At 63.9% G+C, this 57,671-nt stretch carries 34 protein-coding genes and 1 pseudogene (1 of these 35 cut by a window edge); 13 read left to right on the forward strand and 22 right to left on the reverse strand.

Annotation, left to right across the window (positions count from 1 at the left end; all coding sequences use genetic code 11):
* Together E8E68_RS16835 and E8E68_RS16840 are read right to left on the reverse strand one after the other, a co-directional pair.
* A partial coding sequence (locus E8E68_RS16835; RefSeq protein WP_280343349.1) for a non-ribosomal peptide synthetase occupies positions 1–11,153 on the reverse strand: 11,153 nt, incomplete at its 3' end.
* Positions 11,154–11,427: 274 nt separating this feature from the next.
* A complete protein-coding gene (locus tag E8E68_RS16840; protein WP_280343003.1) occupies positions 11,428–17,766 on the reverse strand; it encodes a non-ribosomal peptide synthetase in 6,339 nt (2,112 codons plus the stop codon).
* A gap of 405 nt (positions 17,767–18,171) precedes the next feature.
* On the opposite strand from E8E68_RS16840, the gene E8E68_RS16845 reads away from it, so the two are divergent.
* The 4 genes from E8E68_RS16845 to E8E68_RS16860 all read left to right on the forward strand — a co-directional run bounded on the left by E8E68_RS16845 (position 18,172) and on the right by E8E68_RS16860 (position 23,658).
* Positions 18,172–18,954: a helix-turn-helix transcriptional regulator gene (locus E8E68_RS16845; RefSeq protein ID WP_266029648.1), complete on the forward strand. Its 783-nt coding sequence runs from the start codon at positions 18,172–18,174 to the stop codon at positions 18,952–18,954.
* 15 nt (positions 18,955–18,969) lie between these two features.
* Positions 18,970–20,424, forward strand: a complete 1,455-nt coding sequence (locus E8E68_RS16850; RefSeq protein WP_266029647.1) for an efflux transporter outer membrane subunit — start codon at positions 18,970–18,972, stop codon at positions 20,422–20,424.
* Positions 20,425–20,468: 44 nt separating this feature from the next.
* Entirely contained in the window at positions 20,469–21,359 is an 891-nt protein-coding gene (locus tag E8E68_RS16855) for a universal stress protein (protein ID WP_266029646.1), read from the forward strand.
* Positions 21,360–21,531: 172 nt separating this feature from the next.
* Entirely contained in the window at positions 21,532–23,658 is a 2,127-nt protein-coding gene (locus tag E8E68_RS16860; RefSeq protein ID WP_280343011.1) for a TonB-dependent siderophore receptor, read from the forward strand.
* Between the two features lie 31 nt (positions 23,659–23,689).
* Here E8E68_RS16860 and E8E68_RS16865 read toward each other — a convergent pair whose 3' ends face one another.
* The 3 genes from E8E68_RS16865 to E8E68_RS16875 form a co-directional block, all read right to left on the reverse strand.
* Entirely contained in the window at positions 23,690–24,211 is a 522-nt protein-coding gene (locus E8E68_RS16865) for an acyloxyacyl hydrolase (RefSeq protein WP_110745274.1), read from the reverse strand.
* 254 nt (positions 24,212–24,465) lie between these two features.
* Positions 24,466–24,909 carry a carboxypeptidase regulatory-like domain-containing protein gene (locus tag E8E68_RS16870; RefSeq protein ID WP_266029642.1) on the reverse strand — a complete coding sequence of 148 codons (444 nt, stop codon included), beginning with the start codon at positions 24,907–24,909 and terminating at the stop codon, positions 24,466–24,468.
* A gap of 125 nt (positions 24,910–25,034) precedes the next feature.
* The gene (locus E8E68_RS16875; RefSeq protein WP_110745276.1) at positions 25,035–25,901 is read right to left on the reverse strand and encodes a LysR family transcriptional regulator; all 867 of its coding nucleotides are present in this window, start codon (positions 25,899–25,901) and stop codon (positions 25,035–25,037) included.
* Between the two features lie 107 nt (positions 25,902–26,008).
* On the opposite strand from E8E68_RS16875, the gene E8E68_RS16880 reads away from it, so the two are divergent.
* Positions 26,009–27,394, forward strand: a complete 1,386-nt coding sequence (locus tag E8E68_RS16880; protein ID WP_266029640.1) for an aldehyde dehydrogenase family protein — start codon at positions 26,009–26,011, stop codon at positions 27,392–27,394.
* Positions 27,395–27,430: 36 nt separating this feature from the next.
* Here E8E68_RS16880 and E8E68_RS16885 read toward each other — a convergent pair whose 3' ends face one another.
* Complete coding sequence (locus E8E68_RS16885; RefSeq protein ID WP_280343015.1) at positions 27,431–29,341, reverse strand: AAA family ATPase; 1,911 nt, start codon at positions 29,339–29,341, stop codon at positions 27,431–27,433.
* Between the two features lie 106 nt (positions 29,342–29,447).
* Positions 29,448–30,347, reverse strand: a complete 900-nt coding sequence (locus E8E68_RS16890) for a helix-turn-helix domain-containing protein (RefSeq protein WP_266029637.1) — start codon at positions 30,345–30,347, stop codon at positions 29,448–29,450.
* A 152-nt stretch (positions 30,348–30,499) separates the two neighbouring features.
* On the opposite strand from E8E68_RS16890, the gene E8E68_RS16895 reads away from it, so the two are divergent.
* The 3 genes from E8E68_RS16895 to E8E68_RS16905 all read left to right on the forward strand — a co-directional run bounded on the left by E8E68_RS16895 (position 30,500) and on the right by E8E68_RS16905 (position 34,336).
* Positions 30,500–31,858, forward strand: a complete 1,359-nt coding sequence (locus tag E8E68_RS16895) for a glutamine synthetase family protein (RefSeq protein ID WP_266029636.1) — start codon at positions 30,500–30,502, stop codon at positions 31,856–31,858.
* A gap of 80 nt (positions 31,859–31,938) precedes the next feature.
* A complete protein-coding gene (locus E8E68_RS16900) occupies positions 31,939–33,027 on the forward strand; it encodes a polyamine ABC transporter substrate-binding protein (protein WP_280343019.1) in 1,089 nt (362 codons plus the stop codon).
* A gap of 13 nt (positions 33,028–33,040) precedes the next feature.
* Positions 33,041–34,336 carry an FAD-binding oxidoreductase gene (locus E8E68_RS16905; protein WP_266029635.1) on the forward strand — a complete coding sequence of 432 codons (1,296 nt, stop codon included), beginning with the start codon at positions 33,041–33,043 and terminating at the stop codon, positions 34,334–34,336.
* 160 nt (positions 34,337–34,496) lie between these two features.
* Here the strand turns inward: E8E68_RS16905 and E8E68_RS16910 are convergent.
* Positions 34,497–34,571: pseudogene (locus E8E68_RS16910) on the reverse strand (transcriptional regulator); the annotation flags it as partial.
* A gap of 126 nt (positions 34,572–34,697) precedes the next feature.
* Between E8E68_RS16910 and E8E68_RS16915 the strand changes: the two are divergent.
* Entirely contained in the window at positions 34,698–35,375 is a 678-nt protein-coding gene (locus E8E68_RS16915) for a DUF3313 domain-containing protein (RefSeq protein ID WP_280343022.1), read from the forward strand.
* An 87-nt stretch (positions 35,376–35,462) separates the two neighbouring features.
* Here the strand turns inward: E8E68_RS16915 and E8E68_RS16920 are convergent, their stop codons facing one another.
* Positions 35,463–36,839 carry an L-serine ammonia-lyase gene (locus tag E8E68_RS16920; protein ID WP_266029634.1) on the reverse strand — a complete coding sequence of 459 codons (1,377 nt, stop codon included), beginning with the start codon at positions 36,837–36,839 and terminating at the stop codon, positions 35,463–35,465.
* A 146-nt stretch (positions 36,840–36,985) separates the two neighbouring features.
* Here E8E68_RS16920 and E8E68_RS16925 point away from each other — a divergent pair, with 146 nt between their 5' ends.
* On the forward strand, positions 36,986–37,963 hold the full coding sequence (locus tag E8E68_RS16925; protein ID WP_266029633.1) for a LysR substrate-binding domain-containing protein: 978 nt from the start codon (positions 36,986–36,988) through the stop codon (positions 37,961–37,963).
* Here the strand turns inward: E8E68_RS16925 and E8E68_RS16930 are convergent.
* The 11 genes from E8E68_RS16930 to E8E68_RS16980 all read right to left on the reverse strand — a co-directional run bounded on the left by E8E68_RS16930 (position 37,957) and on the right by E8E68_RS16980 (position 50,026).
* Positions 37,957–39,378: an undecaprenyl-phosphate glucose phosphotransferase gene (locus tag E8E68_RS16930; RefSeq protein ID WP_266029632.1), complete on the reverse strand. Its 1,422-nt coding sequence runs from the start codon at positions 39,376–39,378 to the stop codon at positions 37,957–37,959. The genes E8E68_RS16925 and E8E68_RS16930 overlap by 7 nt on opposite strands.
* 176 nt (positions 39,379–39,554) lie before the next feature.
* Positions 39,555–40,313: a WecB/TagA/CpsF family glycosyltransferase gene (locus tag E8E68_RS16935; RefSeq protein WP_266029631.1), complete on the reverse strand. Its 759-nt coding sequence runs from the start codon at positions 40,311–40,313 to the stop codon at positions 39,555–39,557.
* Positions 40,313–41,500, reverse strand: a complete 1,188-nt coding sequence (locus E8E68_RS16940; protein ID WP_266029630.1) for a glycosyltransferase family 2 protein — start codon at positions 41,498–41,500, stop codon at positions 40,313–40,315. The genes E8E68_RS16935 and E8E68_RS16940 overlap by 1 nt, the downstream gene beginning before the upstream one ends.
* Complete coding sequence (locus tag E8E68_RS16945) at positions 41,497–42,699, reverse strand: glycosyltransferase family 4 protein (RefSeq protein ID WP_266029629.1); 1,203 nt, start codon at positions 42,697–42,699, stop codon at positions 41,497–41,499. Before E8E68_RS16945 ends, E8E68_RS16940 begins: the two co-directional genes overlap by 4 nt.
* Before the next feature lie 49 nt (positions 42,700–42,748).
* Positions 42,749–43,753 (reverse strand): VirK/YbjX family protein, encoded by a 1,005-nt coding sequence (locus tag E8E68_RS16950; protein ID WP_266029628.1) that lies wholly within the window; start codon positions 43,751–43,753, stop codon positions 42,749–42,751.
* A 9-nt stretch (positions 43,754–43,762) separates the two neighbouring features.
* Positions 43,763–44,740 (reverse strand): glycosyltransferase, encoded by a 978-nt coding sequence (locus tag E8E68_RS16955; RefSeq protein ID WP_266029627.1) that lies wholly within the window; start codon positions 44,738–44,740, stop codon positions 43,763–43,765.
* A gap of 5 nt (positions 44,741–44,745) precedes the next feature.
* Positions 44,746–45,270: a serine acetyltransferase gene (locus tag E8E68_RS16960; RefSeq protein WP_110745292.1), complete on the reverse strand. Its 525-nt coding sequence runs from the start codon at positions 45,268–45,270 to the stop codon at positions 44,746–44,748.
* Between the two features lie 8 nt (positions 45,271–45,278).
* Positions 45,279–46,232, reverse strand: a complete 954-nt coding sequence (locus E8E68_RS16965) for a glycosyltransferase family 2 protein (RefSeq protein ID WP_266029625.1) — start codon at positions 46,230–46,232, stop codon at positions 45,279–45,281.
* Positions 46,225–46,842: an acyltransferase gene (locus tag E8E68_RS16970; RefSeq protein ID WP_266029623.1), complete on the reverse strand. Its 618-nt coding sequence runs from the start codon at positions 46,840–46,842 to the stop codon at positions 46,225–46,227. The genes E8E68_RS16965 and E8E68_RS16970 overlap by 8 nt, the downstream gene beginning before the upstream one ends.
* 105 nt (positions 46,843–46,947) lie before the next feature.
* Positions 46,948–48,414 (reverse strand): GMC family oxidoreductase, encoded by a 1,467-nt coding sequence (locus E8E68_RS16975; RefSeq protein ID WP_266029621.1) that lies wholly within the window; start codon positions 48,412–48,414, stop codon positions 46,948–46,950.
* A 235-nt stretch (positions 48,415–48,649) separates the two neighbouring features.
* On the reverse strand, positions 48,650–50,026 hold the full coding sequence (locus E8E68_RS16980; protein ID WP_266029619.1) for an oligosaccharide flippase family protein: 1,377 nt from the start codon (positions 50,024–50,026) through the stop codon (positions 48,650–48,652).
* 94 nt (positions 50,027–50,120) lie between these two features.
* Between E8E68_RS16980 and E8E68_RS16985 the strand changes: the two genes are divergently transcribed.
* The 3 genes from E8E68_RS16985 to galE all read left to right on the forward strand — a co-directional run bounded on the left by E8E68_RS16985 (position 50,121) and on the right by galE (position 55,282).
* On the forward strand, positions 50,121–51,647 hold the full coding sequence (locus E8E68_RS16985; RefSeq protein ID WP_280343033.1) for an O-antigen ligase family protein: 1,527 nt from the start codon (positions 50,121–50,123) through the stop codon (positions 51,645–51,647).
* Between the two features lie 5 nt (positions 51,648–51,652).
* Positions 51,653–54,253 (forward strand): cellulase family glycosylhydrolase, encoded by a 2,601-nt coding sequence (locus tag E8E68_RS16990; protein ID WP_280343036.1) that lies wholly within the window; start codon positions 51,653–51,655, stop codon positions 54,251–54,253.
* 63 nt (positions 54,254–54,316) lie between these two features.
* Positions 54,317–55,282, forward strand: coding sequence for a UDP-glucose 4-epimerase GalE (gene galE / locus E8E68_RS16995; protein ID WP_280343037.1), 966 nt, complete (start codon positions 54,317–54,319; stop codon positions 55,280–55,282).
* A gap of 60 nt (positions 55,283–55,342) precedes the next feature.
* On the opposite strand, the gene E8E68_RS17000 is transcribed toward galE, so the two are convergent.
* Both E8E68_RS17000 and E8E68_RS17005 read right to left on the reverse strand, forming a co-directional pair.
* The gene (locus E8E68_RS17000; RefSeq protein ID WP_110745300.1) at positions 55,343–56,149 is read right to left on the reverse strand and encodes a CpsD/CapB family tyrosine-protein kinase; all 807 of its coding nucleotides are present in this window, start codon (positions 56,147–56,149) and stop codon (positions 55,343–55,345) included.
* 11 nt (positions 56,150–56,160) lie between these two features.
* Positions 56,161–57,671: the 3' portion of a Wzz/FepE/Etk N-terminal domain-containing protein gene (locus E8E68_RS17005; RefSeq protein ID WP_266029614.1), read on the reverse strand. Its footprint extends 52 nt past the window's final position; 1,511 of the gene's 1,563 nt are visible here — the last part of the coding sequence; the start codon falls outside the window, past its right edge; the stop codon is at positions 56,161–56,163.

The following is a 57,671-nucleotide window of genomic DNA, read 5'->3' on the forward strand; positions in this document are numbered from 1 at the left end:
CGCGCAACCTGCGCCTCGATCATGCCGTGCAAGGTTTGTTCAAGGTCGTAGTCAACGGCCGTGGCGTTGAAGTCAACCAGCACCCGCTGGCGTTCCTCAGCCGGCAACACCGGCAAGCGCTGCACTGGCAGGTCCGGTTCGTGCTCCAGTGCCTCGACCATGGCTTGCAGCAACTGCGCCATCTGCCCGCAGATGCGCGCTGCGCCAATCTCGGCCGGGGTCATGGCAACCAGGCGGAAGCCGTCCCCCAAGTCATCCACGTTCAGGCTCAACGGGTAGTTGGTGCGCTCCTGCCCTTCCAGCACTTCGATGCCTTCCCAGCCCCGACGCTGCGTGGCATCGGGCTCGGCGCCGTGGCGGTAGTTGAGCATGGCGCTGAACAGCGGCAACGGTGCAGCAACGCCACTGCAACGCTGGGCCAAGGCCAGCGAGGCATGTTCGTGGACCAGCAGTGCGCTCAGGCGCTGGTGCACGTCCCGGGCCGCGCTGCGCAGGCCACAGTTGGCGAGGTCAACGCGCAGCGGCAAGGTGTTGATGAACATACCCAATGCCCGCTCCGCACCCTCACCGCCCTGGAGGCGGCCGAGCAGCACGGTGCCGAACACCACCCGCTCCTGGCCGCTGGCAGCCGCCAGCAAACGCGCCCAGGCCAAGTGGAACAGGCTGGCGACGCTGATGCCCAGCTGCCTGGCCTGCTGCCGCAGGCGCGTGGCAAGTTCGCCCGAGAGCGGCCGCTTGGCCTCTTGCAGGTCGCGGCCGTCGCCTTGTACGTCACCCAGGCCGAACGGCAGGGTGGGTGCGTCGATATCCGCCAGTTGCGCGCGGAAAAACGCCTCGTGATCGGCCTGGCTGATGCCCAGCCGGGCCTGGGCCACGTAGTTGCGGTATGGCACCGGCTTATGGATGGGTGCCGGGCCGCCTTGCAGATAGGCGCTCAGCTCCTCGCCGACCACTTCCAGGGCGGTGTGATCGAGAACGATGTGGTGGAACTGCAGGGTAGCTTCGATCGGGCCGTCCGCGTCCGTGTACAGCAGGCGGATCAGTGGGGCCTGGGTCAGATCGAGACCTGCGTCGGACTCCGCGCGAGCACGGGGCGCTTGCACAACCGGTGCGACTGCGCGCAGGACCACCTGCACAGGTTGCGGCAGGCCTTCCCAGAGCACGGCAGTGCGCAGCACATCGTGGCGGGCGATGACGTGGTCCAGCGCGTCAGCAAACGCTTGCAGGCGCTCACGGCTGGCGAAACGTAGCCTGGAGTACAGCACGTAAGGGTCATGCTCGGCGCTCAGGTGGTGATAGAGGATGCCCTCCTGTAGCGGCGCCAGTGGATAAATGTCTTGTACGTTGGTAACACCGCCCGGTATCTGGGCGACGATGCGCTCAATGGCAGGCTGGTCGAGCTCGATCAGGCTGAGCAACTGCGGGGTAATTTGCGTGCAGCCTGGCGGGATTCGGTTTTCGGGTACATCTACCTGCTGGTCGGCGCCCAGGGTGGCGGCAAGCGCAGCAATGGTCGGCTGGCCGAACAGCGTGCGCACATCGGCCTGCAGGCCTTCAAGGCGCAAACGTGCGGTCAGGCTCACGGCCAGCAATGAATGGCCGCCCAGTTCGAAAAAGTTGTCGTGCCGGCCGACCTGTCCGATACCCAGCAATTCGCTCCACAGCCGGGCCAGCAAGGTTTCGGTCGGGCCTGACGGCGCCGCGTAGGGCCGCCCGTGCAGGGCCGCATCCGGTGCTGGCAGCGCCTTGCGGTCGAGCTTGCCATTCGGCGTAAGAGGCAATTGCTCGAGGTGGATGTACAGGGCCGGCACCATGTAGTCGGGCAGGTGTGCCTGCAATGCCTGGCGCAGGTCGTCTGCGGGCTGCGCAGTGCCGGTGTAGTAGGCCACCAGCCGGGCGTCCTCGACCGCTAGCACAACTGCCTGGCGGACACCCGCTACCCGGCTTAGGCAGGCTTCGATTTCGCCCGGCTCGATACGCAAGCCACGCAGCTTGATCTGCTGGTCGATACGGCCAAGGAACATCAGGTCGCCGTCCTGGGTCAGCCGCACCAGGTCGCCGCTGCGGTACAGCCGTTCGCCCGCGACAAAGGGGCTGGCAATGAAGCGCTCGGCCTGCAGCTCGGGCAGGCCCAGGTAACCACGCGTCACCCCCGCGCCGCCGATGTGCAGTTGCCCGGCGACACCCCACGGCACAAGCTGGTCATAGGCATCCAGCACATAAAGCCGGGTATTGTCGATTGCCTGGCCGATCGGCAACGGACCTTGGGCCAAGGCGGCGCCGGGCTCCAGTGTCCACACGCTGCAATCGACCGTGGCCTCGGTAGGGCCGTAGACGTTGTGCAGGCGCACCTGCGGCAACTGTTGGCGCACCTGGGCCGCCAACGCTGCGCTCAGCTCGCCGCCGCCGCACACGATGTCGGTCAGCGACGTGCAGTGGCTGCTCTGGGGCTGTTCGATGAATTGCTGGAGCAACGCCGGCACGAACTGCACCACGCCTACCTGCTGCGCCTGGATCAACTGTGCCAGGTAGGCAGGGTCGTGCTGGCCGTTCGGCCGCGCCAGTACCAGGCGCAACCCGCTGCACAGCGGCCAGAACAGCTCCCAGACCGAGGCGTCGAAACTGATCGGCGTCTTGTGCAGCACGCCGCCCGCGGCCGCTGCCGGGCACAGCCGGCGGCTCCACTGCACCAGATTGACCACGTTGCGGTGCTCGACCATCACCCCCTTGGGCAGGCCGGTGGAACCGGAGGTGTAGATCACATAGGCCAGGTGGCGCGGCGTCAGCCCGGCCACGACCGGGTTGCTGGCTGGCTGCCGCTGCCAGCACGGCTGGTCCAGGTCGATCCGCGGCAGCGCTGCGACAGCTGCCACATCACGGGTGGCCGCCTGGACCAGCACTGCCCGCGGGGCACTGTCGGCCAGCATATGGCGCACGCGTTCGGCGGGATAGCCCGGGTCCACCGGCACATAGGCAGCCCCCGCCTTGAGGGTCGCCAGCAGGCCGACCACCAGGCTCAAACCGCGCTCGACACAGATCGCCACACGATCGTCGGGTTTGACGCCCATGCCGATCAAGTGGTGCGCCAGGCGGTTGGCCTGGTCGTTCAGCTGGCGATAGCTCAACTGGCCGTCTTCGGCCACCAGGGCAATGCTGTCTGGCGAGCGCCGTACCTGCGCCTCGAACAGGCTGTGCAACGGCTGTTCCACATATGGCTGCGGCGGATGCCCGGCCAGCAACGCTAGACGCTCGTCGTCTGCAAGCAACGAAAGCTGCTGCACAGGCAGCTGTGGTTGCTGCTCGAGTGCGTCCAGCAGGCCTACAAGCACCTGCTGCAGCTGGCCGCACACGCGCTCGGCGCCCACTTGCGGGGTAACCTGGGCGCTGATGCGCAGGCCGTCGCCCAGGTCATCGACGTTGACGCTGACGGGGTAATTGCCATGCCCGCGTGCGGGCAGCACCTGGATGCCTGCCAGGGCTTGATCGCGCGCCTGCTGCTCGCTGGCGGTGCCGCCGTGGCGGTAGTTGAGCATGGCGCTGAACAGCGGCGCTGGTGCCGCCACCCCACTGCAACGCTGGGCCAGGGCCAGCGAAGCGTGTTCATGCACCAGCAGCGCAGCCAGGCGCTGATGGGCCTGGGTGACCCCTTCGAGCACGCTCACCCCGTGCAGGTCTAGGCGCAATGGCAAGGTATTGATGAACATGCCCAGGCCACGTTCGGCGCCGGCCCCGCCTTGCAGCCGGCCAAGCAGTACCGTGCCGAAGACTACGCTGGATTTACCGCTGGTGGCGGCTACCAGCCGGGCCCATGCCAGGTGCAGCAGGCTGGCGGCACTCACACCCAGTTGCCGGGCCTGGCTGCGCAGGCGCTGGTACTGGGTAGCGGGCAACGTCATGCTGGCCAGCTCAAAGTGCTGGGCCTGGCCCTGCAGGTCGGTCAGGCCGTAGGGCAAGGTCGCTTCGTCGATATCGGCAAGTTGGGCGCGGAAGAAGGCTTCGTGTTCTGCTTCGCTGATGCCCAGGCGGGCCTGGGCCACGTAGTTGCGGTATGGCACAGGCGCCCGGGCAGGCTGCAGGCCGTGCAGGTGGTCGCGGATTTCGGCCAGCACCACTTTCATTGCGGTGTGGTCCAGGACGATGTGGTGGAATTGTAGCGTGGCTTCGACAGGGCCGGCGGATTCGCTACAGCACAGGCGGATCAGGGGCGGTCGGCTGAGGTCGAGCGTGGTGCCGGGTTCTTCACGGCACAAGGTTGCCCCTGCAGCAGGCAGTGCCAGGCTCGCATTGCGCAGTACCACCTGGACGGGCTGCGCCAAGCCCTCCCAGAGCACGGCCGTGCGCAGTACATCGTGGCGTTCGATGACGTTGTCCAAGGCAGCTGCGAAGGCCTGCAGGCGTGCCTGGCTGTCAAAAACGATGGGCCATTGCAGCAGATAGGGATCTTCACCAGCGGCACTCAGGTGGTGGTACAAAATACCTTCCTGCAGAGGTGCCAGCGGGTAGATGTCCTGCACATTGGCAGCGCCACCCGGTACCGCTGCGACGATGCGCTCGATAGCGGCCTGGTCGAGCACCAACAATGGCAGCATGTCGGCGGTGATCTGCGTGCACCCGGTTGGAATGCGGTTTTCAGGCACGAGCACTTGCCGGCCTTGGCCCATCGCAGCCGCCAGGGACGCTACCGTAGGCTGGCCGAACAGCACCCGCACGTCGGTAGGCAGGCCCTGCTGACGCAGGCGCTCGATCAGGCTGACCGCCAGCAGCGAGTGGCCGCCCAGCGCGAAGAAGTTATCGTGGCGCCCTACCCGCTCCACACCCAGCACGTCGGCCCATGTCAGGGCCATCGCGGCTTCGGTTTCACCCTGGGGTGCCTCATAGCCCTGCCCGACAAGGTCGGCCGAGGCCGGTTCGGGTAGCGCGCGGCGGTCCAGCTTGCCATGGCTGGTCAGCGGCAGTTCTTCCAGGCAGATGAAGGCTTGCGGCACCATATGCGCCGGCAGGCTGGCCTGCAGCGCCTGGCGCAGGCCCTCGGTCGCGACCGGTGCGGTTGCGGTGAACCAGGCCAGCAGGCGGTCGTCGCGCACCAGTACCACAGCGTCGCGGATGCCCGGCTGGGCAGCCACGGCGGCCTCGATCTCACCCAACTCCACGCGCGCGCCGCGGATCTTCACCTGGTCGTCGTTGCGGCCAAGGTAGTCCAGGGTGCCGTCAGCGTTCCAGCGCACCAGGTCGCCGCTGCGGTACATGCGTGCGCCCGGCAGGCGGCTGAACGGGTCGGCAAGGAACCGCTGCTCGGTCAGTTCGGGGCGGTTGAAGTAGCCGCGCGCCACTTGGGCGCCGCCGATGTACAGCTCGCCAGTGACACCTGCCGGCACCGGCTGGAGCCGCTGGTCCAGTACGTAGGCACGGGTGTTGGCGATGGGTTTGCCAATGTGCAGTGCACCGCCCGGCAGCAATACGCCAGAGGTGGCGACGACGGTGGTTTCGGTCGGGCCGTAGTTGTTGACCAGGGCGAACCCGGGGTCGCGGTCGAATTGGCGCAGCCGGTCGCCTCCCACCAGCAAGGTGCGCAAGGTCGGGTGCTGCTGGGCACGGTGCAATGCCTGCTCGGCAACCGGCGTAGGCAGGAAACTGACTGTCAATGGCTGCGCCAGCCACCAGTCCAGCAGCTCTTCGACGTGTTCATTGCCGATGTGTGCGGGCGGCAGGTGCACGGTGGCACCGGCACACAAGGCCGGCCACACCTCCCAGGCCATGGCGTCGAAACCGAAGCCGGCCACGCTCGACGTGCGTGCACCGGCTTCCAGGGCAAAAGCCTGGCAATGCCAGTGCACCAGGTTGGCCAGCATATGGTGCTCGACCATGACGCCTTTGGGCTGACCCGTGGAGCCGGAGGTGTACACCAGGTAAGCCAGTTGGTGGGCATCCAGGCCGGGTACCTGTGGGTTCTCGGCCTGGCTGTGGAATGCCTCTGGCTGATCGAGGTCCAGCCGGGGGATTTCGCCTGGCAGGCCGATGATGTGCGCATCGGCCAGCACCAGTTTCGGCGCACTGTCGCTCAGCAGGTAGGCAATGCGATCGGCCGGATACGCCGGGTCGACCGGTACATACGCCGCACCTGTCTTGAGCACTGCAAGCAGGCCGATGATGCGTTCGGCGTGGCGGCCCGTGCACAGGGCAACCCGGTCACCACACTGCACACCATCGGCGATCAGCCGGTGTGCCAGCTGGTTGGCGCGTCGGTTCAGCTCGCCGTAGCTGAGCGCCCGGTCGCCCTGGGTCACGGCAGTGGCATCGGGCGTACTGGCGGCGCGGGCTTCGATCAGGGCATGTACGGTGTGCCCTTGCGGGTAAGCCTGCGCGGTTGCATTGAAGCGGCCAACCAGCTGTTGAAGGGCCTCATCACCAAGAACCGGCAGGCTGGCGAGGGAGGTAGCCTGGCCTTGTTCCAACGCCTGGACCAACTGCGCCACGGCGTTGGCCATCCACATGGCCACCCGCGCCGCGCCGATCGCCGGCAGGGCCAGCACGCTGAAGGTGAAATCGCGGCCCAGGTCGTTGACGCTGAGGGTCAACGGGTAGTTGCTGCGCTCTTCGCCTCCGAGCAGGCGTACCCCCGCCCAGATACCCTCGCCTTCTCGCGGCGCATCGTCGGCGCTGTGGCGATAGTTCAGCAAGGCGCTGAACAGCGGTACCGAGGCCGGAACGCTGCTGCAGCGCTGGGCTAGCGCCAGCGGCGCATGTTCATGGGCCAGCAGCGCCGACAGGCTGCGGTGGGTCGCGCGCACGGCAGCCTGTACCTGCACAGTCGTGTCCACCCGCAGCGGCAGGGTGTTGATGAACATGCCCAAGGCCCGATCAGCGCCCTCGCCGCCTTGCAGACGGCCCATCAGCACGGTGCCGAACACTACGTCATCGCGGCTGGCCAGCACGCCAAGCACACGGGCCCAGGCCAGGTGCATCAGGCTGGCGGCACTGACGCCCAGTTGCCGGGCCTGGTTGCGCAGGCGCAATGCCAGGGCCGGGTCCAGCGCCTGGCTTGCGCTTTCGATATCTCGACCCTCGCCTTGCACATCGGCGTGGCCCAGCGGCAAGGTTGGTTCCGCCACCTCAGCGAGCATTTCGCGGAAGAACGCTTCATGCCCGCCCTGGTCGCTCAGGCAGGCCTGCGCCACGTAATTGCGATACGGCACCGCAGGCGGCAGGGTGTGCCCCTCACCGAACAACAGCGCACGCATTTCCCGGGCGACCACGTCCATGGCGGTGTGGTCGAGGGTCAGATGATGGAACAGCAGAACCGCTACCACCTGGTGGTTGGCGGGGTCCATGCTGTAGTAAAGCCGCGTCAGCGGCGCCTGACCAAGGTCCATGCGGTGATGACGGGCGTCATAACGGGCGTGCAACTGCTCGATGCGGGCGACACCGGGTTGTTCGGGCAGGTCAGTGACTTCGGTGACGCTCAGGTGCGCCTTGCGCCACACCACTTGCACCGGCTGCGGCAGGCCTTCCCAGTGCACAGCGATACGCAGGATGTCGTGGCGATCGATCACCTGTTGCAAGGCGCCCGCCCAGGCCAGCAGCCGTTCGACGCTGTCGAACGCCAGCCGGGTCTGCAGCAGGTAGGGGTCGCCCTGCCCGGCGCTCAGGTGGTGGTAGAGCACCCCCTGTTGCAGCGGTGCCAATGGGTAGATTTCCTGCACGTTGGCCGCACCACCGGGTACGCTGGCGACCACCCGGTCGATCACGGCCTGATCCAGCCGGATCAGGCTGAGCATGTCCGGGGTGATATGCGCAGCATCGGCGGGTACCCGGTTGACCGGCACTTCGACCGCCTGCCTAGCCCCCACTGCGGCGGCCAGCGCTGCCAGGGTCGGCTGGCCGAACAGTACCCGCACGTCGATGACCAGATCGGCCTTGCGCAGGCGCTCGACCAGGGTCACGGCCAGCAGCGAATGGCCGCCCAGTTCAAAGAAATTGTCGTGTCGCCCTACCCGGTCTACCCCGAGCACGTCGGCCCATACCTGCGCCATGGCTGTCTCGGTTGCACCCTGCGGCGCCTCGTACTGCTGGCCAAACAGCGCGCCCGCCGCTGGCTCAGGGAGTGCGTTACGGTCCAGTTTACCGTGGCCGGTCAGCGGCAGCTTGTCCAGGCGGGTGAACGCCAGCGGCAGCAGGTGCGCCGGCAAGCTCCGCTGCAGGGTTGCGCGCAGGGTGAGCGGGTCGACCGGCGCAGTTTCGGTGTACCAGGCCAGCAGGCGTTCGCCGCGCACCAGCACCACCGCATCGGCAATTTCCGGTTGCGCAGTCATTGCCGCTTCGATCTCGCCAAGCTCCACCCGTACACCGCGGATCTTCACCTGGTCGTCGTTGCGGCCGACGTACTCGAGGGTACCCTCCGCGTTCCAGCGCACCAGGTCACCGCTGCGGTACATGCGGGCGTTGGCCTGGGTGCTGAACGGGTCGGGCAGGAAGCGTTGTTCGGTCAGTTCCGGCCGATTGAAGTAGCCGCGTGCTACCTGCGCCCCGCCGATATACAGCTCGCCGGTAACGCCAACGGGGACGGGCTGCAGCCCTTCGTCCAGCACGTAGGCCCGGGTATTGGCAACCGGCTGGCCGATATGCAGGCTACCGCCGGGGGTGATCTGCCCTGAGGTTGCCACCACCGTGGTTTCGGTCGGGCCATAGTTGTTGACCAGGGCAAAGCCCGGATCACGGTCGAACTGGCGCAGGCGGTCGCCACCGACCAGCAAGGTGCGCAGGGTCGGGTGCTGGTGGTCGCGGCGCAGCGCCTGCTCGGCGACCGGGGTAGGCAGGAAGCTCACCGTCAGGGGTTGCTGCAGCCACCAGTCGAGCAACTCTTCGACATGTTCATTGCCGATAGGCTGGGGTGGCAGGTGCAGCGTGGCGCCAGCGCACAGGGCTGGCCACACTTCCCAGGCCATGGCGTCGAAGCCAAAACCGGCGACGCTGGAGGCATGTGTGGCGGCCCCCACGGCAAAGGCCTGGCAGTGCCAATGCACCAGGTTGGCCAAGGCGTGATGTTCGATCATCACGCCCTTGGGCTGGCCGGTGGACCCGGAGGTGTAAACCAGGTAGGCCAGTTGCTGCGCATCCAGGCCAGGTATCAGCGGGTTGCTGTCGTCATCGGCAAAGGCCTCAGCCTGGTCCAGGTCCAGCCGCAGGCGTTCGTCCGGCAAGCCGTCGATGGACGTTTCCGCCAATACCAGCGCGGGGGCGCTGTCGCTCAGCAGGTAGGCGATGCGTTCCGCCGGGTAGCCCGGGTCAACCGGCACGTAGGCAGCGCCGGCCTTGAGCACGCCCAGCAAGCCGACCACCCGGCTGGCGTTGCGCGGCAGGCACAGGGCGACCCGGTCACCCGGCTGAACGCCGCGCGCGATCAACTGGTGAGCCAGCCGGTTGGCCTGGCGATTCAGCGCTGCGTAGCTCAGCGCCTGGCCGTCCTGCGTCACCGCCAGTGCTTCGGGTGCCCGGGCCACCTGGGCTTCGACCAGCGCATGCACGGTCTGGCCTTGCGGGTACTGCCGGCTGCTGTCGTTGAACCGCTGCAGCACCTGCTCGCGCTCTGCCGGCGGCAGTACCGCCAGGGCCTGCAACGGTGTGCCGGGTGCCTGCTCAAGGGCGTCGACCAGGCTGGCCAGCACGTGCTCGAACTGGTTGCACAGGCGTACTGCATTCCATTCGGGCAGGCACTGCACGGTCAGGCGCAGGTCTTCTCCCAGGTCATCGACACTGACGGTCAGTGGGTAATCGGTACGCTCCTCGGCGCCGACGATATCGATGCCGGGGGCCACGGGGATGACTTCGGCGGCATCCCCGGCGTCACTGTGGCGGTAGTTGAGCATGCTGTTGAACAGCGGCGCCGGGGCTGCCACGCCACTGCACCGCTGGGCCAGGGCCAGCGATGCCTGCTCGTGGCCGAGCAAGGCACTGAGCCGGCGATGTGTGGTCAGCAGCCCGTCGTGCACACTGTACTGGCCCAGGTCGATGCGCAGCGGCAGGGTGTTGATGAACATGCCCAGCGCCTGCTCGCCACCATCACCGGTGGTCATGCGCCCCAGCAGCACGCTACCGAACACGACCGCCTGGCGCGCCGAAAGCTGGCCGATCAGCCGGGCGAACCCGAGGTGCAGCACGCTGGCAGGGCTGACCCCGAGTAGCCGGGCCTGCTTGCGCAGGCGCTGGCTGAGCGCGGGTTCAAGGGTCAGACGCGCCTGCTGCAGCGGTATGTCGGGTATATCCTGCAAGCCGAAGGCAAGCGTGGGCTCATCGATATCAGCCAGCATCTCGCTGAAAAAGGCCTGGTGTGCCTGTTCGTCGAGGGCCTGGCGGGCGGCCGCGAGCACATTGCGAAACGGCATGGGGGCCGCCAGCTGTGCCGCTGTGCCAGCCAGGTGCGCCTGGATTTCACGGCGGACGATATCCAGCGCAGTGTGGTCCATGATCACGTGATGGAACATCAGCAGGGCTACCCACTCGTCGCCCTCCCCTTGGGCATGCATCAACTGCATCAGCGGCGCCTGGCGCAGGTCGAGGCGGTAGTGGCGCGGATCGTAACGCCGGCACAGGCCAGCCAGTGCGCTGCGCCCGTTCAGCGGCACGGCCTCGCGCAGCAGTGCCGCTTCGCGCCAAACCACTTGTACGGGGGCATCCAGGCACTCCCAGTGCAAGGCGGTGCGCAGAATGTCGTGACGCTGAATGACCCATTGCAGCGCCTGGGCGAAGGCTTCCAGGTGGGCCTTGCTGGCAAAGTGCAGTTGCACCTGCGACAGGTACGGGTCGCCGTTGCTGGCGGACAGGTGGTGGTAGAGCATGCCCTGCTGCAACGGGGCCAGCGGGTAGATGTCCTGCACGTTGGCCGCGCCACCTGGCACGCTCTCGACGATACGATCAATGGCCTGTTGATCCAGTGTTACCAGGGGCAGCATGTCGGGTGTGATGCGAAATGCCGGGCTGAGCCAGTCGTCATCCTGTTCGGCGAGCATTTCCAGCAAAGCCGGCTTGTGCCGCGACAGTGCCTCCCACAAATGGTCGTCCAGGGTCTCGTCGTCACCCAGGACGATCAGGTCCTGGTCTTCACGCTGGAGTCGGATCGCACGGGTGGAAAGAGCAGCCATCAGTTCGCTGAAGTGCATCGGTAAGCATCCTGCTTTGCCTGAAAATGGGGATGGTGAACACGCTAATGGATCGTGACCGGGCGGTCTGACATGGGAAGCGGGGACAGGGGTGGAATTGGAAGGTAGGTCGTAAGGGTTTGGGGTGGGGCGAATACCGATGCGACCGCTGAAAGCGGCCGCACGCGAATGCCGCAGAACTGGCCCGCCCGGACCGGGTCGGGCGCGTGTTTCACTCGCGAACAGTGCGGGCGATGCGGGATGCCTGCACCGCCACGCACTCAAGCCAAACCCTTCAGATCCGCCGGCGCTTGCCCAAACTGGGAATCGTCGTTTGCGGTACCACCACTTCGACCCGCTCAAGGCGGGTGCTGGCCGCCAGCCCCGCGAGCGTCGGCTGGCTGAACAGCGTCCGGGCATCCACATGCAGGCCGGCCTGACGCATGCGCGCTACCAGGCTGACAGCGAGCAGCGAATGCCCCCCCAGTTCGAAGAAGTTGTCGTCGCGGCCAACCTGCTCGATCTTCAGCACTTCGGTCCAGATCCCGGCCAGGGCTGTTTCCAGCTCACCCTGTGGTGCCTGGTACTCACGGCTGATTACGGCCTCGGCACCGGGTGCCGGCAACGCCTTGCGGTCGACCTTGCCGTTCGGGCTCAAGGGCAGTTCGACCAGGCGCACGAACGCCTGCGGCACCATGTACTCGGGCATACGTGCCAGCAGGTGGCTGCGTAGTGCCTCCAGTGCCGGCGCCTGCCGGCCATCGTTGCAGGTGAAATAGGCCACCAGGCGCTCTTCGCGCATCAGCACCACCACCTGCCCGACCGCAGGGTGCGTGGTTAGCGCGGCCTCGATTTCGCCCAGTTCGACCCGCAAGCCGCGCAACTTGACCTGGAAATCGTTGCGGCCAATGAAGTCCAGTTCACCGTCGGCGCGGTAACGTACCAAGTCGCCGGTACGGTACAAGCGGTCGCCCTCGACAAACGGGCTGGGGATAAAGCGCTCGGCCTCCAGCTGCGGCAAACCCAGGTAGCCTCGCGCCACGCCGACGCCGCCAATGTGCAGCTGCCCCACAGCCCCCAGGGGCACCGGCCGGTCATGGGCATCGAGCACATACAAACGCGTGTTGGCGATCGGCCGGCCAATCGGCGGGGCCTGCGTGGGCAGCGGTGCGTGTGGCGGCAAGGTCCAGGCGGTGCTGTCCACCGTGGCCTCGGTGGGGCCGTAGACATTGTGCAGGCGCACGTTGGGCAAGCACTGTCGCACCCGTTGCACCAGCGCCAGGGTCAGCTCGCCACCGCCACAGAAGATGTCGGTCAAGCTGGTGCACCGTTCGGCATCTGGCTGTTCGAGAAACTGATGCAGCAACGCCGGCACGAACTTGACGATACTCACCTGCTGCGCCTGAATCAGCTGTACCAGATAGGCCGGGTCGCGGTGCCCATCCGGCCGCGCCAGTACCAGGCGCACACCGGCCGTCAAGGGCCAGAACAACTCCCACACCGAACCGTCGAAGGTAAACGGTGCCCGCTGCAGCAAGGCATCGCCCGGGCGTGGCGGGCAGACCTGCGAGCCCCAGTGCATCAGGTTGCACAACCCGCGGTGCTCGATCATCACCCCCTTCGGCGTACCGGTGGAGCCGGAGGTGTACATCACATAGGCCAACTGCCGTGGCCCCAAACCCGGCACTTGCGGGTCGCTAGCCGGGCCGGCCTGCCAGTCGCTGTGGTCAAGGTCGAGCAACGGGCAATGACCGGCAGCAAACAGGCCTTGCGTAGCACCGTGCACCAGCACCATGAGCGGTGCGCAATCCTGCAGCACGTAACGCAGCCGCTCCTGCGGGTAGCCGGGGTCCAGCGGCACGTAGGCGCCGCCGGCCTTGAGCACGCCAAGCAACGCGATCATCAGCGAGACACCGCGCTCGATACACACCGCCACCTTGGTGTCTGGGCCTATGCCATGAGCGATCAGGCGGTGAGCCAGGCGATTGGCCTGGGCGTTCAGGGTCGCGTAATCGAGGCTGACCCCATCTGCCTGCAGCGCGATGGCCTGCGGCGAGCGGCGTACCTGCGCCTCGAACAACCCGGGCAGGGTCTGCCCGAGCGGGCTGCTCAGGTCTGCGCTGGCATTGAGGCCTAGCAACAAATGGCGCAACTCGCCCTCGGGCAGGGTGCAGAGTGTGTGCAACCCTGCATCGCTGTGGCTGGCCAGCGCTTCGCCCAGCTGCTGCAAGGCGTTCGACAGATGGTCCAGTACCCGTTGCGCACCGATTGCACGCGGTGCGCGCACAGCCAGTTGCACCGCAGTTGCCTGCTCGTCCACGGTCAGTACCAGGCCGTGGCTCTGAACCTCGCTGGCCTCGGCCAGCGTCACGCCGGGCAACACCTGACCGAACGGCACGGCCCCCTGGCGATAGTTGATCAGGCTGTCGAACAACGCCGTCCCGGCCGGCAGACCACTGCAACGCTGGGCGAGAATCAGCGGCGCATCCTCATGCCCGAGCAAGGCCGCCAGGCCGGCATGGGTTTCGCTCAGGGCCTGGCGTGGCGTGCGTTGCGCCAGCGTGATCCGCAGCGGCAAGCTGTTGATGAACATGCCCATGGCACGATCGGCCCCAAGGCCGGCCAGGCTACGCCCCAGCAACACGGTACCGAGGACCACCTCGTCGCGCCCGCCCAAGGTGGCCAGCACCTGCGCCCAGGCCAGGTGCAGCAAGCTGGCCAGGCTAGCCCCATGGTGCCGTGCCTGCTGGCGCAACCAGGTGACCCGTTCGGGGTCCAGGCCCAGCTCACGGCTCTCCAGGTCGATGTCGTCGAACGTAGCGCCACCACCCAGGCCGGGGATGGCTGCCTGAGGCTCGATGCCGGCCAGCTGCGCACAGAAAAACACCTCGTGCCCGGCCTGACGTTCGGCACTGGCGCTGGCCGCCACGTAGTCGCGATAAGCGACCGGCCTGGGCAAGTGTTCGCCGCGCCCGGTCATGAAGGCGTCCAGCTCGCCCAAGAGCACTTGCAGGGAAACCGCGTCGTTTACCAGATGATGGAACCGCAGCAGTCCCAGCCAGCACCCGGGCCGGGTGTCTTCGGTACACACCAGCGCCATCAGCGGTGCCCGACGCAGGTCCAATGGCCTTTGCTGCGGGTCAACATGGCTGCGCAGTTGCTCGGCCGGGCCAGGCCAGTGCTCGACCGGCAGGCGTGCATGGCGCCATACCACCTGCTGGGGTTGCTCCAGCCCCTCCCAGCAAAGGCTGGTACGCAGGATGTCGTGGCGGTCGACCACTTGCTGCAACGCTTCGGTAAAGGCGTGCAACTGCGCGCGGCTGGAAAAGGTAAACAACGCCTGCTGCTGGTAGGGGTCGCGTGCATCGGTGACATGGTGGTACAGCAGCCCTTGCTGCAACGGCGCGAGCGGGTAGATTTCCTGCACGTTGCCGGCCCCGCCCGGCACCGTGGCAACGATATGGTCGATCGCGGCCTGGTCCAGCTCGGTCAGCGCCAACAGGTCGGGGGTGATCCGCTGGCAACCCTGTGGCACACGGTTCTGCGGCACCACCCTGGTATCGACCAACGTCACGCTGGCCGCGACGGTGGCCAGGGTCGACTGGCCGAACAGCACTTGCACATTGGCCTGCAACCCCTGCTGGCGCATGCGCTCGATCAGTTGCACGGCCAGCATCGAGTGGCCACCCAGCTCGAAGAAGTGATCCTGGCGCCCAACCCGCTCGACATGCAGCAACTCGGCCCATAGCCGGGCCAACCGCTGTTCGGTTTCACCCTTGGGCGCTTCGTATTCCTGGCACACCTTGGCGCTTTCGTCGGCCGTCGGCAAGGCGCGACGATCGAGCTTGCCATTGGCCGTCAGTGGCCAGTTGCCAAGCCGCACATACGCCCCCGGCAGCAAGGCAACCGGCAGGCGTTGCCGAAGGTGCTCGCGCAACGCACGCGGGGTCACCGGCTGGTCACCGAGGAACCAAGCCTGCAACTGGCCGTCGCGCAGCATTACCACGCACTCGCGTACCGCCGCATGGCTGGCCAGGGCAGCCTCGATCTCAGCCAGCTCAACCCGTACACCGCGGATCTTCACCTGGTCGTCATTGCGCCCGAGGTATTCCAGCGTACCGTCGGCCAGCCAGCGCACCAGGTCACCGCTGCGGTACATGCGTGCGCCCGGCTCGCTGCTGAATGGGTCTGGCACAAAGCGCTCGGCGGTCAGTTCAGGACGGTTCAGGTAGCCCCTGGCAACCCCCCTGCCGCCAATATAGAGTTCACCCGCCGCACCAATCGGTAGCTGCTTACGCTGCTCGTCGAGCACGTACAGCCGGGTATTGGCCACCGGGCCACCGATATGCAACGGCCCGCCAGCCGCCACTTCCCCGGAGCTGGCCACCACCGTGGTTTCGGTCGGGCCATAGTTATTGACCACCCGATAGCGCCGCTCGCGTGCCAGCCGGCGCAGGCGGTCACCGCCCACCAGCAGGGTTTGCAGGGTCGGGTGCAGCTCGCCCTGGGCAAACGCATGCTCGGCCACCGGCGTCGGCAGGAAGCTGACGTCCAGCGGCTGGGCTCGCCACCAGTCGAGCAAGGCATCGATATCTTCGCCACCCTCGCGCACAGGCGCCAGGTGCAGGGTTGCCCCACTGCACAAGGCAGGCCAGACCTCCCAGGCCATGGCGTCGAACCCGAAACCGGCCAGGCACGACTGGTGGCGCCCTGGGCCCAGGTCGAAGGTGCTGCAGTGCCAGTCGACCAGATTGGCCAGCATCCCCTGCTCGACCATCACCCCCTTGGGCAAGCCGGTGGAGCCGGAGGTATAGATGACATAGGCAAGGTCGCCCGGGGATTGTGCCGCAAACACGAACGCCGGGGCGGAGGTGGCGTGCCAGTCGAAGCGATCCAGCTCGATCTGCGGCAGGCCGTGGGCCGGCAGGCGATCAACCAGCCCGGAAAGGGTCAACAGCACGTCAGGTGCGCTGTCTTCCAGCAGGTAGGCCAAGCGCTCGCGTGGATGAGCCGGGTCAATCGGCACGTAGGCGGCGCCGGCCTTGAGCACCGCCAACAGCCCCACCAGGGTGTCGAGCCCGCGCTGGGCGATCAGCGCAACTCGGCGTTCGGGCTTCACGCCCAGGCCAGCCAGGTGTTGTGCCAGCAGTTCGGCACGCCGCTCGAGCTCGCCATAGCTCAGCGCCTGGCCGTTGTGCAGCGCAGCCACTGCGGTTGGCCGGGCCATGGCCTGGGCCTGGATGCGGTGGTGAATCACGCCCGTATCAGCCAAGGGTGTTCGCGTGGCATTCCACTGTTCCAGTGCCGCATGTTCACTGCGGGACAGCAGATCGAACGCGCCAAGCAGCGTCTGCGGCTGCTGCACCCCTTGCGCCAGCACGTGCAGCAGGCGATCGGCCAGCGCCCGCGCTTCATCATCGGTGAACCACGCCCGGTTGTTCACCAGGTGCAGCGTCGCCGCGTCACTGTGGCGGTTGCAACGTAGGTGGATACTCAGCGGCGTCGGTTCGTGGCCGTTGCAGACCATTACCGTGTGGGCAGGCGCGTCAGTGAAGCACAGGGCATTGCTGTCTTCTTCGAACGACACCATCAGCTCGAACAATTGCGGCCGTTCTTCCCGCAGCACCCCGAGGCTACGGTTGAGTTCGCTCAGCGCAAAGCGCTGGTGGCGAAAGTCCTGTTTCAGCGCATCGCGGATACCCTGCACCAGTGCTGCGAACGAACACGCGCGGCCAAAGCCCATGCGCAGTGCGCTGACCTGGGTGAACAGCCCCAGCGTCGACTTGAAGCGAGCATTGCCGCGGTTGCGCACCGGCAGCCCTACCACCCAGTCGTCGCGCTGCCAGGTGCGCGTCACGCACACATGCAACGCGGCCAGTAATACGTGGAACGGCGATGCATGCAGCTCTGCAGCGAGGTGCCGCATGCGCGCCAGCAGGGGGCGATCGAATGATTGCTCCAAGGCACCGCTGGGCAGAGCGTCGCCTGCCAGCAGGCGCTCCCGCGGCGCCAACAGAGCGTCGGGCAACTGCTGGTACCTCGCCAGCCAGTACTCACGATCACGCCCACGGCGCGAGCCCCCCTGATACTGGGCATCGTCCTCGATGAAGGCATGGTAGGAAGGCGCACCCTGTGGCAAAGGCAGGCCTCGTTGCAACAGGCGGTAATGATCGGCGAGCTGCTTGAACCACTGGTCCACACCCCAGCCGTCAAGCACCAGATGGTGCGCCTGCAGCGCCAGCAAGTAGTGTTGTTCGGCCAGGCGAATCAGCGTTGCCCCCCACAGCGGGCCGGCCTCCAGGCTGTAGGGCGTGCGCATCTGCGCGTGCAGCAGATCCAGCGCGGCAGCGAAGGGCTCGGCGGCATGGCGCAGGTCGTGTCTTGCTAGGCGCACGTCCATCTGCGCGGCGAAATACTGGCGGGCAAGCGCACCGTCAGTCACCACCACTGTGCGCAGGCCATCATGCTCGGTGATCAGGTGCTGCATCGCTTGGCTGATCTGCTCGGCATCCACCCTGCCCCGCAGTTCGACATAGGCGCCGATGTTGTACAGCGGCGAGTTGCCGTGGCTGATCTGGTCCAGCCAGATGTCCCGCTGGGCAACGGTCAGGGCAAAGGTTTCGACGGCAGGCATGATTCGACAGGTCCTTCTGGTTGATCATCCGCGGATTCAAGCATTGCTGCCCATGGCCGTATGCCCCAATAAACCCGGACAATCCTCGCCGGGGGCATGCTGCTTAAAAACGTGTAGGACATTTGCCACAGCGTGCTACCCCCGATGGCCTACGGCACACGGTATACGCCACGATCAGGGCGAATTCGCCACGCTTCTGGCGTCAACTTGCTGGCTATTGATCCTTCGGCCCCACTGCCCCCTCGCCCCACGGCAACCCGACAGCCTCGAATCGATGCCATTTTCTGTCCCGGTTTTCCATTACAGACGCCTGCCCGGCAGCGGGCTTGAATACGGCACCAAGCCCATGGAGGACTCGACCGCGAGACCACCCGCTGCAATCACCAGAACCGAGGAATACATGGAATGATGCTGACCGACAGCCGCGAGTACCGCCCTGATCCACAGCTGTATCTGCAACTGGGCGAACTGATTGCCAGGACTGGCGCCGCGGGTTTTGCCGATCAGATGTTGCGCCTGGTCGAAGCACAAGTGCCCATCCACCGGCTTGAACTCAGCGAATGGACCCTCGACCCACACCAGGCCCATGCCAGTCAGATCGAAGTGCTGGGCAGCGCCGGTGCGGCCAATGCCCGGCCTGCTGCGCAAAGCCTGCGCCAACCCCTGCTGCAGCGCATCATGCAAATGAAAGACCCGTTGCTGATCGAATTCAGGGCACCGCCCGGCCCGCTGCATCCGCGCCAGAATGCTCACCAATGCCACCTGGTGTCCTGCAGTGGCAGCAAGCGCTGGGTGATCAGCTTTCATCGCTCACCTAGCCAGCGGGCATTCTCCCTGAGCGAGTTGTCGCAACTGAAGAGCTTGTCCGACACCCTGCTGCCCTTGGTCGAGCACCATGGGCAACTGCTGGAGCAAGGGTCTATGCGGCGTAGCGGATCGCCGTTGGCGGAGATTGAAGCAGGTTCGCTGCGCCAGTCGTTTGGCGAACGCCTTGCGCAGGAAGCCGTGCGGCTGTCGAGCCGGGAACAGGAGGTTTGCCTGGGCCTGTTGACCGGCGGCACCGTGCCAGAGATGGCGCAGCGGTTGAATGTGAAAACCAGCTCGGTCGAAACCTACCTCAAGCGAGCCACCGCCAAGCTGGGAGTCAGTGGTCGGCATGGCCTGGCGAAATGGATGGCCAGTGCCTGAAAGCGAGAACCCGCAATGCCCCGACATGCGCTTACTGTATTTGCCGCGCTGCTGTGCGGTTGTTCGCTCACCCCCGCCTACCAACCCCCTGCGCCCCCAGTGCCTGGGCAGTTCCCCCAGGGGCCGGCCTACACTGGCGACTCGCAGATCCATCAGGCTGCAGACGACTGGCAGCAGGTGTTTCACGATCCGCTGTTGCGTCAGCTGATCAGTAACGCCCTGGTCAACAACCGCGACCTGCGCACTGCCGTGCTGAACGTCCAGGCCTACCAGGCGCAATACCGCATCCAGCGCGCCGACCTGCTGCCTAAGGTTTCTGCTACTGGCCAGGGGGAGCGCGAGTATCTGCCAAGGGGCGTGACCGGCACCGGCCAGGGTGTGATCAGTTCGACCTATGCCGCCACGCTGGGGGTGAGCGCCTACGAGCTTGACCTGTTTGGCCGCGTCCGCAGCCTTAGCGACCAGGCCTTGCTGACTTACCTGGCCAGCGAAGAGGCACGCCGGAGTACCCGTCTGAGCCTGGTGGCCAGTGTCGCCAGCGTGTACCTGACCTGGCGGGCCGACCAGGAACTGCTGACCCTGGCCAAGGAGACCCTGGCGGCGGATGAACGCAGCCTGCGTCTGACCCGCAACCAACGCCGCGCTGGCACGGTTTCGGCCCTGGACCAGATCCAGGCGCGTACCAGTGTCGACAGTACCCGTGCGGCAGTGGCTCGCTACAAACGCCAGGTGGCGCAGGACCACAACCAGCTGACGCTGCTGGTAGGCGCGCCGGTTTCCGCTGACCTGGCCGCCCTGCCCCTGGCGGCCGAGCAGATTGCCGGGCTGCCCGCCGGGTTGCCCTCCGACCTGCTGCAACGCCGGCCGGACATTCTCCAGGCCGAGTACCAGCTGCGCGCGGCCAATGCCAACATCGGCGCGGCGCGCGCAGCGTTCTTCCCCAGCATCAGCCTGACCGCCAATACCGGCAGCACCAGCCCGCAGCTCAACGGCCTGTTCGATGCCGGCTCTGGCACATGGCTGTTCCAGCCGCAGATCAGTGTGCCTATTTTTACCGCTGGCGGCCTGCAAGCCAGCCTTGACTATGCCCGGTTACAGAAGGACGTCCAGGTGGCGCAGTACGAAAAGGCCATCCAGCGCGCCTTCCAGGAGGTGGCCGACGGCCTGGCCGCGCGCAGCACCTACCAGCGGCAACTGCAGGCGCAGCGCGAGTTGGTGGCATCGAGCCATCGCTATTACGACCTGGCCGACCACCGCTACCGGATTGGCGTGGACAGCAGCCTCACCTTCCTTGACGCGCAGCGCTCGTTGTTCAGTGCCCAGCAGGGGTTGATCAACGACCGCCTGGCGCAACTGGTGGCGGAGGTGAACCTGTACGCTGCATTGGGTGGCGGGTGGCAGGAGGATGCGGTGACACCACAGACGCTGAGCATGCAGGCTGCGCACCCGCCGCGCAGGGGACTAGACTGAACAGAACCAGGTAACCGGGGGGCTGCCACACGTGGAGGTGTGCGATGAGCCAGTTCAAACGTCTGTTCGTCATGCTCGGCCCGCAAATGCGTCATACGCCTGCGCTGCAACGCGCTGCGGCGTTGGCGGAATCCAGCGGTGCCCTGCTGGATATCAACGTGTTCGTCGACGACGTCGACACCTTTGGCCTGATGAGCGATGGTCGTGAGCGCGAGCGGCTGCTCAGCGACAACCGCCAATGGCTGGCCGATGAGGCCGAACAGCTGGGCAATGCCGGCCTGGACGTATCCACCGAGCTGTTGCTGACCCGCGACCCGCTGGGCAGCGTGCTGGAGCGCGTCGAACGGTTGGGGTGCGACCTGCTCATCAAGGACGTGCAGCACGAGCCTATACTCAAGCGCCTGCTGGTTACGCCACTGGACTGGCAGTTGCTCAAGGACAGCCCGGTCGCCGTGCACTTGGTTAGCGACATACGCCTGCCCTTGCCTCGGCAAATTGCGGCTGCGGTGGACCTGAACAGCCTGGGTGCAGGCGAACACCTGGACGAGCAGGTGATCCACTGCGCCCATGCCCTGGCCCTGCAGTGCAACGCCGAACTGCACCTGCTGCATGTGTGCGACGCGGCCAAGACCCACATGGCCGATTTCGGCGCAGGCACCGTAACCATGCCGGGCTTCGATAGCAGCGTGCGTACCGCGCAGCGGGCGGCGTTCAACCGCTTGGGCGATCACCATCAAATCCCGCTCGAGCGCCGGCACTTCGTCGAAGGGGCCGCGATCAGGGCAATTGCCGAGTTCGTCGGCCACAGCCGGGCCGATGTGATCGTGATGGGCAGCCATCGGCATGACGCCATGCGCACGTTCCTCGGCGGGACCACGGCGCATGTGCTGGACCATCCGTTGTGCAATGTGCTGGCGATCAAGGCTGCCCGCTGATGGTCCGGGTTCTTCGCGGGCATGCCCGTGAAGAACCCTGAACAGATGAGGCTGGCTGGTATCTGGTACACCAGTTCTACTTAAAAATAATGCATTTGATAATGATTCGTAGTAGTTTCGCGGCGCGTCTCCACCCTATCCCTCAGCGCCCTACTCCAGGATCGTACCGTCGATGCGTCGCACGTTCGTTTCGCTTTGTGTGCTTCATGCTGTCTCCCCGCTGGCCTTTGCCGAGCCTGAAACGCTCGGCGACCCCGCCCAGATCGAACTCCAGGCCCTGAGCATCACCAGTACAGCCGACAGCGAGCGCGCCGATGGCCCGGTAGTGGGCTACAAGGCCAGCCGCTCGGCCAGCGCAACCCGCACCGACACGGCGCTGCACGAAACACCGCAATCGGTCAGCGTGGTGCCCAAGACCGTACTTGAAGACACCGGTGCCACACGCCTGCAGGACGGCCTGGATTACGCCGGTGGCGTCGGCCGCGCCAACAATTTCGGCGGCCAGGGCCTGACCACCTTCACCGTGCGTGGTTTCACCACCGGTGAGTTCTACCGCAACGGCTTCCCGATCAACCGCGGCTACCCCAACGCACCGGATGCCAACACCGTCGAGCGCCTGGAAGTGATCCGTGGCCCGGCCAGCAGCCTGTATGGTCGGGGTGACCCGGGCGGTACGTTCAACGTGGTCAGCAAGCAGCCACTGCCCGAGTCCAAGGTCACCCTCGGCAGCCAGTTCGATGACCAGGGCATGCACCGCGCTACCCTCGACGCCACCGGGCCGCTCAACCAGGACGGCTCGCTGGCCTACCGGCTGAACCTGCTTGGCGAAGGCGGTGACAGCTTCCGCGATGACGTCGAAAGCGAGCGCTATGATGTGGCGCCAGTGGTCAGCTGGCAGGTCAACGACAGCACGAAGATCGTCTTCGAAGGCGACTTCATGCGCAACAACCACCCGCTGGACCGCGGCCTGACCCGCTACGCCACCCAAACCGGCAGCGCCTCGCGCGACACCTACATCTGGGAAAAAGGCAGCGACAACCTGCTGCATAACGACAACAACATGGCGCAGCTGCGTTTCGAGCACCTGCTCAATGACAACTGGTCGCTGGCTGGCGGGTTCCAGTTCCTCGATGGCTCGCTCAAGGGCAACGCTGTCGAAGCCAACGGCGCACCGGCAGATGGACGCACGCTGCAGCGCAACTTCAACTACCGCAAGCTGGAGTGGACCGACCGCGACTGGCAGCTGAACCTGACCGGGCATTTTGACACCGGCAACTTCAGCCATACATTGTTGACCGGGGTTGAATACGAGAACTACGGCTACAACTCGATCATCCAGCGTTCCTCGGCCGCCTACCCGATCGACATCTACAACCCGGTACTGGGCCAGCCGCGTCCGGCCCTGGACCGCACCACCACCTGGGACAAGGAAAACCTGCAGACCTGGGCGGTGTTCATCCAGGACCAAGTGGCCCTGACCGAGCGGTTGAAGGCATTGGCAGGCGTGCGCTTCGAGCGTTTCGAGCATGACTATGACAACAAGCTGAACAATGCAGGCGATTTCAGCAAGGGCGAAAACGGCGTCACACCCCGCCTTGGCTTGGTCTACGACCTGACCGATACCCTGGCGGTGTACGCCAACACCGCACGTTCGTTCAAACCCAATACGGGCACGCCCGCCAGTGGCGGTGGTTTTGACCCGGAAAAGGGCAAATCCTATGAGCTGGGGGTGAAATGGGAGTCACTTGACCGCCAGTTGAGTGTCGACGCGGCGATCTACCACATCGTCAAGGAGAACGTACTGACCAACGACCCGAACGACCTTACGGGTACTTACAAGGTCGCGGCCGGCGAGGTGCGCAGCCGTGGCCTGGACATCAACGTCGCTGGCAACCTTACCCCCGAATGGCGCGTGATCGGTGGCTATGCCTACGTGGACGCCGAAGTCACCAAGGACACCACCCTGCCCACGGGAACGCGCCTGGCCAATATCCCGCGCAACACCTTCAGCCTGCTCAACACCTATGAGTTCCAGGATGGTCGGGTCAAAGGCCTTGGCCTGGGGGTGGGCGTGAAGTATGTAGACGACCGTGCCGGGCAGACGTCGGCAGCCACCTACACGATGGAGCGCTACAGCGTTGTCGACCTGTTGAGCTTCTACAAGGTCAACGAACACGTGCGATTGAATCTGGACGTGAAAAACGTGTTCAACAAGGGGTATGACGAGGGGGCGTTCAACAGCTACGTATACCCCGGCGCACCGCGCACGGTGCAGGCCGGCGTTTCCTATACCTTCTGAATTGCCGGGGCCGCGCTGCGGCCCCGTCATGTCAGAAAGCTCTGCTGTAGAACAGCGAGTACGACTCGATGCCGTCGTTTGGCTGCTTTATCCCGGCGTTGGAATAGTGCATGGCGCGGATGCCTACCTTCTGTTCTCCCGGCAACTTCAGGCCAAAGCCGATACGGTCTTCGAAGTTGACCGCCGACCCCAGTTGCTGGTCGCCCACGTCGGTCTTTGAAAATGCGGCCAGGCCAATACCGGCTTCGATGTAAGGCGTGTAGGTGAAGCCGCTGAACTCATACGTGAACACCGGGCTGAACGACAGCGAATGGGCACCGCTGGCATCGCCACCTTCCCAATAGGTGTAGGCCGCATCCCAGTAACCGCTCACATGGCCAGTGCTGCTTTCCAGCCATTTCTTGTCCCAGTCGAACGACATGCCGATACGATAGGTCATGTCACCTTGGCTAGTAGCGCCCACAGCGCCTGATATCTGCGCAGCCTGGACCAGATCGGCCCCGGCAAAGGCCAGCACTGCAACGGCCAGCGAAGCAGCTAGACGGGTTTTCATCAACGACTCTCCTGATGGTCTACACGGCAAGCGGGGGCTTGGGCCCCTCGATGTTTTGCGCTGACCGGTGCATCCAGACCGGTCATACGAAGTAATACTTTTCTGATTATTGTCCAGATAATCAGAAAGTTGAAAGTGAAATGCCACTATTGGCTAAAACACTGGGTAAAGATGTGCCTTGCCGGGCACAGGCATTCGCGAGGCGTGACCCTATCCCAGGCAGGAGTACACCTGTACTCCTGCCCGTCTATTCATCAACGCCAATTGAGGTTAACGGTCGTGGGGGCCTTGCCTGACACGGCCACCCATTGCTGCACCGCCTGGCCCTGGGCATTGCCGATGACCTTGTATTTGCCGGGAGGCAGTTGCACGTAAAGCAGTGGCCCGGCATCGCTGACGCTGAGCACGGGCTGGCCTTGAGCATTCTGGATGTCGACTGAAGCCCCGCTCTGGAACTTGCCTTCCGGGCCGGTCGAAAGCTCTACGTGCAGGTCATAACCGGTGGTTTTGCGCAGGGCATTGGCCTCGTCCTGGCCGATACCGCCCTGCAGGTAGCGCACGCCATTTTGCTCCTGCGGTTGCAACTGCACCGCCTGCATGTCGATGGGGGCATTGAGGTCGGCGGCGGCGGCCAGGGTCCATGGCAGGGCCAGGGTGATCAGCAAGGCAGCGCCGAGGGCATAGTGATGGTTACGCATGGTACGACCCTCCTTTCGAGGATGGCTTACCTCTTATTTGATCCTCCCCGCAAAGCGGCGTTCGTGCTGACGCCCGGTCAGGTAGATGAAATTCACCTCAGCACTCCATTTATTCAGCCAAAACATCAGCTTGCACGGCCTTCTTCAAGCAACTTCACGAACATGCTCAAGCTGCGCGAGACCGTACCCCGGCGCCATACCAGCCAGGTTTTCAGGTAGCGGAAATCCTCCGACATGGGCCAGGCGCTGACTGTGCTGCAACCTGGCATGTTGTCGAGCATGCTGCGTGGCAGCATGGCCAGGCCGGCGCCGGCGCTGACGCAGGCCAGCATGCCGTGATACGACTCCATTTCGTGGATCTTGCCGGGCACTGCCTGGTCCTGCACGAACCAGCGCTCGAAGTGATGGCGGTACGAGCAGTTGGCGCGGAAGGCGTAGATGCTCTCGCCATTGACGTCCTGGGCACGGGTAACCGGCGCGTGGTTCAGCGGCGCGATGACCATCATCTCTTCCTCGAACACGGGCATGCCTTCCAGCGTCGGGTGCAGTACCGGCCCATCGACGAACGCAGCGACCAGGCGGCCCGCCAGTACGCCTTCCAGCATGGTGCCCGAAGGGCCAGTGGACAGGTCCAGGTCAACCTTGGGGTAGCGCTGGTTGTAGGCCGCCAGCAGTGCCGGAATGCGTACCGCTGCCGTGCTTTCCAGCGACCCGAGGGCAAAAGTGCCCTGGGGGTCTTCCCCGGCCACGGTCAACCGCGCTTCGTGCACCAGCTCGAGGATACGCCGCGTGTACTCGAGAAAATTCCAGCCGGCCGGCGACAGGCGCAGGCGGCTTTTCTCGCGGATGAACAGCTCGACGCCCAAGTCTTCTTCCAGCTGTTTGATACGCGTGGTCAGGTTCGAAGGCACCCGATGGATGTGCTGGGCAGCGGCACTGATGCTGCCCTGCTCTGCCACGGCCTTGAAGATCTCCAGTTGCACCAAGTCCACAGCCTTTCTCCAAACGTGAATGTTTCGCTCATTATTATTCAGTTTTCATTAAAGCCATAGCCCACTAGTCTGGCGTTACTGACTAACAACGACGAGAGTGCCCCGCCATGAGTGCGATCAGCAGCCTGACACACGCCATCTCCCTCGACCCGTACAGCGGCGAGCAGATCGGCGCCTACCCGTTCGACACCGACGCCGCACTGGAAGCGGCGCTGCAACGCGCCAAGGTTGGCTATCGCCAGTGGCGCCAGGTGTCGCTGGGTCAGCGCAGCGAGTACCTGCTGGCCCTGGCCGGCACCCTCGAAGCCAAGGCTGAAGCTTTCGCGCACATGATCAGCCGTGAAATCGGCAAGCCGATCGCCCAGGCCCGTGGTGAAGTCGCCAAATGCGTTGGCCTGTGCCGCTGGTACGCTGAGCACGGCCCGGCCATGCTCGCCGCCGAGCCGACCCAGGTCGAAAAAGCCCGCATCGAATACCGCCCGCTGGGCCCGATCCTGGCGGTGATGCCGTGGAACTTCCCGGTATGGCAGGTATTGCGCGGCGCCGTGCCGGCGATCCTGGCGGGTAACACCTATGTGCTCAAGCACGCGCCGAACGTGATGGGCAGTGCTTACCTGATGGCTGAACTGTTCAAGGATGCCGGCCTGCCGGAAGGCGTGTTCGAAGTCCTGAACGTGACCCCGGACGGTGTCACCCGCGCCATCAACGACCCGCGCATCGCCGCCGTCACCCTGACTGGCAGCGTGCGTGCCGGCATGGCCATTGGTGCCCAGGCGGGTGCCGCGCTGAAGAAGTGCGTGCTGGAACTGGGGGGGTCCGACCCGTTCATCGTGCTGGCTGACGCCGACCTGGACGCCGCCGTCAAGGCTGCCGTCATCGGCCGTTACCAGAACACCGGCCAGGTCTGCGCCGCCGCCAAGCGCCTGATCGTGGAAGCGAGCATTGCCGATGAATTCACCCGCAAGTTCGTCGAAGCCACGCGCCAGCTGAAAGTGGGCAACCCGCTGGAAGACGACACCTACATCGGCCCGATGGCCCGTTACGACCTGCGGGACGAGCTGGACGGCCAGGTTCAGGCAACCCTGGCCGAAGGCGCTACCCTGCTGCTGGGCGGCCACAAGGTTGAAGGCGTGGCCAACGTCTACGCGCCGACTGTGTTCGCCAATGTGACCCCGGACATGACCGCGTTCAAGCAGGAACTGTTCGGGCCGGTAGCGGCAATCATCACTGCACGTGACGCCGAGCATGCGGTAGAGCTGGCCAACGACAGCGAATTCGGCCTGGCCTCGACCATCTACACGGCCGACTACGCGCTGGCCGAACGCATGACTGCAGCGCTGGATACCGGTGGCGTGTTCATCAACGGCTACTGCGCTTCCGACCCCCGCGTGGCGTTCGGCGGCGTGAAGAAGAGCGGGTTCGGCCGTGAGCTGTCGCACTTTGGTGTGCGTGAGTTCACCAATGCCCAGACCGTGTGGCTGGACCGTAACTGATCCGATGCCCAGGGGCTGCAAAGCAGCCCCCAACGATCAATCCCGAACCTGGTCCTTGACCCAGTCGAGCATGCCCCCCGGCACGATCAGTTCATGCCGCGCCCGCGAACAGGCGGTGTACAACCCCGCCAGCATGCGCGCCCGCTCATTGCGGTTACCCGCCACCTGCGGCGCCACCATCAGCTCCGGCGAAACCATTACCCGGGCGAACTCCATGTTCTTCACATCCCGCACCCGCCCGAGGAACAGCTTCGGCGCCTTGTCCCAGCGATAACGGCTCTTGGCCTTGGCGAAATGCTCCGGCGTGTAGCCCTTGCGCAGCATGCTGGCCACCGCGAGGAATGCCTTGTCGTCACCCTTGTCCTGCTCCAGCGCCTGCCAACTGCCATAACGAAACAGCATCGGATGGCGTGCCCGGGTGCCGTAGCGGTACAGCTCGATACAGTCCTCGACGAACAGTTCGAAATCCTTGCGTGCACTTTTCAGCAATATGAAGGGTACACCTTGGTGCGTCAGGCGCTGGAACCAGCCGAAGAGCCCCCATTCGTCATCGACGATCAGCGCCGTGGGCTGTTCCGGCACCGTGACCGCATCGAAGAAGCTGACCCGGGTGTAATGCTCGGCGCTGCCACTGAAGGCTGCCTGGATCGACGCCGGGTGCGCCTGGATCAACGGATTGAGCACGTTGTCCATCGCTGGCCCGGCGCGCAACGAATGGTCGATGCAACGCTGGCGGATGAAGCTGCCGTGGTGCGGGCTGAGACCGTTGAGGTTCTGCAACTCGTCACCCAGGGCAATGATCGATTGCGGGCTGCGGTCGAGCACGGCAAGCATCGGTGCCGACAGCTCGTGCGCCTCGTCGACGATGACATGGGTGTAGCGGTTGCCGATCACGTAGTCTGTCAGCGACAGCAACTTGACCCGGTGGTAATCGCGCACCGGAAGCTGGATTTCCCGTGCTGACGGGCGAATCAGCTCTTGCCAGTACAGTCGCGCCTTTTCCAGCAGTACTTCCTGGTCGAGCGGCGAAGTGCCAGGCCCGGCCCAGGGCAGGTGGTGCAGCTGCAGTTGGGTGTCGGCAGTGTGGCAAAAGGTACGCACAGCGCGGATGCACAAGCCAACCACGTCACGGGCGGCAAGCGGGCCGATGTCCGGGATCGCCAACCAGCGCACTACCTGCGCATCTTGCGGGCGCCATGAGCGTTTGGTGCGGTACGCGTCGCGCAGGCGCCAGCCATTGCTGGTGAGGTCGAGGTTGAGCAGCTCGTCCGCCAGTTGGCCGAACGTCAGCGCGGTGTAGGCGGCTGCGTCCTTCACGCGCGCCTGCAACGCGCGCAACTGGCCTTCGGTCAAGGCCAGCAGCAAGGTGCGCTGGGGCTCCAGCAGGCGGGCGAACTGGTGAATCAGGAAAGTCTTGCCAGTGCCGGCGAAGCCCTGCACGGCCACCGACTCGTCAATGCCACTGAGGAATTCGCGCAGCAGGCGGTTCTGCTGGTCGCTGAGCATCAGGTCACTGGCCAGCGCTGGCAGGTACACCGGGTGCAGTGGCGTGGCCCGCTGGCGGTAGGTTTCGGCAAACTGGAAATTCCACTGGCCTTCGGCATCCCGCAGTTCATCGGCCTGGTATTCCACTTCGCTGGTCAACAAGGCGATACCGTTTTCGCCGAGCATACCCAGGCCCATGGCGAAGGCTTCATGGTCGAAATGCTGTGCCACCTGGCCCTGGAAGCGCCCCGGTGCGGCGTTTTCAACGTCGGTTGCGATGCGCACGATTTCGGCGAAGCGGCGTTCTTGCGCGTCGGCCGAAGCCGTTGCCGGCTGGCGTGGCAGGTTTTGCACGAACAGCACGGCGGCGGCTTCGAGGATGCTGGCGCTGCTGAAAAAGTCGGTGGTGGGCGCGCTGGCGAGGCGGTCGGCCTGGTCGCTGGGCAAAGGCAGGTAGAACATCGTCACCTCGGGTGGAAACAGGGCGGCACGATAGCAACTTTTGGCGTGCAATGCTGGGGTCAGTGTGACCTGGGCTGCACTGTTCACGCGCTGGCGCGCTCGCACCTCACCCTTTGCGACGCTTCAACGTTTCACTTGGAAACTCCTTGAACAACTGACGGTAACTCTCTGAAAACCTTCCCAAATGCCAGAAAGACCAGCGCATCGCTACCTCGGCCACGGTCACCTCGCCACCCCGCAGCAGATCACGCCGGGCACCGTTGAGCCGGCGCAGGCGCAGCCAGTGCGCCGGCGGCATGCCGGTAAACGCCTTGAACGCCTGCTGCAACTGGCGCAAGGAAACCCCGGCCACGTCTGCCAGCTCAAGCAGGTTCAGCGTCTCTTCCGGGCAATCGGCCGCCCATTCGCTGACCCGGTGCATGATCGCCCTTTCCTCGTCCCGCCGCCCCAGGGCCACGCCTTGCAAACGCTGGCTGGCGTTGTCGAGGATGAACAGGCAGTCCTCCAGCAGTTGCTCAGCCAGGGCTTGCCCTTGCAATGGGCTACCCGCCTCGCCCAGGCGGGTCAAGGTGGCGCTGAGCCAGCTGCCGAACAGCGCATTCTGGCCGCTACCCAGTGGCACCATGAACAGCCCCTCAAGGCGCTGAGGGTCCAGGCCATGGCTGGCGAGAAAGGCCTGGTCGAACACGACCGCCACTTCCTGGTAGTTCTCTGGGGTGATCCAGATGTTGCGGCTCTGCTCATTCAGCAGATAAAGGCTGTTCTCGCTCTGGTCGAAACAGAATGCCAGCGAACCGCTGGGCGCGCGAAAGAACTGCTCGACGCGGGTATTGAGCCGTTCCTCGTAAACATCCACCCCCCCAAGCCCCAGGCAGCGCAGCTGGCCACTGAAGTGCCCGGGCGACATCTGCCGGTATTGCTGTTGCCAACCCGGGGTGGCGCGGACTTGCTCGGTTACATCCGACGTGTGGAAAGCCTGAACCTGCAAGGCATTGGGCGTTGTCACGCTGTGTCCTAGTTGCACTCTTTTGGTGCATTGCTTGCCGAAGAAAGTGGATAGATGGCGTTGCTCGCCTCGGACCAAGATAGTCTCCAGCGCGTCACCTGGGAAGTCACCGGCACCTGCCGCGCACACAAAAACCCAACCAAGAGGTCTGTATGAACGCCCCCTTCGATCAGCTGTCCACCTGGCTGAAAGAACACCGGATCACCGAAGTCGAATGCGTGATCAGCGACCTGACCGGCATCGCCCGCGGCAAGATCGCGCCGACTGCCAAGTTCCTCCACGAGCGTGGCATGCGCCTGCCCGAGAGTGTGCTACTCCAGACGGTCACCGGCGACTACGTTGACGACGACATCTACTACAACCTGCTCGATGCCGCCGACATCGACATGGTCTGCCGCCCTGACCCCACGGCGGTGTACCAGATCCCGTGGGCCATCGAGCCAACCGCGATCGTGATCCACGATACCTTCGACAAGCAAGGCAACCCCATCGAACTGTCGCCGCGCAACGTCCTGAAGAAGGTGCTCAAGCTTTACGCCGACAAGGGCTGGCAGCCGATCGTGGCGCCCGAGATGGAGTTCTACCTGACCAAGCGCTGCGAAGACCCGGACTTGCCACTGCAAGTGCCGCTGGGGCGCTCCGGCCGTGCCGAAAGTGGCCGTCAGTCGTTCTCGATCGATGCCGCCAACGAATTCGACCCGTTGTTCGAAGACGTCTATGACTGGTGCGAAATCCAGGGCCTGGACCTGGATACGCTGATCCACGAAGACGGCCCGGCGCAGATGGAAATCAACTTCCGTCACGGCGACGCGCTGGACCTGGCCGACCAGATCACGGTGTTCAAGCGCACGATGCGTGAGGCCGCGCTCAAGCACAACGTGGCCGCCACGTTCATGGCCAAGCCGATCACCGACGAACCTGGCAGTGCCATGCACCTGCACCAGAGCGTGGTCGACATCGCCACCGGCAAGCCAATCTTCGCCAACGAAGACGGCAGCATGAGCCAGCTGTTCCTGCACCACATCGGTGGTTTGCAGAAGTACATCCCCAAGCTGTTGCCGATGTTCGCGCCCAACGTCAACTCGTTCCGCCGTTTCCTGCCGGACACCTCGGCCCCGGTCAACGTCGAGTGGGGTGAGGAGAACCGCACGGCCGGGCTGCGCGTGCCCACCTCCGGCCCGGAGGCCATGCGCGTGGAAAACCGCTTGCCGGGTGCCGATGCCAACCCGTACCTGGCCATCGCTGCCAGCCTGTTGTGCGGCTACCTGGGCATGGTCGAGGAGATCGACCCTAGCGCACCGGTACAGGGCCGCGCCTATGAACGACGCAACCTGCGCCTGCCGATCACCATCGAAGATGCGTTGCAGCACATGGAAGACTGCGAAACCGTGCAGCAGTACCTGGGCAAGCAATTCGTCCAGGGCTACGTGGCGGTCAAGCGCGCCGAGCACGAGAACTACAAGCGCGTCATCAGCTCGTGGGAGCGTGAATTCCTGATGCTGAGTGTCTGAACCACCGCGGGGGTGCTTTGCACCCCCTGCACAGGCAAGCCTGCACCCAACTCGAAGAACAAGACCAACGAGGTGTCCCCATGCGTCATCTGCAAGCCCTGATCCCCGCTGCATTCACCCTGCTGTTCGCCACCACAAGCCACGCCAGCCCCACTGTCAGCGTGTACAACTGGACCGACTACATCGGTGACACCACCCTGGCCGACTTCCAGGCCAGCAGCGGCATCAAGGTGGTCTATGACGTTTTCGACTCCAACGAAACCCTTGAAGGCAAGCTACTGGCCGGGCGCACCGGCTATGACGTGGTGGTGCCCTCCAACCATTTCCTCGCCCGCCAGGCCCAGGCCGGTGCGTTCCTGCCGCTGGACCGCAGCAAGCTGCCGAACTGGCAGCATCTGGACCCCAAGCTGCTCAAGCAGCTGGAACAGAACGACCCCGGCAACCGGTACGCCGTGCCCTACCTGTGGGGTACCAATGGCATCGGCTACAACGTCGACAAGGTCAAGGCGGCACTGGGCGTGGACCATATCGATTCCTGGGCCGTGCTGTTCGAGCCCGAGAACCTGAAAAAGCTCAAGCAATGCGGCGTGGCCTTCATGGACTCGCCAGATGAGCTGTTCCCGGCCGTGCTCAACTACCTGGGCCTGGACCCGCGCAGCGAAAAAGCCGCCGACTACGCCAAGGCCGAGGCCCGCATGCTGGAGCTCCGTCCCTATATCACTTACTTCCACTCCTCCAAGTACGTCTCCGACCTTGCCAACGGCGATGTCTGCGTGGCCTTCGGCTACTCCGGCGACGTGTTCCAGGCGGCCAATCGCGCCGTGGAAGCGAAGAACGGGGTAAAGGTCGCCTACAGCATTCCCAAGGAAGGCAGCAACCTGTGGTTCGACCTGCTGGCCATCCCCAAGGACGCCAACAACCCCGAGCAGGCCCTGGCGTTCATCAACTACCTGCTCGACCCCAAGGTGATCGCCAAGGTCAGCGCTACGGTCGGCTATGCCAACGCCAACCCGGACGCCAAGGCCTACATGGATGCATCACTGGTGAACAACCCCGAGATCTACCCACCCCAGGCAGTACTGGACAAGCTGTACATCTCCAGCACCCCGAGCCCGAAGATCATGCGCGTCATGACCCGCTCCTGGAGCAAGATCAAGTCCAACCGCTGAGTCGAGAGCGCCCATGCCTTTGAATACCCAACACACCGCCTCGTACTACGCCGCCACGGCACGCGACGCAGCCCCCTACCCCAGCCTGGACGGCGACCTGACGGCCGACGTATGCGTGGTCGGCGGCGGGCTGACCGGGGTCAATACCGCGCTGGAACTGGCCGAGCGCGGTTTGTCGGTGGTCCTGCTGGAAGGCCGACGCATTGGCTGGGGTGCCAGCGGTCGCAACGGCGGCCAGCTGATACGCGGCATTGGCCATGATGTCAGCGGCTTCGCCCGGCATGTCGGCCAGGACGGCGTGCGCTACCTCAAACAGGCCGGCATCGATTCAGTGGCGCTGGTGGCCAACCGCATTGCCCGCCATGACATTGCCTGCGACCTGCGCTGGGGCTTCTGTGAACTGGCCAATACGCCAGCCCAGTTCGCCGCCTTCAAGGATGAACAGGATGACCTGGCAGCGTTGGGCTATCGCCATGAAACGCGCCTGGTCGGCGCCGCGCAGCTGCATGAGATTGTTGCCAGCGACCAGTATGCCGGCGGCTTGGTCGACATGGGCTCCGGCCACCTGCACCCGCTCGACCTGGTCCAGGGCGAAGCCCGCGCCGCCCACAGCCTGGGCGTGCGGATTTTCGAGCAAAGCCCGGTACTGCGCATCGAGCACGGCCCCAGCGTGACGCTGCACACCGCGCGCGGCAAGGTACGCGCCAGCAGCCTGGTACTGGGCTGCAATGCCCACCTCGACGAACTGGAGCCGCGGCTGAGCGGCAAGGTGCTCCCGGCCGGCAGCTATGTGGTAGCCACCGAGCCTTTGCCCGAAGCACTGGCCAGCAGCCTGATCCCGCAGAACATGGCGCTGTGCGACCAGAAGGTCGGCCTGGACTACTATCGCCTCACGGCCGACCGCCGCCTGCTGTTCGGCGGTGCCTGCCACTATTCCGGGCGCGACCCCAAGGATATCGCCGGCTACATGCGGCCCAAGGTACTGAAGGTATTCCCACAACTGGCCAATGTGCGCATCGACTACCAATGGGGCGGCATGATCGGCATCACTGCCAATCGCTTCCCCCAGGTGGGGCGCCTTAGCCAGCACCCCAATGTGTATTACGCCCAGGGCTATTCCGGCCATGGCCTGAACGTGACGCACTGGACGGCGAAACTGCTGGCCGAGAGCATCGCCCTCGGCCACAGCCAAGGCCTGGACGTGTTCAGCGCCGTACCCCACCTGACCTTCCCCGGCGGCAAGGCCCTGCGCTCACCGCTGCTCGCGCTGGGGATGCTGTGGTACCGGTTGCGTGAGGCGCTGGGCTAGCGGGGCGAACACATTGATAGCTGATGATCCCAGCGTATAAAGCAGCCCCTCGGCTGCTTTTAGCAACCTGACAATCGGGTTGAAGAAGAACACTCAAAGCTACGGATTTTATGGCGTTCATCAGATTTAGCGCAGGACCTGAAGGGCTGGTTTCGCCCTACTCCCACTGACGTACCGTGGCCGCACGGGTAAGCAGGTGGACCGCAAAAACGGGCTGGCTGCAGTTGAGCGCTTTCGGCGAGACCCAGCAAGTCTGTAGAAATCTTGGCCCATCCGTTTGACAGATCGACTCACCCACTGGCCAATGGCCCCGCAGCTGCTAGCGTTGTTGTAGCCGATCAATCATGGATGCCTCTCCATCATGAAATCATTGCCTCGCATTACCGTGTTGTGCGCTGCGCTACTGGCCGTAGCCGCCTGCTCCAGCAACCGCGTGGACCCTAAGGACTATTCCGGTTTCCTCAAGGACTACAGCCGGCTACAAGAAGCGAAAAGCCCGTCGGGCGACCCGGTAATGCGCTGGATCGACCCCAAGGTCAACATCAACCAGTACAGCCAGGTGTTCATCGAGCCCAGCCAGTTCTACCCCAAACCGCAGCCGACCCCGGTCATCTCCGCGCAGACCCTGGGGGAAATCACCCGCTACTTCAACGAAGCGCTGCGGCGTGAAATGGGTGGTGTGATGCCGCTGGCCAAGGGGCCTGGCCCCGGCGTGATCGTGGTGCGCCCGGCGATTACGGCGGTGTCTACCAGTAACGAGGGGCTCAAACCCTATGAGGTGATCCCCATCGCGTTGATCGCTGCGGGTGTGAACACGGCCACGGGCGGCCGTGATCAGGACGTGGATGTGGGCGTGGAAGCGGCCTTCCTCGATGGTGCCAACCAGAAGGTACTGGCCCAGGTGGTGCGCAAAGGCGCTGGTCAGGAACTGGAGAACGACACCCAGAAGCTGACCTTGAACGACGTCAAGCCGGTGCTGGATGGCTGGGCCAAGGACATGCGTGCGAGCTTCCTGGCAGCGAAGCAGAAAGGCCGCTGAGTCACAGCTGACCCAACAGGTCAACGCAACCTGGGTAAGGAGCGGCCCATCGAGACACAAGGCCGCTCCAGTTGACCGCGTTGAACATCAGCACTCGACAAAAGCGACTGCCAAACCGCCGCGCGAGGTTTCCTTGTAGTTGGCATGCATGTCTGCCCCGGTATCACGCATGGTGCGGATCACCCGGTCGAGCGAGATGAAGTGCTCACCATCCCCTCGCAACGCCATTTGCACGGCGTTGATCGCTTTCACCGCAGCAATGGCGTTGCGCTCGATGCAGGGCACCTGCACCAGGCCGCCTACGGGGTCGCAAGTGAGCCCGAGGTTGTGCTCCAGGGCAATCTCGGCCGCGTTCTCCAGTTGCGGCGGCGTCGCTCCCAGCACCTGAGCCAAGCCGGCGGCAGCCATCGAACAGGCCGATCCCACCTCGCCCTGGCAGCCTACCTCAGCCCCCGAAATCGACGCATTCTTTTTGCACAGAATACCCACCGCCGCTGCCGCCAGCAGGAAATCGACTACATCGGCATCGCAAACGGTGGGGTTGAACTTCATGTAGTAATGCAGCACAGCCGGGATAATGCCAGCAGCGCCGTTGGTAGGGGCGGTGACCATGCGCCCGCCTGCCGCGTTCTCCTCATTCACCGCCAGGGCGAACAGGTTCACCCACTCCATGGCGCTGAGGGTTGAGCCGATCACGTTGGGCTTGCCCAGCTCCTGCAGGCTCCGGTGCAGCCGCGCAGCGCGTCGCTTGACATGCAGGCCGCCAGGCAGAATGCCCTCGTTGCGCAGGCCGTTCTCCACGCACTCACGCATGGCCGCCCAGATGCGCAGCAAGCCTTCGCGCACCTCGGCCTCCGGGCGCCAGGCGCACTCGTTGGCCATCATCAGTTGGGCCACGCTCAAGCCGTGGGCCTTGCACAAGCCCAGCAACTGGGCGCCACTGTCGAACTCATAGGGCAGCACCACCTCATCCACGCTACGGGTCGGCGTATCGATCTGCGCTTGCTCGACGATGAAGCCACCGCCAACCGAATAGTAGGTCTGGCACAACAGGCTACCTTGCCCGTCCATGGCTTCCAGGCTCATGGCATTAGGGTGATAGGCCAGGTTCTCGTCGAGGAACAGCACGTCACGGGTATATTCGAATGCCAGCGGGTGGCTGCCATCGAGCATCAGGCAGTGCTCCTGCAGCACCTGGCCAATGCGCGACTCAATGGTGGCCGGGTCGATACGGTCCGGCCACTGGCCCATCAGCCCGAGCAGGCAAGCACGGTCAGTGGCATGGCCTACCCCGGTAGCGGACAACGAGCCGTACAGCCGCACCTCCACACGTGTTACCCGCGCCAGCAGGCCTTGCTCGCGCAGGGCCTGGGCAAAGCTCGCAGCGGCCCGCATGGGGCCGACGGTGTGGGAGCTCGAAGGGCCGATGCCGATTTTGAAAAGGTCGAAAACACTGATAGCCATACTAATGCCTGACCGTGAGCAGCAATACCGCTGCCACACGGTTATCTGAAGAAATTGAGCGCTGATGCGATTCTGCGCGATACTGACGCGCAGACTCATGAATGACCAACGAAACTTCCTAAGCAAGGCTTTAGCGGTACTAAACGATGCGACGACAATTGAATGGGCAGATGTTCGTCTGGCTGCATGTATTTGCCTGTGCAGCCCGGCACCTGTCCTTTACCCGCTGCGCCGAAGAGCTGCACATTACCCCGGGCGCAGTCAGCCAACAGATGCGCCAGCTGGAAGAACGCCTGGGCTATCGGCTGTTCCTGCGCCGGGCGCGCGGCGTCGAGCTGAGTGCCGAGGGCCAACGCCTGGCGCAGACGGTGGCCGAGGCCTACGGCAGTATCGAAGCCGAACTGCTGCGCCTGGACGCCGGTGAAATCCGCGGCACCTTGCGTGTGCGCTCGATCCCCTCGTTCCTGGCCAAATGGCTCACGCCGCGCTTGCCGCGCTTTCAGCAACGCTACCCGGACATCGAGTTGCGCCTGGTGGCTGAAGACAGTGCCCAGGCGCTGACGCCGGGCGACTTCGACCTGGCCATCGACCTGAACGATGGCAGCTACCCAGGCATGCTCTCGACGCCGCTGCTGGACGAGCAGATTTTCCCCGTGTGCTCCCCTGCCTTGCTACGTGGGCGCCCACCCCTGCACGGGCCAGGCGATCTGGTGCACTACCCGTTGCTGCACGACATCACCGCCTGGCGTGGCAGTTCGGAGTATGCCGAGTGGGAATTCTACCTGGACGGCATCGGCGCCACCGGGCTGGATGTACGCCGTGGGCACACCTTCAACCGTAACCACCTGACCATCGAGGCGGCGATTGCCGGTATTGGCGTGGCGATTGCCCGGCGCACGCTGCTCAATGACGAACTGGAGCGTGGCGCCCTGATCGTGCCGTTTGGTGTGCCCATCGCCAACCACAAACGCTATGTGGTGCATTACCCGCCGGGTGGCCTGAACCAGCCAGGGGCGCGAGCAGTGCATGACTGGCTGGTGGAGGAAGCGCGCGGGTTCAGGGAGTTGCATCCTTTGATCAAGGACTCGCCTACAGGCCCCGCAGCGCCGAGGCATCTTCAATAGGCTTGCTTGCCGGTAAACGCATTCAGCGTCCGCACCAGGATCACGAAGTCCAGCCACAGCGACCAATTGTTGATGTACTCGATATCCGAGTCCACCCGCTGGATCATCTGCTCGATGTCCTTGGTCTCGCCCCGGAACCCGCGTACCTGGGCCAGACCGGTCATGCCCGGCTTGATATTGTGGCGGGCAAAGTAGTCAACGATGTCCTGGGAATACAAAGTGTCATGTTGCAGGGCATGGGGCCGCGGCCCGACCAGCGACATCTCCCCCGTCAGCACATTGAACAACTGTGGCAACTCATCGAGGCTGGTACGCCGGATAAAGGCGCCAACCCGGGTCAACCGCGGGTCATTCTTCTGCGCCTGAACCACCACGCCATGCTCCGGCTGGTGCACATGCATGCTGCGGAATTTCCAGATGCGAAACGATTCGCCAGTCCAGCCCGTGCGTTCCTGGCGGAAGAATACCGGGCCACGGCTGTCGATCTTGATGGCCAAGGCCACTGCCAACAGCACAGGTGACGCACAGAGCAGGATCAACGCTGCCAGTACCCGGTCCTCAAGGTTTTTCAGGAACAGGCTCATGCCCGTCAGCGGCGTCTCCGACAAGGTCAGCACTGGAATACCGGCAATTTCCCGGACACTGTGGTTGATCAGGCGCAAGGAGAAGATGTCAGGCACCCAGTTGACGGCAATGCACTTGTCGAGCAACTTGAAATACACATCGTTGATGACTTCGGACCCCCCCAGCGGGGTCACCAGGTACACCGTGCGAATAGCGTGCCGGGCGACAAGCTCGTCAAGGTCGCCAATATGCCCGAGCACCGGCAGGCGCTGTTTGCCCTCGGCAGTCTCCAGCCCCTGCTCATCATCCTTGTCGAGCAGCACGCACCCAAGCACCCGCTCGCCAAACCACGGGTTGTTGCTGATTTTCTGATACAGGAAGTTGGCCAGGTCACCGTTGCCGATGATGAGGGCATTGTCCAGCCGCGCGTGTGCGGTAAAGCGTTTTTGCAGTTCACGCACGGCAAAGTGCAAGAACAACTGCGCGACATAACCAATGACGAACAACTGCCCCATCAGCAAGCGCGAATAGGTTTCGCTTTGCTTGGTCAGAAAGGCCATGACCACCAGGAAGCAGAAGGTGGCCGACCAAGCCTTGAACAGGCGGAAGGCCTTGATCGAAAGCCCGACGTTGGTGCGGTAGATCGCGTAATGATCGTAAATGACCGCCAGTGCGCCAATCAGCAACAGCAGCATGATCACGTAATCGGCGGTGATGTAGCCAAACTGGTCGTAGATCAGGTACCAGGCGATACCGGTCACGGCAATGCCATCGAGGCCGGCCTGGATGGCGTTGCTGACACTGCTTCGTCTCTGGAGCAAGGAACGACTGCTTCTGGGTTCGAAAACCATTTCAGGCCTCATCAGTTAGAGCGTAGCCAGTGCCATCCAGCAAACAACACGTCTTGAAAAAGCTTATGCAAAGCCCGTGCTGCAGAATCGTTCAGCCCCCAAGCCGTTGATATCACTGTAGCAGCCACCCGCCAGCGACGTGCCCGCAATCACTCCACTCGGCGATTTTGGCCGATTCACACCGTACGGCTGGTGGAAACGGCCGCTCGCCGTAACAGCAGCGTGCGCAGCAGGAATAACGGATTGCCAACGATATACCGTATGAACAAGCGCTTGGGCTCACGCAGCAGACGGTACAACCACTCCCCTCCCAGACGCCGCAACCAGCCAGGTGCGCGGCTGACTTTGCCACCCAGAAAGTCGAGAATCGCCCCGCCACACACGATCAGGCATGGCCCGCCTATGGCTGCAAGCTGTGCCGCAACGGCTTCCTGCTTGGGCATGCCCATGCCCAGCACGATCAGCTCAGGTTGCTGCTCGCGCGCCAGCTGCAGGTAGGTTTCGACACGGGCAAAACCGTCGTGAACGGACACTGGCACTACCCCGAACGCGCTTTCACAGCGTCGGACTGCGTGGTTCAGGTAGGGTTGCCGGGTCCCCCAGAAAGCAACCTTGCGCCCACGGTAGGCCGCCAACAGCCGGGGAATGAAGTCGGTGCCGTTCATGTTCAACCCAGGTTCGAGGCCCAGGCGGCGATAGAGAATCGCCATGCCGGAGCCATCACGCAGCAGCACATCGGCGGCCGACAGTGCCTGGCAATAGGCACCATCGCGCACCACCAGGTTCATCGCATGGGCATTGACAAAGCCCAGTACGGTGGCTGTTTCCGGAGTGGCCAGGCGTTCGAGCAGGTGCTGTGCTGCGCTGCCGTTCTCGACGACTGCCATTTGCTCGATAATCCGCGTCCAGCGTTGCTGCCATAGCCACTGAGCCATCAGTCGTCATCCCGTTTTGACCGCACCCATTCGACCTGGCGCCTGATCAGGAAGCCCAGGTACAAAGGAATCTTCCTCGCGGCGTAGAACGGCGCATACAGCAACACCGAAAACGGTATCAGCTCACGGCAGAACCGCGCCCAGGCCAGCACCACCGCAGAGCCCAGCAAGGCCAGCCCGGCAAGGGCCAGCCACGCAGGCGCCGACAGGTCGAACAGCAGGAATGCCAGCCACGTCACCAGGTTGAGCCCGAGCAAGGTCAACGTCAGCAATGCCAGGGGAGATACCACCAGGTCCAGGGTCATGGCCGCGAGGCTGCCGTTGCGCTGGGTAATGGCGGCCAGTACGCGCTTGGGTGCATCGCCCAGCATCAGGCCCAGGTGACCATGCTCCCAGCGGGTGCGCTGGCTGTTAAGGCCTTGCTGGCTCAGCGGGAACTGGCTGGTAACCAGCGCTTCGGGGCAGAACAGCGGGGGCTTGCCCTGCTGACAGAGGTCCAGCCCCAGCTTTACGTCCTCTACGAGGTGGCCGTTGGCGAGGTTGATCAGGCTCAGATCGTGCCAGCCGAACGCCATGCCCGCCCCCATCAACTGGCAAGGCAGGCCCAGCCGTGACCAGCCCCGTGGACGCACCAGGTTCTTGACCCGCCAGGCAAACTCGGCAACCTGTACTTTCAGCCCGGCACCGGCGGGTGCGCGCATCAGGTACAGCGACTGCACCGGGCGCTGGGCAGCATGGCAACGGCGTGCCAGGGTGTCGATCGCGCCCTCGCCCACCTGGCAATCGGCATCCACCACGATCACCACCTCGGGTGGCTGACGCGCCAGGTGGCGTACACCGAAGTCCAGTGCGTAGCCTTTGCCGCGCAACTGTGCATCGTACCGCTCGACCACCTCGGCGCCTGACTCACGCGCCAGTTGTGCCGTGTTGTCAGAACAGTTGTCGGCGACCACCAGCAGGCGGTCGCCTTCGAGCAGTTGCGGGGTAATGGTCGCCAAGGTGGCCTGGATGATCGAGGCCTCATCGTGAGCAGGTACCAGCACCGCAACCCGAGGCCGGGCACCGCTGCCCGGCAGCGGCGCCCGTGCAGGCAGACAGGCCATTAGCACCTGAAGCGAAAACACCAACACCGGTACCAGGACGATGACCGTCAACAGGCCCAATAGCCAACCCAATACACTAATCATGCGAATGCCTTGAAGTAGTCGGCCAGCCTGGCCGCCTCGGTGTCTATATCGTGCCGTTGCAATACCCGCTGGCACGCCGCATCACCCATGCGTTGCAGCACCTCGGCCGGTTGCGCCAGGCAGTCGGCCATGGCGGTCACCAGCTCGTCGACCGCCCCGGCGGGAAACAGCCAGCCATTCTCACCAGGCCTTACCAGCTCAGGAATGCCTGCCACATACGTGGTGAGTACCGGTCGGCGCAAGGCCATGGCCTCCATGATGACCACCGGCAGGCCTTCGGCAAAACTAGGCAGTACCAGGGCGCGGGCCGCCAGGATTTCCTCGCGTACCTGCGCGCTGCTGATCCAGCCGGTAATGCGCACCCATTGCTGCAGACCGTGCCGGGCGACCAGGGCCTCGATCTGCCCGCGCATTTCGCCATCACCGGCCAGCACCAGCTCGAAGCCAACCGACTGGGCAGCAAGGCGGCGCGCGGCTTCCACCAACAAAAGCTGGCCTTTCTGCTCGCACAGGCGCCCGACGCATACCAGCCTTGGCACCGACGGCACGTCAACCGGCGCCACCTCATGAAAACCCCGCTCCAGGCCGCAGTGCACTACCTTCACCTTGGTCCAGTGCTCGTGCGCAACCCAGCGAAACAGCTGGCTGCGCCCGTACGAACTTACCGCGACGACAAAGGCGGCTCGCCGCACCTTCTCCCCCATGTGCAGGAACTGCGGCTTGTCGAACTCCTCCGGCCCGTGCACGGTAAAGCTGTACGCCGGCCCGCCCAGGACGTTGGCCAGCATGACCACTTCGGTAGAATTGGTGCCGAAGTGCGCGTGCACGTGCTCCGCCTGGGCGACCTGCAGCCACTGCAGTAGCTGGCAGGCCTCAGCCAGGTAGACCAGGTGGTAGGGCCAGGGGCGGTCGGCACGCAGGCCCAGGCGTAGCGCCAGCCACAGAGCCTGGCCAAAGCGCCGTGGCTGCGCGCGCAGCACCTGCCAGGTCGGCCCTAGCAACCCCTTCAGCCCGTCTTTCAGCACGTAGCGGGTCTTGTCCCGTTCGGTTGCGTCCTCGGCATCCTGCACCTCGGCGTCCCACCCGCGCAGCGCCATGCGTTGCACCTCTACCCCCTGACGCTCCAGCGCCAGGATTTCGCGACGGATGAAACTGTGACTGACTTTCGGGTACTGATTGATGAAGTAAGCAATGCGCATACGAATCCAGATCCAAACCCGCTTGATGACCAACCTGCCCTGGCAACCTTCATTTCAGGCTGTCGACTACGGGCGGTTTGCCTACTGCTGATGCACTCACAGCAAATGCATCCCCCTGTTTTCCTTGTAGTCCAAGGTTGTGACCAGCGCCTGGCAATGCAGCCTGCAAACGCTTAAAAACATCGTCGAGCAACGCCTGGCGGCGACGGTACATTGCCCGTTTCTTCGCCGGAATGTCAGCTTCTGCACGTTGCGCGGGGGCTAGCGGCAGGTTGCAGAAATCTTCCCGCGCGGACGCCATGGCACCATGCTCTTGCCAGATTGCATCGTAGTTGGCCGCAAGGTCCTGGCCCTTGTCGCTGCCGAAATAGGGGTGGCGATGATGCCGGCTGGCATCGCTGACGGCGTACAGCTGCGTCACACCCAGGGTCCTGGCCAGGCACTTCAAGGCTTCCAGCAACAGGCTGCGTGGGCGCAGCCCCTCGAAGTCCTTGGTCAGCTCGCGGTAGATGGCCAGCGAGGTTTCACTGTCGACGCCCTTGTGTATGCCCTGCACGGCGCCGATGAGCAGGCTCAGCTCACCCTGACCACGGCACAGGACGAATGCCAGCGAAGCCACACGCAGGTCATGCTGGAACAGGTTCAGCACCAGCTCCCCCTCGCGCTTGAACCAGATCGGCCGGTCCAGCACCAGCCTGCAGCCTGGCGAGTGCCTGGACAGGTCACACAGCGTCAGGCTTTCATCGCGCCCCAGCAGCAGCAACGCGGGATACTGCCTGGCCACCAGTTCAAAGTGCGAGGCCACTGCGTCCAGGCGCTGCGGGGCAGCCCAGGACTGGCTGATGTAAGGCCATTGCACGACACCGATACAATCCACGCCCAGCCGCTGCAAACCCTGCGGGCCAAGCGCCGCGGTCATGCGCTGCATGAACGTGCTCAGCTCATGCCGGTGCCTGGCGATCTCCAGCATCAATTTGTACTTGTTGTGCAACGCCCGCAACGAGTAGCCCGGTTGCAAGATGAACACGCTTTTCACGAGGGTGCCGAGCATCATGGGTCTCTCTCACTTGTACTCGATCAAAGCCGATTTGCCGGCCGCCAGGCGGTGGCGCAAGAACTTCAGCTGGCCCAGCATTTCCGGGAATTTGCCCAGCACCAGAAACCCCGCCTGCAGCCAGTTCTCGCGCGTTGGCTTGCCACCACGACGCGCCAGGCGCGCCGCCTGCAGGGGGTAGATCAACAGCAGTAACAGGCCCCAGCCGCCCACCAGCAGGCAGGCCAGCACGATCACCAGAGGGATGCCCAGGCCCCACAACCAGGCCCTGCGCGACTCGCGCAGCCAGTGTCGCTCTGGTGGCTGGCCATGCAAGTAGGCGCCCTCGGCATAAGCGTGCCCGGCGCGCAGGCTGCGCCGCCACCATTGGCTGAAACGGGTCATGGCGGCGTCATGCAGGGTCATTTCGGCGGCCAGGCGCCAGACTTTCCAGCCTTTGGCGCGCAAGCGCACGCATAACTCCGGCTCCTCGCCGGCAATCAGGTCGGGGCGAAAGCCGCCCACTGCAGCAAAGGCGTCTACGCGCATCAGCGCATCCCCACCGCAGGCCTTGGCCTGACCAACGGGGGTGTCCCATTCCAGGTCGCACAACAAGTTGTACACCGACCTTTGCGGGAAGCGTTCGCGCCGGCGGCCACACACCACCGCCACCTCGGGGTGTTCGTCAAGAAACGCCTGGGCCGTGGGCAGCCAGCGGGCATCCACTTCACAATCACCATCGACGAACTGTACCCGTTGCATCGACGGCAATAGCCGCAGCAAGGCGGCGAAACCTTCATTGCGTGCGCGTGCGGCGGTAAACGGGGTGCTCAGGTCCAGCGCCAGTACTTCCACCCCTAGGCTGCGGGCAAGCGCCAGCGAGCCGTCGGTGGAGCCCGAATCGACATACATGACCTTGTCGGCGGCATGCACCAGCGAACGCAGGCAGCGCTCCAGGCGCTGGCCTTCGTTCCGGCCGATCACCACCACGCCGATCACGGTCGTCATGGGCCTCACTCGACCGGAGCCGTGGCGGCAGGCTGACGGGACTTGATGGTGGCCGGCACCCCAACTGCCAGAGAGTTGTCCGGCACATCCACCAGCACCACCGCATTGGCGCCAATGATCACGTTGTTACCAATGCGGATGCTGCCCAGCACCTTGGCCCCGGTGCCGATATCGACGTTGTTGCCAAACACGGGGGCAATTGGCTCGTCCACATTCTTCAAGCCCACCACCACGCCGTTGCGGATACGGCAGTCATCGCCAAACCGGGCGTAACCACTGACCACGATGCCGCCAAAATGGTCGATGACGAAGTTACGGCCGATCACCGCTTCGCACGGCAGTTCGACGCCGGTAATGATCTGCACGAACTTGAACAATACCTTGTACAGCAACGAGCACAGTTTGCGCAGCAATGCCGGGCGCACGCTGTAACGCCAGCGACCGAAGCGGTACACCAGCAGCACCCAGAAACCCTGGGCGCCCCAGTCACCGCCATGGGCCCGCAGGTCAGCACGAATATTCTCGAACATGGTTCCACCTACCTTGTCGGTTGGCTGGCGTAGCGGGTCTTGAACAGCAGTGACCAGGTCGCCCGGCAATGACGCCAGCAGGCCAGAATCGCGCCGCGGCCGCGTCGTTTCAACAGTGCCTTGAGTGCCAGCACCAGGTCACCCAAGGTGACCAGCAGCATGTGCAGGGCCAGCCCCGCAATCCCATGGTGCTTGCGAAAGTACAGCAACTCGCTCTCGATCTGGTAGGCAGAGATCTGGCGGCTGGCCGCCTCCAGCTCGGCCACCGACTTCGAGCTTTCGCCACCGATGTGCACCACCGTGGTGTGCGGGTAGAACACCACCTTCCAGCCCGCCTGCTTGACCCGCTTGCAGTGGTCGACCTCCTCGTAGTAGAGGAAGTAGCGCGGATCGAACAGGCCTACCTGCTCAAGCACTTCACGGCGCACCAGGTAGAAACAACCGGGCAACCAGTCACACTCGCGCACCGAGGCATGGTCCCAGTTCATTTCGTCGACCATCTTCAGGCCGGGGAAGAACCGCTTCAGCCCGGTACGGCCGACAAACACGTTGAGCGGCGTGGGGAAGTAGCGGCAACTGGGTTGCAGGTCGCCATCCCGGCCTTCCAGGCGTACGCCCAGCACACCACAGTCCGGGTGGGCGTCCATGTAATCGATGGTTTTCTGCAGCGAGTCGGTGGCGACGAAAGCGTCGGTGTTGAGCAACAAGGCGTACCTGCCTTTCAGGTGCGCCAGCAACTGGTTGTTTGCCCGGCCAAAGCCGATGTTCTGCTTGTTGCTCAGCAGCAAGGCCTGCGGGCATACCTCGGCCATGCGCTGCACCGAATCGTCGACCGAGGCGTTGTCCACCACCAGGTAGCTGGCCAGCCGCTCGCTGTCAGCCCGGCGCAGGGCATCGAACATCGGCTGCAACAACCCTGCGGTGTTGAAGTTGACCACCATCACGTCGACCGGTTTAGCCATTGTTGCTGTCCCCGAAGAAATACTGGCGCCTCTGCGCCATCAGCAGCGGCTCTACCTCGGGGTCATAGGCACCATTGCGCTGTTTGACCAGGTCAATCCATGGGTAGGACTCGCAGCGTGCCTCGACCCGCTTGATCAACGCTTCGGTGGTACAGATGAACTCCGCCGGGTTGCCTCCGTACACCGTACCCGGCGGCACATCCTTGGTGACCACCGCACCTGCGGCGACGATCGACTCAGGCCCGATGGTCACCCGCGGCATGATGATTGCGCCATGGCCAATGAAGCAGTTGTCCTTGATGTCGATATAGCCCACCGAATCAAGGTGCTTGCCAAAGCGATGCTCTATCAACAACACCACCCCGTCATGCCCGATCAGCGTGCAGTCAGACAGCCCGACACTGTTACCAATACGCACCAGTGAAGGGTCCAGAAACTTGCATCCGGTGTTGACAAAGAAGTTGGTCCCTACCGAATGAAAGTTGCCCCAACGCGTGAGCCAGGCGCCCCACTCCAGCCCTGAAGGTTTGCAAAACCTCCTGTAGAACGTGCCTGCTCGCCCGGTTGAATGGGCATAGTGCATCACTGCCTTGCGTATCCATCCCTTCATACTGCCTGGCCTCGCGATCTGTACCGCTGGATGTGTCCCTGAGGCGATGCGGTCTCGTTCTTCTAGGTGCTGACCGCTGCGCACTCACCCTGTCTACAACGTCTTCTACGCTGCGGCTCCGCTGGCCGCTCTCATCTTCGCGTCAAGGTGATCGGCCAGCCGTACGGCAAACTGCAACAGCGGCATGGTCGGGTTGGAAGCGCCGCCCTTGGCGAAAATGCTGCTGCCGGCGACATAGAGGTTTTCGGTGCCGAAAACCCTGCAATTGGCATCGACAACGCCGGACTGCGGCGAAGCGGCCATGCGCGTGGTGCCCATGTGGTGCGCATGTGGCGCCATTATCAGTGGAATGGACGTGTCGTAGACGAAGTCATTGAGCTTGACGAAACCCAGGCCCATATCGGCGAACTGCTTGGCCAGCTCCGTGCCAATGCACTTGATGGTGTGCCGGTCATCTGCACTCAGCGCCCAGTTGACATTGACCTTGGCCACCCCCAGCGCATCCTTCTCGTCCAGCAACGAAATACGGCTTTGCAGGTTGGGGAACTGTTCGATCATGGTGCTGATGACGCCATCGCCAGGGCAACTGAACTTGGCGACGAATTCGATCTTGCTGGAAATCCCCATGTCGCAGGCCAGGTTCTCGAGAAAATGCTTGACCTCGGCAGTGCGCCCGTAGGTTTGCACATCCGCCAACAAGGCCGCCGTGACGTTGCCTTTACCCGCCTTGTACGCGTCGACGAAGGCGTCGGTGGTGTAGTACTGGCGCGGCTCAGGGTCCTGCCCGGACTTGAGGATGAAGGTACCCATCTCGATGTTCAGGTGCTCCATGAAACACCCGCCGACCAACCCCTGCCGGCTTACCACGCCTGCCGCCACCAGCGTCTCACTGTTCAGCAACTGCCGGGCATTCTCGATGGCACCCGTGGCCAGGATGAAATTCCTCGCCACCAGGCGCTGGCGATTGCGTTCGTAGTCGGACAACACCACCGCCGCCAGGTGGCCGGAAGCCTTGTCGAACTCAAGGTCGACACAGTTGCAGTTGATGAACACGTCCAGGCCTTTGGTCTGCTCCAGCGCCGTGGCGTACTTCTGCGCAAAGCGGGTCGGTGTGCTGAGCAGAAAACGGTCTGCCTCGAACTCACCGCCAGCGAGGCCGGTATTCATCGCACGGAAATCTGCACCCGGCGGCAAGTCGACGATATCCATCGCTGCCGGCAGGTAGCTTTCGATCTCTGAATAGGGGATCGGCCAGCCTGGCAAGTCACCTGGCGGGGCGAAGGTGAAGTCCGATGCGGTGAATGGCCGGCAACGGCCCGCCCAGTGGTTGGATGTGCCGCCCAGATAGCGCAGGCGGGTTTCCTCGGCATACAGCTCCAGACCCGTGGATGCGCAGGCATACAGGGCTTGCGAGTGCGGCGCGTACTCGCGCCCCCCGCCTTCGGCGATCAGCACGTTCCAGCCAGCGCTCGCCAGGCGCAGGCCCAGGGTGATACCCGCCGGGCCGGCACCGATGATGCAGAAATCATAGTTGTCGCGCAGCGCCTTCTGCTGCTGGTAATCGCTGATCATGCTGGCTCGTTCCGAAAATAACGGGACGGCAATACCCAACCGTTGATCACCACGAACCCAGGCTGTTCGCCAGGTTTGCCGGCAACGGCTGGCAAGACGCCACACACCGCGCTACCCACGCCGAGCAACACACAACTGTGAAGAAAGCTTCTCCGACCCAACTGCGCAGTGCAAAAAGTGAGCTTCCCCATAATCCCGTGACCTGTACCCATAAAATTACACCAAGCGACCTGCATCACAGCCAGTTGAAAAAGGCCGTCAGCAGCGCCCCGCACAGCGCCCCGACCAGCAGCATCGGCAGCACCACCAGTTCACGTTTGAGGCTGAACATATCCAGCTTGCGGTTCACGTACACCACCAGCACCACCGTTGGCACGGTATGCAGGGCAACCCCCCAGATCGCCCACTCGACACCGCCAATGGCCAGCAGCAGTGGCAGCAGCCCCCACAGCGAAACCAGGCGAATGATGTTGTCCATGGCCTGGTACTTGGTCAGGCCCAGGGCAATCCACACCTGATGAGCCAAGGTATAGCGCAATACGATGAACGACAGTGAAAGAATTGCCAGCATCGGGCCAGCCTCACGGTAGCGATCGTCGTACATCCAGCCAATCAGCAGCGGGCTGGCGGTCAGGAAGCCGCCACAAATGAACAGCACCAGCAGGTCGACCAGCAGGCGGAAGCGGTAATACAGCGCTTTCAGGCGCTCCTTGTCGTCGGCCCGCGCCGCCTCGCTGAAGGCAGGCAGTGCCACGGCGCCGACAATTTTCATCAGCGCAGTCTGGACAGCACCCAGGATCAGTACCGCAATGGAATACACCCCCAGCTGGGCCGCCGACATGCTGGCGCCGAACCATATACGGTCACCGTACATGGCCAGCACGCCGACCATCGACGAAAGCAGAATCCAGCGGCCGAACACGATAAGTTCGGTCAGCGCCGTGCGGTCCCAGCGCAAGCGGTTGTTCGGCCCTTCGAGCGCGGTGTGCCCCAGCACGGTCCAGGCCACGGCCGACACCACGCCGGCGATCACCAGCGCCCAGATGGAATGCGTGAGCAAACCCAGCACCAGCATCACCACCAGCCCCGCCAGTTGGGACGCCAGGTCGACCAGCACCACGCGCTTCTGTTGGAAAGTTCGGACCGCGACATCTATCTTGGTGGACTGGAAACCCCAGATGACCGCCGACAGCCCGGTGACCGCCAGCACCATCGGCAATACCGGTGCGGCATAGGTTGAGTCCGCCGGCCACAGCTCTTCCACCTGGGCCACCCAGGCGGCAAGGGCCAGCAACAGGGTCAAGGCAAACAGCACGAAGCCGCGGATGATCTGCACGGTCCACGCGGTATTGAGAAAGTCTGGATCGTCGCCGCGATGGCTCTGGATGATGTTCTGGCGCAGCCCTACATCCGACAGCAAATGCAGCAGTACCGACACGGTGGTGGCAATGACCATCACCCCGAACATTTCCGGCAGCAGCAGACGGGCCATTATCAGATTGCCGCCAAGGCGCATCACCTGTGAAGCCACCTGTGACAGCAGGTTCCACGAACCGGCCCTCATGGCCCGCTGGCGCAGGCTCGCGGCGGCTGACACATCAATCGACGGCATGACTTCAATCTCTGACTGATCGGCTAAAGTCACTATAGTTTCAATTAGCCACGATGCTAGCCGTTGCCCACCGAGGGAAAGGTGTACATAGCCGATGCCTGAACATTTTCGTGCGTTGATCGTCATCCTGTTCCTGGCGAGCGTGGTCTTCCTGCTGGCGCGGCGGCCTGCTACCGAACTGATCCCGCCAAGCGACTACAAGCGCCGGCGCAACCTGTGGTTCCTGCTAACCGTGCTGGCCTTTGTCTCGCACAGTTTCTGGCTGTACCTGGGCGCAGGCGCGGTGATCCTGTGGCTGGCCGGGCGCCGCGAACACAACCCCATGGCGCTGTTCTACATGCTGCTGTTCCTGATCCCTCCAGCGTCGGTGCAAGTGCCCGGTTTCGGCGTGGTCAACTACCTGGTCGACCTTAACCACATCCGCCTGCTGGCCCTGTGCGTACTGCTGCCGGCCGCGCTGCAACTCCGTCGCCAGGGCGACACGCTGCGCTTTGGCCGCACCTGGGCCGACCGGTTGCTGGCAGCCGGGCTGGTGCTGATGAGCGTGCTGTACCTGCGCGAAACCACCCTCACCGACACCCTGCGCCAGGCGCTGTACCTGTATGTCGACGTCTTCTTGCCGTATTACGTGGCCAGCCGGGGCCTGCGTCAGATCAGCGACTTCAAGGACGCCATGCTGGCCTTCGTACTCACCTCGTTCGTCATGGCGCTGATCGCCGTGGCCGAATATGTACGCCACTGGCTGCTGTACAGCGCCCTGGTCGACGCCATGGGCGTGCCGTGGAGCATGTCCGGCTACCTGAGCCGTGGCGGCGCGTTGCGGGCCAGCGTCACCACGGGCCAGGCGATTGCGCTGGGTTATGTGATGAGCGTGGCCATCGGCCTGTTCCTGTTCGTCCAGGGCTATGTGCAACGCCCGCTGCACCGGGCCATGGGCGCCCTGCTGCTGGCCGCCGGGTTATTCGCCCCTTTGTCCCGTGGCCCGTGGATCGGCGCGGTAGTCATCGTGGTGGTGTTCATCGCTCTGGGCAAAGGTGCCGTGAGGCGCCTGGCGTTGCTGGCTGCTGCCGCCATGCTGGCGCTGCCCCTGCTGACCGTGGTGCCCGGTGGCGACAAGGTGCTGGACCTGCTGCCCTACATCGGCAACATCGAGAAAGAGAACATCACCTACCGCGAGCGGTTGATGGACAATTCGTGGATCGTCATCCAGCGCAACCCGCTGTTCGGCTCATTCGACTTCCGCAACACCCCGGAAATGCAATCGATGATCCAGGGCGAAGGCATCATCGACATCGTCAACACCTACATCAACCTGGCGCTGCGAGTCGGCCTGGTCGGTCTCGGCCTGTTCGTGGCGTTCTTTGCCGTGGTGCTGCAGGGTATCCGCAAGGCCATGCTCAGCTTTCCCGACAAGGCCGACGAACGAAGGCAGCTGGGCCGGGCCTTGCTGGCGACACTGATCGGCATTCTGGTGATCATCTTCACCGTCAGCAGCATCACCTTCATTCCGGTGGTGTACTGGTCCATCGCCGGACTGGGCGTGGCCTACACCCAGATGGTGCGACGGTTGCACAACAGCGAGGCCACGCAACTGGCCGGCCCCGACCTACAACCCAGGTAATGTTCATGAATGTGCTTGCCCTGCGTCATCTCGTGCGCCTTTCAGGCATTGCCGGCCTGGCCTTGCTGCCATTGACCGGTTGGGGGTCGGCCTGGCAGGTCAGTGTCGATGAGCAAAATGGCCTGCCCAGCGTGACACGCGGCGGCGGGCCGGTGATGCAAGCCAAGTTCGACTTCTGGGCTGGCAACTGGAGCTGGACCGCCTTCCAGACCGACTTCAAGGTCAACGGCCCTTACCACTACACGCTGCGTGGCAAGAACAAGGAACTGGACTTCGACCTGGCCGCCGATATCCGCAAGGAGCAGGCGCAAACCCTGACTTGGGCCATCGACCTCGATGCACACAGCCGCCAGGCGGGGGTAATGGGCGGCGGCATGGTGTTCCAGTTCGACCCGGCACAAATCGCCGGTGACATGGGGGCCCCGCAATTGCTGCCCGACAACCGCGGCTGGTGGTGGGGCAAGGCCGACCAGGGCCGGCGCATCGAAATGCGCTTCGACCCGCCACTGGCCAAGGTGTATTTCGAGCGCGGCAACCCGTCCGAACTGCGTGCGTTTCTATACAAGGACCCGATCAATGCCGGCAAGCAGCAGATCAGGGCCGTACTCAACGTTACCGGCGACATCGATCTGGGCCCTACCCCGACCGAACGTTTCGGCCTGGCCGACCCTGCCAGTTGGCCCGATGACCAGCTGGACTGGCGCACCTCACCGGTGGACCTGTCGTTCCTCAACGCGGCGGAGAAACCTGCCGGCAAGCGTGGCTTCGTCAAGGCAGTTGGCGAGCAACTGATGTTCGCCGACAACACCCCGGTGCGCTTCTGGGGCACCAACCTGTCCGCCTATTCACTGTTCAAAACCCCCGACGAAGAAATTCGCCAGCAGGCCAAGCGCCTGTCGGCCCTTGGCTTCAACCTGGTGCGCCTGCATCACCACGACTCGCCCTGGGTCAACCCCAATGTGTTCGGCGACGGCACCTTGGTGAGTGATACCCAGCAGCTGGGCACCGAGTCGCTGCGCAAGCTGGACCTGTGGATCAAGGCGCTCAAGGACGAAGGGGTGTACATCTGGCTGGACATGCACGTACAGCGCGCGCTCACCGCCAACGACAGCATCGACGACTTCAAGGAGCTGGCCAAGGGCGAAGCGCGCATCGACCTGAAGGGCTACGCCTACGTCAACAGCAGCATCCAGCAGGCCATGAAGCGCTTCGCCGAGCAGTACCTGACCCATGTGAATGCGTACACCGGCCTGGCCTACAAGGATGACCCGGCCATCGCTGCAGTGCTGATCACCAACGAGAACGACCTGACCCAGCATTATGGCAACGCCCTGATGCCGAACAAGGATGTGCCACGCCACAGCGAGCGCTACATGGCTGCGGCAAAAGCTTTCGCCAAACAGTATGACCTGCCCGCGGACCTTACCTGGCGTGCCTGGGAACACGGCCCGTCGAAGCTGTTCCTCAACGAACTGGAACATCGCTTCAACGCCGACATGATCGCCCACCTGCGCACCGTCGGGGTAAAAGTGCCGATCGCCACCACCAGCACCTGGGGCGGCAATGGCCTGAGCGCGCTGCCCGCCCTGACGGCCGGTGACGTGATCGACGCCCACAGCTATGGCGCCATTGGCCAACTGGAGAAGAACCCGCTGACCAGCGACGGCATGATCGACTGGATCGCAGCCGCCCAGGTAGTCGGCAAGCCGCTGACGGTCACCGAGTGGAACGCCGAGCCCTTCCCACTGCCCGACCGTCACTCGTTGCCGTTGTACGTGGCCGGCACCGCCGCCCATCAGGGCTGGGACGCCATGCTGCAATATGCCTACAGCCAGCAGGCGTTCAACCCGGGTTGGCGTACGGCGGACAACTGGCACGCGTACAATGACCCGGCAATGCTCGCCACCCTGCCCGCTGCCGCCCTGCTCTACCGCCGCGCAGACGTGAAGCCGGCTACCACTCACTATGTATTCGCCCCTACGCCCGCCACCCTGTACAACCAGGAAATCACCCCGCGAAACTCACCCCTGTTGCGCACCGCCATGGAAAAGGGCCAACTGCAGATCGCCCTGCCGCAAACACCCGAACTGCCGTGGCTGAAGCCCGCTGACATCGCTGCCGATGCGCAGGTGCTGCGGGACCCGGGGCAGTCACTGCTGGCTGCCGATGCCAGCGAGTCGGTGACCGACACCGGCGAACTCAAGCGCAACTGGCAACTGGGCATCTACACCATCGACACAGCACTGACCCAGGCCGCCAGCGGCTGGCTGGGTGGCCGCAAGATCAACCTCGGTGCCATTCAGGTAGAAACCCGCACGCCCTACGCCAGCGTCGTGGTGCAGAGCCTGGACGGCAAGCCGCTGGGCGTTTCACGCGACCTGCTGCTATCACTGGGCACGCGGGCCATGCCCAAGGCCGATGACAAGACGCCGTTCAACGTCGAACCCCTTGAAGGCAGCCTGACCATCAAGGCACCGGCCGGCCTGCAGCTGTTCGCCCGCGATGCGCAGGCGCAGCTGAAAGCATTGCCCGCAGCCTACAAGGATGGGCACTACACGATCACCTTCGACAACCGCTACATGTCGAATTGGCTGTTCTTGAAATAGGGCATGTGGCCATCTACGCTCGATTCACTGCGTCGGTAAAACAGCGGGTCACAGGAGGTGCGGATGAAATTCCTGGTTGTCGGTGGCGCAGGCTATATTGGCTCGCACATGGTCAAACACCTGCTGGGCGGCGGCCACGAAGTGGTGGTGGCCGACCTGGTATCACCCGGCCCCGGTATCCAGTGGGCCAGGCTCGACATTGCCGACGAAGCTGCGCTGGATGTGCTGTTTGGCGTTTTTCACTTCGATGCAGTGTTCCACTTTGCCTCGTTTATCCAGGTGGGTGAGTCGGTCACCGCACCTGGCAAGTATTACCAGAACAACGTCGCCGCTACCCTTTCCCTGCTGCAGGCCATGGTCAATGCGGGCATCAGGCACCTGGTGTTTTCTTCCACTGCCGCGGTTTACGGCAACCCGCAGTACGTACCCATCGACGAAGCCCACGGCAAAGGGCCGATCAACCCTTATGGGTTGAGCAAATGGATGGTCGAGCAGATTCTGGAGGACTTCGACCGGGCCTATGGCCTGAAGTCGGTGAGCCTGCGCTACTTCAATGCAGCGGGTGCCGACCCGGAAGGCCAGCTGGGCGAGCGTCATGACCCGGAGACCCACCTGATCCCGTTGATTCTGCAGGCTGCCTCCGGGCGACGTGAGGCAGTAACGGTGTTTGGCCGCGACTACGATACGCTGGACGGCACCTGCATCCGCGATTACGTACACGTAGCTGACCTGGCGGCAGCCCATGCGCTGGCGGTGGATTACCTGCTGGCAGGTGGAGAGCGTACCGCGTTCAACCTGGGCAATGGGCTGGGCTTTTCGGTGCAGCAGGTGATCGATACGGCCCGCGCGGTGACCGGTCGGCAGATCAATACGCTGGATGCACCACGCCGAGCCGGTGACCCGCCGCGGCTGGTGGCCGATGCGCAAAAAGCCCAGCAGGTGCTGGGCTGGCGGCCGGAGTTCGCGTCGCTGGAGCAGATCGTACGGCATGCCTGGCAGTGGGAGTTGCAGTATCCCTGGGCGCGCTGAGCCCTACCCCGATGCCTTGCAGGCGCAGCGTTGTGCTGCGCTCACAGGGCTGGCCGTGATTCAGTAATACGTCCGCGGTTGCTCGTCAGCCTTGTTCAACACCGTCCCGATCAGGTTCACCGTGGCCAGGTGATGCAGGCAATCCTCGATTTCCTTCTTGTTGTTCATGCCGTTGGCCACCACCAGCAATACGCAATCCAACTTGGGTATCACGGTGATCGCATCGTCCGAACTGAGCAACGGTGGCAAATCAAAAATGCAGATGCGCGAATCGTAACGGTTGCGCAACTCGCCGATCAGGTTGTTGACCTTGGGTGAGGACAACATCTCGGTTGACAGCGGTACCGGTACCCGCGTCGGCAGGACCACAAAGCGCGGCAAGGTCGGGTTGACCAGGCAGTCCTGCAACTCGGCCTTGTCGGTCAGAAACTCGTTGAGCGCCTGGTCCATGGGCAAGCCCAAGGTACTGCCGACCTTGGGCCTGCGCAGGTCGAAGTCCACCAGCAACGCGGTCTTGGTGGTGTGGTGGGCGATGCTCATGGCCAGGTTGACCGCCAGCACCGTCTTGCCCGCTTCTGGCGTGGGTGAAGTAATGCCAAGGGTGCGCCAGCCGTTCTCATCCATCAGCCTGAGCACCTGCGTGCGCAACAGGTCGATCGGCCCGTTCATGTTGGAATTCTTGTTGTAAGCGACGATACGGTGGCGCTCGAGGTGGTCCGGCCGCAACGGCACCACCTTGGTGTTCACGTAGTCGAACTGGCCTGGCACTTCGGCCAGTGCGGTCCCGGGGGCGGGTGACAAGGCCTGCGGGGTGCCCGGGGTAACCTGATGAAGATTGTTGCCAACAGCCGGCTTGGTCCTGTCCATCACTGCTTTCCCTATGCAAACCGAGATATGACCTTGAACAACAGCACATCCAGTGGCATGTAGAACACGTGCACCAGCACTACCATGATAGCCGCCAGCGCCAGCGCCGCCAGGATCAGCCAGTTACGCCAGCGCTTGCGCCTGGCCACATCGGCCCGGGTGTCGATATAGGGCAGTGCCACCAGCACCCGCTTGCCCAGCAGGCTTTCCAGTGCGCCAACGCCGCGCACGCGCTGGTTGAGCATTTCGAGCAGCATCACCAGCGCACCGCCACCGGCAGGTGCCAGCACCAGGCCCAGTGCAGCGATTTTCTTGCGGTTGGGCTTGATCGGCTTCTCAGGCAGCAGCGGTGGCTCCAGCAGCACAAAGCGTTCGGCCTTGTTTTCCTGCTCCAGGCTTTCGGTAATCTTCGCGCCCATTTCCTTGGCGCGGATTTCTTCGTACTTCTTGCGGGCGTTGTCGTGGTCGCGCATCAAGGTCACCAGACCACGCTCGACCTGCGGCGCTTCTAGAATCTCGGCTTCGTAGCCTTCCATCTTTCGGGTCAGCTCGCGTTTCTGCTGGGCCAGCGAAGCGATGCGTTCCTGGGCGGCGCTCATCTTGGCGCGCACCCGGGCCGCATCGAGGCTGACCGTGGAAGCGGCCGAAGCACGACCACCCGTGGCTTCCAGCGCCTGGATCTTGCGTTTTAGCGCCACCACATCCGGGTGGGCATCCTTGTAGCGGGTCAGCAGCCGGGCGTACTCGGCCTTCAGGCTTGCCAGGTCCTGGGGCTGATCGGCACTGCTTGGGCGGGCACCCTCCACTGCCTTGGTCGCCAGGCCGGCATTGGCCGCAGACAGTTCCAGCTCCAGGTAACGCAGTTCTTCCTGAGCAGCCTTGTAGTCGCGGTCGACCTCGCGGAACTCCAGCTCCGAGCGCGACAGCATGTTCATGCGCAGGGTCTGGTGCTCGGGCAGGGCATTCGCATGGGCCTGCTTGAAATCAGCCAGCTGGTTTTCCAGGCTGGCCAGTTCAGCGCCGAGCTTGTTGGCCTCCTGGGTGAGGAATTCGGTGGTTTCATTGGCCCGCTCGGTACGCTGCTTGAGGTTTTCGTTGAGGAACAGCGTCACCAGTTCATCGGCGACTTCCTTGGCCACCTGCGCCTGCTTGTGCTCGAACGACACGTTGAAGGCCACGGTCGCTTCACCCCGCCCGCGCACGAAGGTGGTGAGGGTTTCGACCACAATGGCACTGCGCATCTGGTCGATTTTGTCGCTTTCGCTAAGGCGCTTGTCGGCGAACAGGTCGTACTTGCCAATGATCCGCAGCAGGTTTTCACGGGTCATCACCCGCTGGCGGATCACCTCGATGCGTTCATCGGCAAAGCTGGTGGTGTTGGTCGACACCAGTTCGGGCGAAATCTGCTGCGACTCCACCAGGATGGTGCCGGTCGACTGGTAAATCGGCGGCACCATCAAGGCGACCGCCACGGTCGCGGCAAGAATGACTGCGGCACTGACCCCTAACACCAGGGCTCTGT

This window comes from Pseudomonas sp. BN607, assembly GCF_029871175.1.
Taxonomy (GTDB): Bacteria; Pseudomonadota; Gammaproteobacteria; order Pseudomonadales; family Pseudomonadaceae; genus Aquipseudomonas.

Bases quoted from the DNA above. Each gene is read 5' to 3' on its own strand.
- E8E68_RS16865 (WP_110745274.1), bottom strand. From the start codon at position 24,211: ATGAAAACCCGTCTAGCTGCTTCGCTGGCCGTTGCAGTGCTGGCCTTT.
- E8E68_RS16965 (WP_266029625.1), bottom strand. From the start codon at position 46,232: ATGGCTAAACCGGTCGACGTGATGGTGGTCAACTTCAACACCGCAGGG.
- E8E68_RS16990 (WP_280343036.1), top strand. From the start codon at position 51,653: ATGAATGTGCTTGCCCTGCGTCATCTCGTGCGCCTTTCAGGCATTGCC.
- E8E68_RS16885 (WP_280343015.1), bottom strand. From the start codon at position 29,341: ATGTTCTACCTGCCTTTGCCCAGCGACCAGGCCGACCGCCTCGCCAGC.
- E8E68_RS16915 (WP_280343022.1), top strand. From the start codon at position 34,698: ATGAAATCATTGCCTCGCATTACCGTGTTGTGCGCTGCGCTACTGGCC.
- E8E68_RS16905 (WP_266029635.1), top strand. From the start codon at position 33,041: ATGCCTTTGAATACCCAACACACCGCCTCGTACTACGCCGCCACGGCA.
- E8E68_RS16850 (WP_266029647.1), top strand. From the start codon at position 18,970: ATGCCCCGACATGCGCTTACTGTATTTGCCGCGCTGCTGTGCGGTTGT.
- E8E68_RS16980 (WP_266029619.1), bottom strand. From the start codon at position 50,026: ATGCCGTCGATTGATGTGTCAGCCGCCGCGAGCCTGCGCCAGCGGGCC.
- E8E68_RS16960 (WP_110745292.1), bottom strand. From the start codon at position 45,270: ATGTTCGAGAATATTCGTGCTGACCTGCGGGCCCATGGCGGTGACTGG.
- E8E68_RS16840 (WP_280343003.1), bottom strand. From the start codon at position 17,766: ATGCCTGCCGTCGAAACCTTTGCCCTGACCGTTGCCCAGCGGGACATC.
- E8E68_RS16955 (WP_266029627.1), bottom strand. From the start codon at position 44,740: ATGACGACCGTGATCGGCGTGGTGGTGATCGGCCGGAACGAAGGCCAG.
- E8E68_RS16920 (WP_266029634.1), bottom strand. From the start codon at position 36,839: ATGGCTATCAGTGTTTTCGACCTTTTCAAAATCGGCATCGGCCCTTCG.
- E8E68_RS16970 (WP_266029623.1), bottom strand. From the start codon at position 46,842: ATGAAGGGATGGATACGCAAGGCAGTGATGCACTATGCCCATTCAACC.
- E8E68_RS17000 (WP_110745300.1), bottom strand. From the start codon at position 56,149: ATGGACAGGACCAAGCCGGCTGTTGGCAACAATCTTCATCAGGTTACC.
- E8E68_RS16985 (WP_280343033.1), top strand. From the start codon at position 50,121: ATGCCTGAACATTTTCGTGCGTTGATCGTCATCCTGTTCCTGGCGAGC.
- E8E68_RS16880 (WP_266029640.1), top strand. From the start codon at position 26,009: ATGAGTGCGATCAGCAGCCTGACACACGCCATCTCCCTCGACCCGTAC.
- E8E68_RS16930 (WP_266029632.1), bottom strand. From the start codon at position 39,378: ATGGTTTTCGAACCCAGAAGCAGTCGTTCCTTGCTCCAGAGACGAAGC.
- E8E68_RS16900 (WP_280343019.1), top strand. From the start codon at position 31,939: ATGCGTCATCTGCAAGCCCTGATCCCCGCTGCATTCACCCTGCTGTTC.
- E8E68_RS16870 (WP_266029642.1), bottom strand. From the start codon at position 24,909: ATGCGTAACCATCACTATGCCCTCGGCGCTGCCTTGCTGATCACCCTG.
- E8E68_RS16925 (WP_266029633.1), top strand. From the start codon at position 36,986: ATGCGACGACAATTGAATGGGCAGATGTTCGTCTGGCTGCATGTATTT.
- E8E68_RS16860 (WP_280343011.1), top strand. From the start codon at position 21,532: ATGCGTCGCACGTTCGTTTCGCTTTGTGTGCTTCATGCTGTCTCCCCG.
- E8E68_RS16950 (WP_266029628.1), bottom strand. From the start codon at position 43,753: ATGATGCTCGGCACCCTCGTGAAAAGCGTGTTCATCTTGCAACCGGGC.
- galE (WP_280343037.1), top strand. From the start codon at position 54,317: ATGAAATTCCTGGTTGTCGGTGGCGCAGGCTATATTGGCTCGCACATG.
- E8E68_RS16975 (WP_266029621.1), bottom strand. From the start codon at position 48,414: ATGATCAGCGATTACCAGCAGCAGAAGGCGCTGCGCGACAACTATGAT.
- E8E68_RS16855 (WP_266029646.1), top strand. From the start codon at position 20,469: ATGAGCCAGTTCAAACGTCTGTTCGTCATGCTCGGCCCGCAAATGCGT.
- E8E68_RS16940 (WP_266029630.1), bottom strand. From the start codon at position 41,500: ATGATTAGTGTATTGGGTTGGCTATTGGGCCTGTTGACGGTCATCGTC.
- E8E68_RS16945 (WP_266029629.1), bottom strand. From the start codon at position 42,699: ATGCGCATTGCTTACTTCATCAATCAGTACCCGAAAGTCAGTCACAGT.
- E8E68_RS16895 (WP_266029636.1), top strand. From the start codon at position 30,500: ATGAACGCCCCCTTCGATCAGCTGTCCACCTGGCTGAAAGAACACCGG.
- E8E68_RS16935 (WP_266029631.1), bottom strand. From the start codon at position 40,313: ATGGCTCAGTGGCTATGGCAGCAACGCTGGACGCGGATTATCGAGCAA.
- E8E68_RS16845 (WP_266029648.1), top strand. From the start codon at position 18,172: ATGATGCTGACCGACAGCCGCGAGTACCGCCCTGATCCACAGCTGTAT.